Below are 57,004 nucleotides of genomic sequence, written 5' to 3'. Positions count from 1 at the left end.
GCACGACGTCTCCGACGAGTTCGCGACGCTGCCCGCCCATGTCCGGGCGGGCGCGTTGGACCACGTGTCCCGAGTCTTGGGTGAGCGGTCCGAAGAGCTCGCGCAGCTGATCACCGCCGAGTCGGGCAAGCCGCTGAAGTGGGCGCGCGGCGAGGTCGGGCGTGCGGCGTCGACGTTCCGCTGGGCCGCCGAGGAGGCCCGGCGGTTCTCCGGTGACCTGCAGCGGCTCGACACCGACCCAGGCGGCACCGGACGGCTCGCGCTGGTCCGCCGCGTGCCGAAGGGGCCGGTGCTGGGCATCACGCCGTTCAACTTCCCGCTGAACCTGGTGGCGCACAAGGTCGCTCCGGCGATCGCGGTCGGCGCGCCGATCGTGCTCAAGCCCGCGCCCGCGACACCGCTGACCGCGTTGGTGCTCGGCGAGATCCTCGCCGAGACCGATCTGCCCGCCGGGAGCTGGTCGATTCTCCCGGTCAGTAACGAGGAATCGGCTCGCCTCGTGGCCGATCCGCGACTGCCGGTCGTGTCGTTCACCGGTTCCGTGCCGGTGGGCTGGGGCATCCGCGACAGCGTGCCGCGCAAGCACGTCGCGCTCGAACTCGGCGGCAACGCGGCGGTGCTCGTCTGTCCTGATTGGACGGATCTGGACTTCGCGGCGCAGCGGATCGCGACGTTCGCGATGTACCAGGCGGGCCAGTCGTGCATCTCGGTGCAGCGCGTGTACGCGCACGCCGACGTCTACGACGAGCTCCGGGCGAAGGTGCTGGAGCAGGTGCGCGCGCTCGGGACCGGCAACCCGCGGACGGACGGTGTGGACGTCGGGCCGCTGATCAACACCGCGGCCGCTTCCCGGGTGGAGTCGTGGATCGCCGCGGCCGTCGACGCCGGCGGGGAACTGCTGACCGGCGGGAAGCGCGACGGCGCGACCGTCGAGCCGACGGTGCTCGCGAACGTGCCGGAGGACGCGTCGGTGATGGCCGACGAGGTCTTCGGGCCGGTCGTGTCGATCACGCGCGTGGAGTCGGTGGAGGACGGGGTGCGCCGGATCAACGACTCGCGCTTCGGCCTTCAGGCGGGCGTGTTCACCCGCGACCTGCCGACGGCGTTCGACGTGTCCGCGAAGCTGCGTGTCGGCGGTGTGCTCGTCGGCGACGTGCCGAGCTTCCGTGCCGACCAGATGCCCTACGGCGGCGTGAAGGACTCCGGCGTCGGCCGTGAAGGCCCCGCGTCGGCGATGGCGGACTTCACCGAAGAACGCGTCACCGTCCTCACCGGCCTCACTCTCTAACCACCCGCGCAATTCGGCACCTGGTTGCGATGGTTCGGTGCGCGAACTATCGCAACTAGGTGACGAGTTGCGTGAGGTGGGAGTGGGCTTCGACGAGCGAAGGGCCGTACCAGGTCAGATAGCGCCCAGAGACCAAGACGTGCTTCGCGCCGGGGAACGCTTCGGGGCCGTCGTCCGCAGTGAACTCGTAGGGCTCGTCGGGCAGTACGAGCAGGTTCGCGTCTCCGGCCGCGAAGCGCGCTTGGAGCTCGTCGAGCTTGGGGCGCGGGTAGCGCTCTTCGTCGTCCGAGTAGACGTTGCCGATTCCGACGCGATGCAGGACGTCGCCGCCGAAGGTGTCCCTGCCGAGCACGATCCACGGCTTCCGCCAGACCGGCACGACCGCCCGGAACCGCTCCGGCAAGGTCTCCCGCCAGATCTCTTCGGCCTCGACCAGCCAATCCGGCTCGGCGAGGTCGTAGGCCTGCGTGAGGATCCGCCGGATCGAGGCGAGCGCACTGGGCACGGTCGCCGACGCCTCCATCACCCAGACCGGAATCCCGTTGGCACGTAAGCGTTCCACGTCCTCCGGCCGGTTCTCCTCGGAGTTGGCCAGCACCAGATCCGGCTCGAGTTCGAGCACCTTGTCCACGTTCGGGTACTTCGAACCGCCCACCCTCGGGACGTCCAGATCGACCGGATGGGTGCAGTAGTCCGTGGCTCCCGCGAGCCTTCCCGGCGCGCTCACCTCGACGGCCTCGGTCAGCGACGGCACGAGCGACACCACTCGCGACGCCGGTTCACGCAGCGGGACCACTTCGCCGAGATCGTCGATCATGCGCGCTCGAAGGACAGTTTCCGCTTGTCGACGTCCACCGCCGTGAGCCGGACCCGGATCCGCTCGCCTTCTGGCGGCTTCGCGCCCGCGCATTTGCCCATCACCGGCGGATTCTCGATCAGGATCTCCGACTTGGTCTCGTCGGCGCGCAGCACGATCGCGTCGAACTCCTCGCCGATGTGCTCGACCATGACCCACGCCTCGACCTGATCGATGCAGGCACGTTCGACCTTCGCCGCCAGCGTGTCGGACGCGGTCATCTGCTCGGGCACTTCCGAAAGCGCCGCGCGGACCCATGCGGGCACTTCGCGGCCGGCGCTCACGGCGAGGCAGATCTCGGTGGCGAACCGGTCGACCAGCCGCCGGATCGGCGCGGTGACATGGGCGTACGCGCCGCCGATCCCGGCGTGCGTGGTCAAAGCGGGCAGTTCGCCGTCGAAAGCGGTGTACCCGGCGCCGCGCAAAAGCCTTGTGGTGTCGGCGAAAAGTGCCATGGAGGCGGGCTGGCCGGGGTCGAGCGCGGCCAGGAACTCCGAGACGCTCTTGCCCTCGGGCCAGTCGATGTTCAGCGCCTGCGCGGACCGGCGCAGCCATTCGATCGCTTCGGCGTCGGGCTGGGGCAGCGTGCGCAGGACCCCGATCCCGGCGCCGATCATGATCTTGGCCGCGGCCATGCCGGTGAGCAGCGAGATCTCGGCGTTCCACGCGTCGACGTCGTTGCGCGGCCGCTGGATCAGCGCCCAGCCCCCGTCGGGATCACCGCTGATCTCCTGCTCCGGCAACTGCAGTTCGACCGCGCCGCGCCGGATCGCGAGCTCGCGGCGAAGGCGCCCCAGCTCCGGCAGCGCGGCGACCGACGGATGCGGACTCCCCGCGTCGATCGAGGCCTGGACGGTCTCGTAGTCGAACTGTTCAGTGGACCGGACGAGCGCCCGGCGGACGTTGGTCGCCGTCGGCTCGCCGCCCGCGTCGACGTCGATGGTCCACAGCACCGCCGGCCGGGTCTCCCCCGGCAGCAGGCTCGCCGCGCCCTCGGACAGCACCGGCGGATGGAGCGGGACGTTCCCGTCGGGCAGGTAGAGCGTCTGCCCGCGGCGGCGCGCCTCCTTGTCGAGCGCGCCACCCGGCGGGATGAACGCGGCCAGATCGGCGATCGCGTAGTGAACGCGGAACCCGCCGCCCTCGGCGCGCTCGATCAGCACCGCCTGGTCGAGGTCCTTGGAACCAGGCGGATCGATGGTGACGAAGGGCAGACCGGTGGCGTCCTCGCGTTCCCCCGCTGACTCGAGCGGGTCGACGACCGCCGCCTCCGCCTCGGCGAGCACGTCGGGCCCGAACGACTCCGGCAGCGCGAACTCGGCTCGAAGGTGACCGAAGTCCCCTCCTGCCGCGTGTGTCCTGATCACGAGTGGAGGCACCACACAACCCTATCCCGATCCGGCGCCGTTGATCGCCCGTTCGGGTGCGGGCCGGTCGGGTGTACGTTACGGACCGAAATGAAAACCGATACCCTTTTCAAAACGACAGGAAGGTCCGTGGCGTGAAGATCGCGTTCGTCGGGAAGGGCGGCAGCGGGAAGACCACGCTGGCGTCGCTGTTCACCGCGTACCTGGCCGGCGGCGGGAAACCGGTACTGGCGATCGACGCGGACATCAACCAGCACCTCGCCGTCGCGCTCGGCGCGAGCGAAGAAGAGGCCATCGCGTGGCCGACGCTGGGCGACAACATGGGCCTGATCAAGGACTACCTGCGCGGCGACAACCCGCGGATCGCCGACGCGGCCTCGATGATCAAGACGACCCCGCCGGGGCGCGGGTCGCGGCTGGTCCGGCCGTTCGAGGACAACCCGATCTTCCGGGCGTGCTTCCGCGAGTTCGGTGGGGTGCGGCTCGGCGTCACCGGACAGTTCGACGAGGACGACCTCGGCGTCGCGTGCTACCACTCGAAGGTCGGCGCGGCGGAACTGCTGCTGAACCACATGATCGACGACGCGGGTGAATACGTCGTCATGGACATGACCGCCGGCGCCGACGCGTTCGCGTCCGGCCTGTTCACGCGATTCGACGTTACGTTCCTGGTGTGCGAACCGACCGTGCGCAGCGTCGGCGTGTACCGGCAATACGCCGACTACGCGCGCGACTTCGGCGTGCGGCTGGTCGTCGTGGGCAACAAGGTCACCGAAGACGAGGACATCGAGTTCCTGCGCGAAGAGGTCGGCGACGCCCTGCTGGGCTGGATGGAGAACTCGCGGCACGTCCGCGCCGCCGAACGCGGCCGCGCGCGCCCCATCGGCGAACTCGAGCCGCACAACCTCCGGACGCTGGACTCGATGCTCGCGACCGTCGACGGCGAACAGCGCGACTGGGCGCGCTACCAGCGGCAGGGCGTCGAGTTCCACCTCCGCAACGCGCGGGCGTGGGGCAGCGGGCGGGCCGGGGAAGACCTCACGGCGCAGGTGGACCCGGAGTTCACGCTGGGGCCGGTTTTGGCGCGGCAAGACGCCTGACCTGCAGGTTTAGCTAGGAAGGGAGCAAGGGACCTTTGCTATCACTTGGTTGCATACGCTAAGCAACGCTAGCAAAGGTCCCTTGCTCTCCCGCCTGATCACGGGCACTGGCGAGGCTTGCGTGATGCCTGGTTTGAAGTACATGAAGGACCCCTTCCTGTACCCAGGCGCAAGGAAGGGGTCCTTCATGTACCGGGGAAGAGGCCCTCACGGACCCGCGCCCGCCATAGATACCTAAAACACGGCTGGCCGTGACCGTCCTAACCACTCACGAGGGTGACCGCAGGCGCTCAGTCACCATTCCATTTGGCGTCCTCGGCGTCGGCCTGCCGGGTGCGTTCCTTGGCGATGTCCAGGGCGCGCCGGGCCGTCGCCTCGTCCGGGTACGGGCCCAGGAGGTCGACGCTCCGGCCTCGTTCCAGGTGCTCGACCTGGTTCGTCTTGGTGTTGAAGTACCAGCCCTGATCCGGGTTCGGGTCGCTCGACATACGACAAGCCTGACATCACCCGGACGTCCTGTCATCACTTGCGATAGCGGTACGGGATCTCCGTCGGATCACCGGTCGGGCCGAACTCGGCGCCCTCGGACTGGGCCACCTTCGAGCTTTCCGGCGCGTTCTCGGCGAGCTCGTCGAACCAGCCGCGGTTCATCGGGACGCCACGCGGCGGGGTCGCGGGTTCCGGCGGAGGCGAAGCGGGCTGCGGCAGAGGAGGAGCGATCGCGGACGACGGCGGAGTCGTGGCAGGCGGCTCCGGTTCGGCTTGGGACGGCGCGGCGGACTGCGCTTCCGGCGTGGCTGGAGGCGCGGTCATCGGCGGAGGCGGAGGCTGCATTCGAGTGGGCTGAGGTAGAGCAGGCGGGGGCGCCTGAGGCCCAGCGGGGGCAGAGGGCTGGACCGGAGGTACCGCTTGGCCGCCCTGCAACGCCGACCCACCAGCCGAAGCAGCCGAAGCAGGCGGAGCGGACGAAGCAGGCGGAGCAGGAGGGGCCGGAGGCACCGACGGGGTGACCGTGCGCCACACCGGCGCGGGTCCGATGTTCATCGGCGCCGGGGCGCGCGGCGGTTGCCCGGTCGCGGGCGGCGCGGCCTGCGAAGGCGGCGGAGGGGCCTGACGCTGCGCGGGCTTCGGGATGGGGTCGAGGCACGAGACGAGCACCGTGGTGTTCTCCGGGTCTTCGATCTTCCGGCCGCTGCGCTCGCGGTAGATCATCTCGCCTTCGGTGTCCATCTCGACCAGGTAGCCGGCCTCCGCCAGCTGTTCCTCGTCGAGGTCGACGAGCTTTTCGTAGCGCGACGGGACGACACGGTAGATCGGCCAGGCGAGGCGGGCGTTCTCGTGATGGAACTGGGCCAGCAGGGCGGCCATCTGCTGCTGCCAGGGCAGCGACATCCCCTCGGCCAGCGAACGCGGCAACACGACGTAACCGGGGTCGACGCCCGGCCAGCCTTGGTTCAGGTGATCGGCCAACGGCGTGCTCGACGCCGGCCGGGCGGCGTGCCGCGCGGGTTGGGCGGTACCGAAAAGATCGCGGGGATCGACCTCCGGGCCGTTGGCCGCCGCGGGCTTGCCTCGCCTTCCGAATTTCCGTGCCACGTTCTTCATCCTCTGCCAGTGTGCGGCCGCTTGCCGGTGGACAGGCCGCCACTTCGGGTGAATCCGATGGTCCCGCGATCGCGATACCACGCTTTCACCATGCTAAACGCCAGGACGGACCGCCTGCGCGACCACTTCGGCCTCGTCGAAGGAGAAGTCCCGGATGTGCACCGGCACCCCGGTCTGCTGCGCCTCGACGATCTTGCCGTCGCCCAGGTACATCATCACGTGGTGGATGGTCGCCGGGTTCGACGGGACGGTGGCGAGGAACAGCAGGTCGCCCGGCTGCGCCTGGCGGACCGGCAGCATCGCGCCGCCCTTGTACTGGTCCCGCGAAACACGCGGGATGATGATCCCGGCCGACTCGTACGCCCGCAGCATCAACCCTGAACAGTCGTAGCTGTTCGGCCCGGTGGCGCCCCAGATGTACGGCTTGCCCTGCTCGCCGAGCGCGAACTTGATGGCCTGCGCGGCGGCCTGGCTCGGCGGCACCACGCTGCCGACGCTCGAACCGCAGCCGACGACGTCGACGATCTGGCCCTCGTTCTGCACGAGGAGGGCAGCCATCGGCTCCCAGTTGTGGTACCGGTCGGGGAAACCGGACCGCTCCACCCGCTGCGCGGCGTCGCCGGGACGCATGTTCTCCCAGTCCGGCACCGCGAGCAGCACGTCGTAGAACTTGTTGACCTGGTACGGCGGGTCGGTGACCTGCGCGACGGTGCCCCAGCCCATCGACGGCCGCATCTGGAAGATGCCGAGCGAGTCGCGGTCGCCGTAGGTCAGGTTGCGCAGCTTGGACTCGGTCATCCCGGCCTGGATCGCCACCTGCCACGCCCGCGGGGACAGCGTCCGCTGCTTGCCGATCGAGATGATCAGCGCGACGATCCCCTTCTGTTCTTCGTCGAGTTTGTTCACGTCCGAAGAACCGCGATCGGCCTGCCCTGGCAGGGTCGGCCCGATCGACGCGTCGCAGGAGGTCTTGACGACGCCGCCCGCCTGGGCCTCCATGTGGTCGGTCACCACCTCGGTGACCTTGCTCGTGGTGATCACCGCGGCGAAGACCGCGGCGATCAGCACGCCGACGATGATCCCGATCTTCATCGGGTCAGCCCGCTTGCGTGAACTTGGTGACCCGCCACCCCGGGTTCGTCTTGACGACGGTGACCCGGACCTTGGGCCCGTCCGTCGGGACGTCGACCTCCATCGATCCGGCGAGCGAGGACGCGACGTGCGGCTCCCCGGAGACCCTGGTCGCGGTGATGTTGGCGGGCTCCACCGTCGTCAGTTCCCCGGCAAGGTATTCCTCGGTGGTGTACGGCTTCAGTCCGTTCAGCCACTGCTCGGTCGTCGTGCCGTCGGGATGGTTCGCCCATGCCGTCACCCACTCCTTGGCGACCCGGACCCCGTCCTGGTCGACCGGCGCGGAAGACGGCGGCGCCTGGGTGGTGATCCTCGGCGGCAGCGTCGACGTCACGGTCACCGGCGCCGCGACGCCGGGACGCGAAGTGGCGGTCGCCGAAGCACCCGGCCCGGTGGCCGTCTGTCCCGGTTTTCCGATGGCCTTCGGCAGCAGGATGCCCAGCGCGGTGAACAGCACCGCGAGGATCACCAGCGTGCCGATGAGGTGGCGGGGCGAGCGCAGCGGCCAGCCCCACAGTCTGCGGTAGACCGCGGTGCGCCCGCGGTTGGTCCGGATCGGCATGGGTCACCGACCCACTGCGTGGTCTGTGTCGCGGACTTCCTCGCGGACCTCGAGCCCGCGCGAAGGCCGGTACAGCACGTAGACCGGCTTACCGGCGACGACCTCCGGGTCGACGCGGCGCGGACGCGGCGTCGACGGTCCCGGTTGCACCGGCACGGTGCCCGAGTGGTCGGGAGTGGTGTAGCCGCCGCCCGCGGAGTTCATCCGCGACGGCACCACGACCGGCTCCGGTTCGTCGCTCCAGCGCCGGTCGGCGACCGGCGAGGTGTCGACCCGGCGGCTCGGTACCTGGACAGGGCTCCGCCCGCCCGAGGTGAACATGGAGTCGCCCGGATTGCCAGCGGACGGGTTGTACTGGCCGAACACCGGAACGCTTCCGCCGCCACCGGCGGGAAGCGCGTGCGTGCCGCCACCGCCGCCGACAGCGCCGGGCCACGGCGCTCCCGACCAGGCCGCGGCGGGCCGGATCGCGCCGGAGCCGTTGTCGAGCCGTTGGGAGCTGGCGAAGATCGTCGCTTCGGGCCGGAACCGGCCGCCGCCGACCGTCGCGCCCACGGGACCGCGGAGGTCGCCGTCGACCACATCGTCGGCGTCGCGGACGTTCTGCCAGAACGCGTCCTGCGGGGTCGGTTCGTTGTTCTTCTTGCGGAAGCGGGAAAAGAGGCCGCCGCGTGGCGAGGGCACCGCGCCGCCGACCATGCCGACGGACATCTCGACCATCTGCCACAGCCGCCGCACGGGGCGGCCGATCATGAACAGCAACACGGTGATGATGCCCGCGAGCGCCATCTTCGTCAGCAGGGAAAGCGAGTTCCCCGCGGTGAAGATCGCCTCCAGCAGGAGTGTGTGCACGCCTGCCAGCACGGAAAGCACCATGAGGTTGAAGGCGACCGCGCCGACGACCTTGAGGATGCGCTGCATGATCTGCGGCTGGAGCAGCGCGATCAGCCCGATCAGCGGAGCCGTCAGGACGAAGATCCTGATCAGCACCTGCGCGAGCAGCACCGTGGCCTTGGCCAGCAACTGGAACAGCGAGTAGAAGATGCCCTGGCCGAGGGAAAGGAAACCGGCGCCGACGCGGCTGCCGTCCTCACCCGTGAAATAGCCCGTCGCCGGGCCGAGTTTGGTGGAGATGTCCTTGAACGCCGCCTTCTTGGAGTCGACCAGCGCGGTGTCGGCGTCGCCGCCCTGCTGGATCTGGCCCCAGGTGAAGGCACGCGCGTCCAGGAGGGCCGGGCCGTACTGGATGGCCTGCGGCGAATCCGGGCTGCCGAACTCCCCGCGGAGCCAGTTGTCGTAGACGACCCGGCAGTGCAGTTCGGTCGGAACCCGGTCCCATGGCTGGCGAGCCGCGACGGCCTCCGGGGTCGCCTGACACGGTTGCGCCGAGGGCGGCGGTGCCTGGGTCGGCGGCGGCGTCTTGGGCTCGTCGATGAAGCCGGCCTGGATGTTGGTGGTGGTCTGCACGATCGCGTTGTCGATCGGATCGAGGAAACGCAGCAGTGCCAAGGAGGACGCGGCCAGCCAGACCGCGGCGAGCCCGTACAGCGCCCGTTTGCTGACCGCCGCGAGATCGCCGCGCCAGATGTTGCGGAACAACATGATGGACATGATCAGCGCGGCAAGGCCGAACAACTGGGCGTAGATGTTGTTGTAGACCTTCTCGGCCCCGGCCTTGACGGCGTTGTACAGCGGGCTGAGCAGGCTGCCCTGCAAGACGGTGTAGTGCAGCGAGTTCGTGGCACCGACGATGTTCTTGCCGATGTTGAACAGCTGGTTACCAGCCCAGGTGTCGATCGTCGAGTTCGGCGAGGTGATCCCGGCCAGCGGGCCGCAGTCGGTTTCGAACGTGTCCCAAACGTGCCCCGCGTACCCGTAGACGTTGTACGGGCTGCCGCCTTCACCGCGCGCTGTCGCGGGCGGGTCGAGCGCGCCGACCATTCCGGCGCCGGGCCGCTCCGGGTTCGGTGCCTCACCACAGGCGGCGGCCGAAGCCGCCGGAGCGGTCGCCACGGCCTGGAGGCCCAGGATCAGCATGACGACGAACATCGTCGCGCGGCGGCTGGGTCTGGTCTTGCCGGGCCGAGGCCCCTCTTTGAGGCGGCGGCGCAGCGCGTGCCAGCCGGCGGCGAACGCGAGCACGCACGCCAGCGTGATCACCGTGTTCATGCGGCATCCCTGCCGGTGCCGCCCTTGCCGGCGCGCGCGTGCTGCTCGCCCTTTTCCCCGTTCGTGATGTGTCCGTTTTGGACGGCGCCCTGCACTTCCCCGGTCTCGGCCGCCAGCGGGTCCGGAGCACCGAGCAGTTGCTCCTCGGTCAGCCCGACCTCGAGTTCGGCCGCGAGTTCGAGATCCTCTTCGAGTTCGAAATCGTCTTCTTCCGGCGGAGCGGCCACGAACTGCTTCTCCTCCGGGGCGGCGAGTTCGTTGCCCGGCCTCGACGGTTTGGCGTCGGGCGAACCCGGCGTCGTGTCCATGACCCGGCGCAGGTGCTCCAGGTGCGGGCCGGAGAAGTCGACGCGGATCCGCTCCACGCCACCGGCGCCGTCACCGAAGATGAACTGACGGGGCTCGACGTCCCGCTGGAGATCGCGCGACGAGCCGGGACGGCGGCCCAGCGCCGCGACGACCTGCTCGTAGCCGACGCCGACCGGGACCTTCAGCAGGCGCAGCGCGTCGGCCTGGGCGTCGTCGTCGTCGAGACGCCCGACGAACACCGAGTCCAGCAGCGCCACGAAACCCTGGATCTTCAGGAAGTCCGCGGGGATCTGCGAGGACAGCAGCACGCGGACGTTCCACTTACGCGAGTCACGGGCGAAGCGGTTCATCAGCACGCGACCGGTCGGGACCTCGGAGAGGAAGAACGCCTCGTCGATCCAGACGCCCTTGCGCAGTTCCTTCGGCTTCTCGTACACCGACCGCTGCGTCAGCCACGCGGCGAGGTTCAGCATCTCGACGCCGAGCGATTCCGCGTCCGTCCAGTACTCGCGCGGGACGCCGTCCTTGGGCAGGGTCAGCCCCGCCATGGTCAGCACGGTCATCCGGTCGTCGCGGGTCTCGGCGTACGGGTCCGCGTCGGTCTCCGGGATGAGCAGCGCCATCCGCTCGCGCATCTCGTCGAGGAAGTCCGCGACGACGACGGCGTGCTCGTGGTGCTCGCTGGAGTCCCGGCGCAACGCGTCGATGACCTGGCCGGGGTCGGCTTCGAACCGGCCGCCGACCGCGCGGACGGCGCGCAGCAGCACGATCCGGGTCTGCGCCATCCGCGAGACCTCGTACGGCAGGACACCACTGAGGACGTCGAGCACGAGACGGCGGCGCGTCGCACCCGCGAGGGCCTTCTCCCGCCGCCACGAACGCTCGGGGTCTTCCTCGTCCATGAAGTGCTCGATCTGCGGCTCGGCGACCACCCGGTACGGGTTGAGGATGCCGGGCTGCGCGTTGAGCAGGTTGATGTTCCGCGCGTACGGCCGCAGCTCGGGCAGGTCGCACAGGCGCGACAGCGGGCCCGACGGGTCGAGGATCGTCCAGTGCGCGCCCGCGCGGAGCGTCTTGTAGACGATGCCACCGCCGAGGAACGACTTACCGCCACCGAGACCGGCGACCATCGCGGTCAGGCCTGAGCCGTCGCGGATCTCCTGCGCCATCCAGGGGTCCCAGGCCACCGGGCGCCGCGTCGCGGTCACTGTCTCGCCGAGCAGGATGCCGCGGCGGTCGCCCACCTCGGCCGTCGCCGTCGGCACCGACGACGCCGCCCACACGACCGAACCGCGCCGCATGTACGCCGCCGAGGCGAGCGGCTCGCCGGGGATGAACTCCCTGGCCAGCGCGTACTGGGCTTCGGGATGCTCGACGGCGATCTTCGGCTTGTAGAGGTCGAGGAGCTGCTGGGCCAGGCGCAGCGCGTCCCGCTCCGTCGGCCCGGACACCGCCAGCCGCCACCACGAACGCACCCGGGTGGCCAGCGCGGTGAAGCCCGACGTCATCTCGTCGTCGATCTCCAGCACCCGGCCCGCCTGGCGCGCCAGCGACTGCGGCGGCTCCAGCTCGTGCTCGTCGGTGTAGTGCTTGACCTGCGAACGCACCTTGTTCATCTGGCGCTGCAGCTCACCGGCGACCTCTTCCGGCCGCCGGACGTAGATCCGCGCGGACACCTCGACCGCGGCGGGCAGCCGGTCCGCGTGCTGGATCCACGGGTCGTCGACCTCGGGGATCTGAAGACCGTGCATCTGGCCGACGGTGAGGACGGCGAGATGCCGCGAGACCCCGGCGTTCGACCCGGTGCGGCCGCGGACGGTGACCGTCGGCGCGTAGGGCTCGGCGTGGAAATCCGCCGCGTCGGTGAAACTGGCGAGATCCTCGGGCTCCCAGGCGGCGCCGGGGACCGCGGGCATGTTGCGCGGCGCGGGCAGGCCCAGCGAGCACGAGCGGTGCATCAGCCAGGACATCTCCTCGGCGTGCACCGGACGGCCTTCGAGCCCGGCCGAGCCGATCACCTGGTCGAGATGCTCGACCTCGGAGTCGAGCGCGGCCAGCTCGGCGTCGACGGCCTCGGGCAGGATCTTGCGCAGCACCGGGGCGGCGCTTTCGACCGCGCGGTCGATCATCCGCCTGGTCTGTACCTGGACGCCGAGGTAGACCTCTTTTTCCGCCATCGAGCGGCCCATCAGCTGCTGCTGCTCGCCGATGAGGTAGTCGTCGAAGGACAACGAGCCCTGCACGTCCTGGGGACGGCCGACCGCGTTGTGCACGTGGGCCTCGGCCCACATGCGGATCGGATACGGCCGGTTGGTCACGCGCAGGTGCAGCCAGCGGCCCTGAAGCTCCGCGTACTGCCCGGCAATGGCCGCGATCAGGTCGCGGCGCTGCGAATCCGACCGGAACGACCAGCGCTGCGGCGCGAGCCGATACCAGGCGTAGACCTCATAACCGGTGCGTAACAGGTGCCCGTCGATGCTTCGCGCGGCGATGGACGGGGTATAGGTGGGTATGGCCGCCTCGCCGGGCAGCCGCCTTCCCTTGCCGGCCTTCTTGGGCTGCGCGGAGCGGACCTGCTGGGGCGGGTTCCAGGCCCCTTGCTGCAGATCTCGATCACGTTTTCCTCGGCTTCCGCCGCGACCGAACAACGACTACCTCCCGGCCCGAGCCGCAGGGCGGCTCCGACGCGCTCGTGGTGTTCCCTGAGCTCCGGCGCCGCCGCCGTAGCCGTGCTGCTGGTACTGCCGTCTCCTGCGCTGCTTCGGTAGCGGGCGCGTCGCCCGTACCCGGACGCGGGACGCGCTGGCGGCGCCCCCCGTGCCCGTGGTCCGTTCTCTAGGGGTGTTGAGCTCTTTCGCCGCCATCCCGGCCACGGCGCCGAGTGGGCGCTCGTGACTGATCTTGGACGTGATCAATCTGGTGATCACGATTGTGGCGACGAAGGCCCAGGCGGTCGAGAAGAACCCGAAGCTCCAGCCCGCCCACCGTTCGACGGTGAGCACGAGCAGGAAGACCGGGATACCGACGAGCCACGCGACGTAGCGGGCTCTCCAGGGAAAAGTCGCTTTCGGCGGGCCGAGCCACACGGCATCGACCCGGTAAACCTCGTCATCGGTGCGGATACGCAACGCGAGCCCTGCCTCAGCCCGTGAAGAGGCCGGCGATCCACTGGCCCACGTTGACTCCGGCGCCACTCACCGCGAGGCCGATGATCGCCAGCGCGATCACGACACCGGCGAGTCGGCGCATGACACCGGCGTTGTCTCCCTTGCCACCGCCCAGCCACAGCAGAAGAAGCGCGACGGCCAGCAGCACCAGAGGGATGATGTTGTCGATCAGCCAGGTGCGGACGTTGCCGGTGCCGAGCTCGCCGGCGGCCAGCGTGTCGAGGGTGGTCATGGTCATCATCGCATTACTCCCGGTGCGCGGAGAGGGGGTTCGCGCGGTTCTGGCTCGGTGGTGCTTCGAACATCATGGCGTCACGAGGCGTAGTGGTCAAAGCGCGCTCTGTAGATATCGATTTATCCACTGATCACAGAGCGAGGCACAGCACCACGACCATCCTCGGTCTCCATCATCGTTGCAAGGGTCGTCTGGTTTAACCCCGGCCACCCGTATTTCGCAGTGTGCTGACGGCCTCACTCGGTTGCGAGGCATCTTGCTCACTGTGAGTACGGGTCGGTCGCGGAGAATCGGGCCTCGACCAGTGTGACATGACTCGTTCGGTGGCTTCTCCCGAGTCCGCAGGGTGAACACGCATTCGACAAAAATCATGAGTGCCGATCAAGCGAAAGTCACACTTCCGTTACCCAAAGCGAAAACGGGGAGGGCATTTTCGCTACATAGCGTGATTATCGGCCGGTAGAGAACACATTCGCGGGAAAAGCGCCTGCTTCGACGGCCTTGCGGCTCAAAGGCCCGCACAGCTCGTGAAGGCGCTTGGTCTTCTCCTCGCCGAGATGCTCCCAAGGCCCTGCCGACGCCTCATTCGTCGCGACTTCGAGCCGCTCGCGAAGATCGTTCCCGGCTTCGGTCAGACCGCCGTCTGCGTCCAGGATTCCCTGTTCGCGGAGCTTGGCGGCCGCGCCGTCCCACTGCTCGTCGCTCCAGCCGCGGGACGCCTTGGCGGCGGCGGGCAGGAAACCCTTGCCGGTGGCGGTGTGCGTGACGAGGGCGGCGAGCCCGTCGAGACCGTTGACGAGCAGCGCGGCGATGTGGGCGTCACCGCGATGCTCACGCAACAGGGTGATGGCGTGCCAGAGCACGAGATGCGGCTCGCTCGGCCAGTCGAGTCCCGCGTGCCCGGCGTAGAGCGGCCGGCCGTCGAGCTGGCAGCCCCCGGTCGCCTCGCGAGCGAGCTCGGCCGCCTCGGCGACCTCTTCGGAACCGAGAGTCTCCTTGCCGAGCAGCCTGGTCAACGCCGCGTCGACGGCCTCGAAGCGGGCCTCGATGATCCTGTCCGGGCCGGCCAGCGTCCACGCGCGCGGGATGTGGCGGGCGACCAGCTCGGGATTGAAGTTGTAGAAGGTGGCCGCGACCACGGCTGCGCTTACCGCGCCCATGGGCGCCGCGCGACCCGCGAAATAGGTCATGCGCCCCGGCCGGAGGCCCGCGCCGGTGAGCGCGGCTTCCGTCTCGGGGGCGAAGTAGGTAAGGGAATGCAGTACATCGAACGTCCCGCGGAACCGTCCCGTGACCCGACTCGCTTCACCCATGGGGGCACCCTACCGACAAGTAAGTACCAGGCGCAGGTTCCGGCGCCGAATGGAGCAAGGGACCTTTGCTATCGCCGCGAGACGACGCGGAACCGAACCCGCTCGGCTACGTCATACTCCTGAAGACGGATCACCACAGCGTACGGGGAGCGACGATGTCCGCCCAGATGGAACAACTGATCGCCCAGTTCGAGAACTTCCAGGCCAAGGTGCGCCAGGCCGAGACGCGCTTCGCCGAGGTCGGCGACATGCAGGAGCGGATCGCGCGGGTCGAGACCTCCGTGACCTCCCCGTCCGGTGAGGTCACGGTGGTCGCCGGGGCGGGCGGAACCGTCACCGACCTCCGGCTCAGCGCGGGCGCCATGCGCCTCGAAGCCGGTCACCTGTCCTCGGTGATCATGAGCACCCTGCAGAAGGCCGTCGCCGGCGCCGCCCAGCAGCAGGCCGGGATCGTGGACGACACGTTCGGTGAGGCGTTCGGCCTCAAGACGTCGGAACAGGTTCGCGAGGCACAGGCCGAGGCGTTCGGAACCGCCGAGGAAGAACCGGCGTCACAGCAGCAGCAGCAACCGCAGCAGCCAGCCCGGCCGGCGCGCCGCCCCGCCCCGCGGGACGACGACGACTATTTCGACGACGGCTCCTTCCTCCGCCGCAGCTGACCGAACCGACCGAGGGACTCCCACGATGTCAAAGGGAATCGAGACGAATATCGCGGCGATCGCCGCGTACGCCCAGCAGCTCCCCTATTACGAGCAGGAAGCGGAGAAGTTCGGCGGCAAGATCGACGCCGCCGACGTGACCGACGAGGCGTGGGGAGTCGTCGGGATCTGGGCCAAACAGGGCTACACCGACCGCCTCGGCGAACTCCGTTCCCTGATGAACGACATGAAGGACGGCGTCGACGGGTTCATCTCCAAGCTGAACAAGGCCTCCGAGATGTACCGGGGCATCGAGGAAGCCGGAAAGGTCGAGTTCGGCAAGCACGAGGCGACCATCGACGAGACACTCGGAAAGTAGGGGCCATGACCGAGGAGAAGTCGAGCATCGCCGACGGGCTCAACGTCCAGGCGTACGACGAGAGCATGAGCGCGAACCTCGATCGCGCGATGGGGCACGTGCCCGTGGCGGGCACGATCTACAAGTCGGGCAAGTCGATCGCCGAGCACTCCCAGCAGGCGGCCCAGGCGGACAACCCGGGCGAACTGGCCTCCGCGGGCGGCGCGCTGGTCGGAGACGGGGCGGCGTTCGTCGGCGCGGCCGCCGCGGACATGGTCACCTTCGCCATGGACCCGATCGGCTGGCTGGTCAGCCACGGGCTGAACATGCTGCTCGAACTGGTCCAGCCGCTACAGGACGCGTTGCACCAGGTCACCGGCGACGGCCCGGCCATCGGACACGCGTCGGAGAACTTCGTGACCCTCGCGAACGGCTTCGTCGCCCTCGCCGAGGACTTCGAGAAGACCGGTGACGCGGCGCTCGCCGAGTGGGTGGACGACGCCGGCAAAGCGGCGAAGGAAGCGCTGGGCGACTTCTCCGCCGGCATCCGCGGCGTCGGCTCGGCCGCCGGATCGGTGGCCGAAGTGCTGCAGATGTGGTCGATGGTCATGGTGGTCATCGAGGAGCTGATCAAGGGCATCATCACCGAGCTGATCTCCTGGCTGATCACCATCTGGCTGCCCGCGCTGGCCGCGTCGGTGATCAGCTTCGGCAGCTCGGTCGCCGCCGCGATGACCGCGTCCATCGCCAAGGCCGCCAGCGTGCTGCAGAAGGTGACCAAGTATCTCGGCAAGTTCGGCAAGCTGCTCGACACCTTCATCGAGTACCTCGCGAAATACTCGACCAAGGTCGTGGAAGCGACGAGGAAGTTCCGGATCGGGACCTACGCCGGTGAGTCGAAGTTCTCGCTGAACGTCCTGGAGAACACCGCCGGGGTGGCGCTGACCCCGAGCAACCGGGCGCTCACCACGATGTTCGGCACCGCGGTCGGCGCGCGTCCGCTGGTCTCCGGCGCGGCCGTCAAGGGCGGCATCGGAGCCGCGAAGGGCGCGTACACCGAGGGCAAGGAAGCCGTCACGCCGGAGGGGGAGAACGAGCCGTGGTTCAACAAGAGCGAGATCGGCGGGGACAAGAGCCCGGAGGAGACCCGGGGGAACCTCGACATCTGAGCGAGTCCCGGCAGCGGGCGGCGCAGAAGATCTTCGCGCACCAGGAGCGCATGGAGGACAAGGCGGAGAAGGCCCAGGTCCGTCCCGGCTTCCGCGAACGGGTCGAGGAACTGATGGCGGGCCAGTGGCACGAGCCGGTCCTCGTGCTGCGGCTGGGCGACACCGATCCGGGCTTCGACGTACCCGGCAGGCGCCTGGACGGCACGGTCAAGGGAAAGCGGCTCGTCCGGCGCTGCTTCTGGAACGTGTTCCGCGGCATCGGCGGCGCGGTGGTCTACGTCTTCGCGCTGCTGAACGGCGCGGGCAGCGGCGGCGGCAAGGGCGGCCACCCGTTCCAGCGGGAGATCCGCGTGAAGGGCCCGGCGAACGCGCTGGTGCTCGACCTGACCGACCGGCTTCGCAAGGCGAGCGGGCCATGGCTGGTGTGCTCGCCGTCCGCGATCGCGGTGGTGGACACCGGTTCGACCTACCGTGACCCTGCCGACGCGCCGCCGCCGGAGATCCTTTGGCAGGCCCGGAAACCGCAGGCGCCCGAGATCGACTTCCGCAAACGGGTCATCACCTGGCCGGACGGTTCGAGTTTCGCCTTCACCCTGCACGGCCGCGCCGAGGACCGGCATCTGCGTGACCGTTTCGAGTTCCCGGACACCATCCACTGGACCGGACGACCCGAGCGCCGGGAAGACGGCGGCGCGCCGAAGTAGCTCGCGTGTCGTGGTGCGGGACCAGTGTCGCTCCCGTCTGGTAGTGAGGGCCTCTTTGCCTACTCTGACGGTAGTGAAGGAGGCTTTCGCTACCGTCGGCATACGGAGGCGAAGTACCCCCAGGCCACGTTCGCCTGGGGCGATCACGAAAGTAGTACGGACGAGCCGGCGTGTAAGCCGGATCCTGTCCTCGCCTCGCCTTGCGGCTGAGCGAGTGGCGGCCATCCATCTAGGCCCGCCGTCGCCGACGGGCTCGAGCGGCCTACCCGCAGGCTCGGGCGGGCAGCCCTCGATCGCCTGCGCAGGAGCCTCGCGGCTCCCTCTTGACCTTGCTCCGGGTGGGGTTTACCTAGCCGTCCTGGTCACCCAGGACGCTGGTGGTCTCTTACACCACCGTTTCACCCTTACCTCCGCCCGCGAAGCGAACGGAGGCGGTCTGTTTTCTGTGGCACTGTCCCGCGGGTCGCCCCGGGTTGCCGTTAACAACCACCCTGCCCTGTGGAGTCCGGACTTTCCTCGAACCGGTCTCCCGGCTCGCGGCCGCCCCGCCGACTCGTCCGTCGGCGAATCTTACTGCACGGGTGCGGGGAGGCAGTTCAGGTTGCGTTGCCCGTCGGGTTTGACGACGAACCAGAGGTGGTCGGTGCCCTGTCCGGTCCATTCGCCGGGGCGCGCGTTGGCGAACTTGTAGAGGGGCCTGCCCGCCAAGGTCACCTGTTCGGCGCCTTCGGGACGTTTGATGGTGTCGACGAGGGCCGGGTCGATGCCGGTCACCAGCGGCGTGCCGGTGGTGGTGACGGGGGTCCACACGACGGCGCAGTCCCCGAGGCAGGCCGAGCGAGCCTTGTGCGGGTTGTCGCGTTCGTAGCGGAAGAGGACGGCGCCGGTCTCGTCGAGGATGGCCTGACCCATCCGTGTCATGTAGACGGCGGTGAGCCGGGTGCCGGACGGAGTGTCCGCGGGGGAACTGGGCCGCGCGGTGCCGGGCGACGGGACACGCGGGCTGGGGAGGGCTTCGGTCACCGGGGCGCTCGCCGTCCGCGACACGGGATCAGCCGCCTGCCACCACATCGCGGCGCCCACGACGAGCGCCGCGATGACGACGAGCATGGTCAACCGTGATCGGCGCATCGGGCGTCTCCGTTTCTTCCTGCGGGTCGACGGGGTTCTGCTCCGCGATCTCGTTGGTCCAGTGGAGGACGCCGGACGGGCTGTCGAGGCCGACGACGCCGACGAGGCGTCCCTTGCGGACGAAGCCGGTGACGGGCCTTTCGCCACTGACGGGCGAGGCGAGCGCGACGGTGTCGGTGCCGAGCTTCGGGATGCCGCCCGCTTGGATCCGCATGCCGTGCTGTTCGGACCAGAACCGCGGCACCGGCGCGAAGGGCCGCGAAGCCTGCGGTCCGGCGAGGAGATTCTCGGCGGCCGCCCGGCCCATCTCGACGGCGTTGAGCCAGTGTTCGACCCGTCGCGGCGTCTCGTCGAACCGCAGGTTCGGCCATTGCGCGACATCGCCGGCGGCGACGATGTTGTTCATCCCCAGCACATGACACGTGGGCGAGCAGACGACGCCGTCGTCGAGTGGCAGCTTCGAGCCGCGCAGCCACGAGATCGAGGGCACGGTCCCGACGGCCACGACGACGCACGAGACGTCCAGGATCCAGCCGTCGGACGAGTGCAGCCGCAGGCCGTTCGCCGTCGTCTGCCAGTTGTCGATGGACGCGCCCAGCGCCAGCCGCACGCCCCGCGACCGGTGCAGCGCCGAAAGCTTCTGCCCGATGTGCTTGCCGACGACCTCGCCGAGCAGGGCCGCCGACCGGCCGATGATGGTGACCTCGCGGCCGATCTCGCGCAGGCTCGCGGCGACCTCGCAGCCGATGAACCCGCTGCCCAGCACCGCGACGGGCCCGTTGTCGGCGGCGAGGTTGTCGCGCAGTTCCGCGGCGTCGGCCAGTGTCCGGACGACGACCACCCGCGGATGTCCGTGCGGCACACCGGAAAGCCGCCGCGGTTCGACGCCGCTGGCGATGACGAGCCCGTCGTACGGGAGTTCCTCCGCCCCGGGCAGATGGACGATCTGGCGGCCGGGCTGCAAATGCGTCGCCGGGGTGTTGAACCGCCATTCGGCGTCGATCTCGTCGGGCCGCGCGAGCATCATCTCCGCCGGTCCGGTGGCGCCGGTCAGCAGCTGCTTGGACAACGCGGGCCGGTGATACGGCAGCTCGGGCTCGTTGCCGACGATGACCAGTTCGCCGTCGAACCGCAGTTCCCGCAACCGTTCCGCGCACCGCAGCCCGGCGAGCCCGCCGCCGATCACGACTATCCGTTCGCTCATTGTCCCGCCCCTTGCAGTCGGATCGCGCGCATCGGACAGGCTCGGGCCGCGGCCTGGACCAGCGGCACCTGTTTGGCGCCGGGTTTCCGGAGGTAGCGCAGCTGACCGTCGCCCTGTAACTGGAAGACCTGCGGAGCTTCGGCCTGACAGATGGCGTAGCGGTGGCATTTCTTGTCGTCGACGGAGATCCGGACCCGTTCGGCCCGGCCGGTCTCACCTTCGAGCAGTCCCAGCCGGACCAGCGTCCGCGGCGGGAGCACGCGGAGCACGGTGAGCACGACGGCGGGGGTGAGCATGGTGATCCCGCCGAGCCAGACGGCCGCGAGATGCCCGTTCGCGGACGCGCCGAGCCAGGAGTGGATCGCCAGCAGCCCGACCGCGAAGTAGCCGGCCTGGTGGAACCGCTGCCCGCCGCGACCGTTCGCCCGGCGCCCCAGCGCGGCGGTGACCGAGACGGCGATGAACAGTTCCAGCCCGACGACGCCCGCCGCGTGCCGCGCGAGCCCGCCGCCGGCGAACGGGATCAGCAGCGCGAGCACGCCGAACGAGTCGTCGTCGAGGAAGAGATAGGACAGACCGTGGACGACACCGGTGGCGAGGCTGAACGTCGCGAGGACGACGTGACCGCCGCGCAGTGCCTCGTGGCCGGTGACGCGCCTGATCCAGCCGGTGGCGCTCAGCACGCCCCAAGCCAGCGTCAGGCACATCGTCACGTAGGCGAACCGGCCCGAAAGCGCGGCGATGTCCCGCACCCCGCTGTCGTGTGGCGACGGGGCCGGGATGACCGCCAGGAGCGAGGCCGTCATGCGCGCCTGCCCGACGAGCCGAGAACCCGGACGAGCCCGAAGGTCGCTCCGCCGGCGATTCCCACCATGAGCACGCCGAGCGCGATGTCACCGCCGTCGAGTTCGTTGCCGCCGGTGGGCACGACCATCAGCGAGGTGGTCTCGGCGATACCGGTGCTTTCGAGCAGGGTCATATGCCGCATGACGGTGTCGACGGCGGTCTGCGCGAACGAACGCATCGCGTCGTCGCGGGTGGCGGCGCGGACCTGGGAGGCGAGCCCGAAAATGCTCCCGTGCGCGGCGCGGGCACGATTGACGTAGAGGCGGTCGAAGTCGGCGCCGCCCGCCGCGGTGATCTCGCCGATCCAGGAGCGCTGTTCTTCGGTGGGCTCGGCGGGAAGTTCGACGCGGACCTTCGAAGCGAGTGTGCGGACCTGCGCGTCGAGACGGTCGTGATCCTCGGCGAGTTTGCGGCCGACCTCCCGCACCCGCTGCCCGTTCCCGCGCTGTTCCGCCTGACGGCTGACCGGGCCTTCCCACAAACCGGCTTGACGTACTCGTACGAGCAGTTCCCGGTCATGGGCGTCGATTTCCGCGAAGGCACGGGCGGGCGTTCCCACCCATATCACCAAGCAGGCGATCACCACTCCGAACAGTCGATAGATCATTTCACCCGTCCCCGTCATGGAAGTGCCTCACTGGAAGTACGGCGAACCGGAGCGGCCGGTTCGATCTCGGTACTCGCGTCCAGTGTGATGTGCATCACACGACACATTTAGAACCGTTTCCCACTGACATACGTACCGGCCGACTAATAGTGAACAGACCACTACTGCACATGGCTCACGGCGATAGTCTGCGCTACGGTGTACGAACCTGTGAAATCCTCCACCGTTGGGGAGGTAGCGAACTTTATGGAAGCAGTGGGCAGAGGATGCCGGGTCGGTGGCGACCACCGGCCGAACGAGCTTTCCGATGAGCTGATTTCGTTGCTGTACAAGGATTTCCGGGAGACTTTGTTCAATCAGGTGCTGTACCTGACGGGCCATGATCAACAATGGACGGAGGACGTCGTCCAGGAAACACTGATCCGCGCCTGGCAGCATTCCGACACGTTGAACCGCGAGCCGGGAATGCTGCGCGGCTGGCTGCTCACGGTCGCCAAGCGGATCGTGATCGATGGCTGGCGAAACCGGCGGGCACGACCTCAGGAGGTGGAGCTGGACAGTTCCGAAAACGCCGAAACAGCGGACCGGACCGAGCAGTCACTGTCCGCACTCGTCATTTCCGAAGCGCTACGATATCTGGACGGCAAATACCAGGCCGTCATCTACGAGACGTATCTGACCGGACATACCGTCCGGGAGGCGGCGGTGATATTGGGAATCCCGGAGGGAACGGTCAAATCACGGCTGTACGCGGCCATGAGGACATTGCGACGGTCGTTAGGAGAACTGGGTTCGCGATGAGGAAGCGAAAGGTGAAACACACCGATGTGGCGGCGTACGTACTCGGTGTGCTCGATCAGGCCGAGGCGTACGCCTTCGAAGAGCATTTGAAGGGTTGCGGGCGCTGCGGGCGCCAGGTCGCGGAATTCACGTCGGTGGAAGTCGCGCTGGCGAGGGCAGATCTGAGCTACCTGTCCCCTGTCGCCCCACGGTGCCGCGGGCGGCTGTCGATGATCGCGGCCAACCTCGTCGTGGTCTTCCTGGCGTGCGTCGTCGCGGCCTTGATGTCGTCGCAACGGTCGGCCCGGCGGGTCTCGTCGGATACGGACATCTCGACCCCTGCTCCCCTCGACGACCAGCGATTACTCCCGATTCCGCTTACGTTGAAGTAGTCTGCCGCAAGCCGACACGAAGGTCTCTACGGTGCATACCGAAGTAAATCCCGAGAGCCCCTTCGGCGGGCCTTCGGTACCGAAGCGCCGAGCCGCCGGGTTACTGGGTCGAGACAGCGAACTCGACACGATCACCGGGCTGTTCCGGGCCGCCCTGCACGGCCGCGCGGTCAGCGCGGTGGTGGTCGGAGAGTTCGGCATGGGCAAGTCGTCGGTGCTGACAGCCGCCGGTGAGCTCGCGAAAGCGGCGGGCTTCACCGTCGCGATCGCGACCGCGTCCCGGCTGGAGACGCATCTGAGCGGCGGTGTCGGCCGCCAGCTCCTCGAAGCGCTCACCCACGCACCCGCCGAACCCGGATCGCCGCGGCCGCGCACGCCGCACGCGGCCGAGATCCTGCCGGACCGCCGTCCCCGGAACGAACAGGAACAGACGGAGGCGCTCGACGCCTTCTTCCGCACCGTCCGCCACGCCGCCGAACAGGGACCGGTCTTCCTCGGCATCGACAACATCCACCTCGCCGATCCGTGGTCGATGCGCTGTCTCGCCTACATCCGGCATCGCGTCGAGCAGCTGCCGGTGATGGTCGTGCTGACCTCGCTGATCGGGCATCTGCAAACCGGCGAGGTCGCCCTGCTGGAGATGTCCGGGTGCACGCCGGCGACGATCCGGCTGCACGGGCTGGGCGCGGGACACGTCGCCGAGTTCCTCCGCGTCTCCCCCGGACGGTTCGCCGAGGAATGCCGCGAGCTCACCGGCGGCAACCCGTTCCTGCTCAGCGCACTGCGCCGCCGCCTGGTCCCCGGGATGGAGCTGGACACCGCGGGCTCGGCGATGATCGGCGAGGTGCTGCGGGTGCGCATGCACGAGTACACCGCCGCGCCGAAGATGCTCGAAGCCGTCGCGATCCTCGGCGAGGACGCGAGCTTCGACCTGCTGGCGCGGCTCGCCGGGGTCGACGAGATCACCGCGCTGGAGGCCATCGACACGATGGTGCGAGTGCACCTGCTGACCAACAGCCACCAGCCCGCGCTGTCCTACCGGTTCGTCCGCAACTCGGTGCTCGCCGACATGCCGCTCACCACCAGGGCGGTCAGTCAGTCGCGAGCGGCCAGGCTCCTGCACGACTCGGGTGCCGCACCGGAGCGGGTCGGCGCGCACCTCCTGGAGGCGACCGCGATCAGAATCCCTTGGGCGGTCGACGTCCTGCGGCTGGCGGCGCGGCATTCGGTGGAGAGCGACCCGGAGTTGGCGGTCCGGTTCCTGTCGCGGGCACTGGAAGAACGGCTCAGCGAACGCAAGCGGATGGCGATCCTGCTCCAGCTCGCGCACGCGGAGTTCCACTGCGACCCGGACCTCGCGCCCGCCCGCGTGCGCGAAGCCATCGACCACATCGACGACCGCGAAACCGCCGCGTTCGTCGCGACGGCCATGATCCTTTCGCTGTGCTGCGGCCCGGACGCGCGGCTGGCGATCAACTCCGCCGGGCAGTTCGCCGCCCGGCTCGACGCGGGCGGCCCCGACGCCGTCTGGCCGTTGCTGTGCATGACCTATCTCGCCGAAGCGGGCAGCAGACTCGGGCCGCCGCCGGACTTCCGCGACTTCGAGCGGCAATGGGCGCCGTTGAACGATCCCGCCGCGCGACAGAGCCGATCGGGGTTGCTCGCGCTCGATACCGTGCGGAGCGGGAAGTCCTCGGCGGACGCCGTCCGGCATTTCGGGGAGGCGCTGTCCGGCGAACAACCCGAACTGTTCGAACATCCCTACTTCTTCACGCTTGCGACGGCGGCGCTCGCCGACGAGCCCGCGCTCACCGACCGGCTCTGCCAGGTGCTCGACACCAAACGCCTGCCTTGGGACTTCCATGTGCCGAAGGGTGCGCTCGCCACGCTGGCCCGCGGGATCGCCCTGCAGGCGGGCGGCGATCTGGAGCGGGCGAGTGTGCACTACGAATCCCTGGTGCGGCAGTTCGACGAACGCGGTGTCACCGGTCGTTGCCCGATCGCGGTGCTGTGCGCGGCGAGACTGATCGAGGTCTCGGTCGACCTCGGCCGCCACGACGTCGCGAACGCGGTGCTGGACAAGCTGGATTTCGGGGCCACCCAAGCACTTTTCACGCACAACTACCTGCTCTACGCCCGCGGCAGGCTCCGGGCGGCCACCGGCGAGCCCGAACTCGGCTACGAAGACCTGCGCGGCTGCGGCCGCCGTCTCGAACATCACGGCATGCGCTTCCCCGGATTCGCCCCCTGGCGGGCGCACGCCGCCCGCACCGCGCTGGCGCTCGGGCGCACCGACGCGGCGGCCCGGCTCGCCGAGGAGGACCTCGACGCCGCGGAACGCTGGGGAGCGCCGAGGATCCTCGGCGGCGCGCTGACCACGGCAGGCCTCGTCCGCGACGACGGTCTCGGCGAGGAGGCGGAACGCCTGCTCACCAAGGCCGTCGACGTCCTCGGCGGGTCGACGGCGAAACTGGCGCTGGCCGAGGCGCTGACCGAACTCGGCGTGCTGCAGGCCCGGCACGGGCAGGCCGAGAAGGCGGTCGGCATACTGCGGCTGGCTGTGCGGTCGAGCAAGCATTGCGGAGCCCGGCCGCTTGAGACGCGGGCCACCGAGGCGCTGCGGAGCGCGCGAACGAGCCTCGCGACGGCGAAGGACAACGAACACGGCCTCACCAAACAGGAATACCGCGTCGCGCTGATGGCCGCACAGGGTCTCACCAACCGGGAGATCGCCGAGGCACTGCACCTGACCCGCCGCACCGTCGAACTCCATTTGTCCGGGGCGTACCGCAAACTGGAGATCACCGGACGACCGGAATTGTGTTCCGCGCTCGGCCGGTCCCAGCGCGTGGACGGTGATTGACGGTTTCCGGGGGCGGCGGGTTCACTCCGCGACATGCCGGGAATCGAATCCGAACCACTCAAATTCGCCTATTGGGTCCCCAATGTGAGCGGCGGTCTGGTCACGAGCGACATCGAGCAGCGGACCGACTGGGGATACGAGTACAACCGGGATCTCGCCGTCCTCGCGGAGAACAGCGGGTTCGAATACGCATTGAGCCAGGTCCGCTACACGGCCAGCTACGGTGCCGCCTACCAGCACGAATCGACCGGATTCAGCCTCGCGCTGCTGCTCGCGACGCAGCGGCTGAAGGTGATCGCGGCGATCCATCCCGGACTGTGGCATCCCGGGGTGCTCGCGAAGTTCATCGCCAGCGCGGACGTGATCTCCGGCGGTCGCGCGGCGGTCAACGTGGTCAGCGGCTGGTTCAAGGACGAATTCACGAACCTCGGTGAACCGTGGCTGGAACACGACGAACGATACCGTCGTTCCGAAGAGTTCATTCGCGTACTGAAGGAACTCTGGACGAACGACCACGCCGAATTCGCCGGCGATTTCTACCGGATCCACGATTTCGACATCAAACCCAAACCGGTCGGCCGTCCGCATCCGGAGATCTTCCAGGGCGGCAACTCCACCGCGGCGCGGAAGCTCGCGGGCCGGGTGTCGGACTGGTACTTCAGCAACGGCAAGGACTTCGACGGTTTCAGCGAACAGGTCGAGGAGGTCCGCGGTTACGCGGCCCAGAACGACCACGCCGTCCGCTTCGGGCTCAACGGCTTCCTGATCGCGCGGGAGACCGAGAGCGAGGCGAAGGCCGTGCTGCGGGAGATCGTCGAGAAGGCGAACTCGGACGCCGTCGAGGGCTTCCGCAACGCCGTCAAGCAGGCGGGAGGCTCCACTTCGGACAAGAAGGGGATGTGGGCCGACTCGGAGTTCAAGGATCTGGTGCAGTACAACGACGGCTTCCGCACCGGGCTGATCGGCACGCCGGAGCAGATCGCGGACCGGGCGATCGAGTACAAGAAGCGCGGGGCGAACCTGCTGCTGCTCGGCTTCCTGCACTACCTGGAGGACGTCGAGCACTTCGGAAAGCACGTGCTTCCGGTGATCCGGGCGAAGGAAGCGGACCTGGAACGAGGCGCCGCCACCCCGGAACCCCTCGTCACTTCCGCCCCCTGACCCCTACGCAATTCGGCACCTGGTTGCGATCGTTGCGCGCGGCAAGGATCGCAACCAGGTGCCGAATTGCGGGGTTTTAGGGCAGGTAGACGGTCTGGCCGGGGTGCATGGTCGGGCCGCAGTCCTTGAGCGGGCCGCCGAAGCGCGCCGCCTCGACGTCCGGAAGGGTCTTCGCGGCGTACTCCTGGACGGCCTTCAGCTTCTCGGGGCTGGAGACGGCGTCCTTGCGCACGAAGTCACCGTTGCGCGGCCCGCTGCCCGGGTACACGAAGATCGGCTCGTAGTCGCGGTCGATCCGCGGGTCGACGGTGATGCCGTTGCCGGCGGCCCACGGGCCCCACGAGTGGATGAAGGTCGGCTTGACCTTCTCGAACACGTAGTCGCGCAGCCCCGGCAGGTCGCCGTTCTTGAGGAAGTCCGCGACGTCGGCCTCGACCAGCCCGGCCATGTCGACCAGGTGCAGGCGGCTGGTCATCGACGAACCGCCGAGGTCGGGCAGCAGCAGCGACGCCTGCTGGAGGCCGAGGATGTCGGCCATGGTGTTGAAGCCGCGGCCGAAGCGGTCGGCGATGAGGCACGCGGGCACCGTCGGGACCTCTTGGAACTTCTTCGACGCCGACGCGAAGCCCATCCCGGACGGGATCGCGGCGGCGACCAGCACGAGGACCACGACGGTCCGCAACACGGCACGCGACCGGCGCAGGAGTTCGCCGGCGGCCAGCGTTCCCGCCAGCACGGCGAGGATCCAGATCGGGGTCGCGAACCGGTGCTGGCCCATCCAGTCCGGGACCATCACGCCGTACGCGATGATGCCCAGCGCCAGCGGCACCAGCAGCGCGATCAGACTGCGCCGCCACTCCGCGCGGACGAGCGCGTATCCGATGGTCAGCGCCAGCAGGATCGTCCCGGCGACACCCGCGTAGCCGACCAGTTCGAAGGGCTGCTTCAGCGCCGAAAGCCCGGGCAGGCCCTGCCCCTTCGCGATGGACGGGTTCGCCAGCAGCCTGCCGAACTCCGTGATCCGCCAGGCCAGGTACGCCCCGAACGGGATCGCGAACGCGACCACCGACACCACGACCAGCTTGACGCTCTGCCCGAGGAGCGGCTTCCGCAGCTGGAACAGGACGACGAGCGGGTACGCGCCGCCGTAGATCAGCCCTTCGGGGCGGGTCAGCGCGGCGAACGCGACCAGCACCCCGGACCAGATGGCGACCTTCGCGGTGAGCACGGTGTCCTTGCGCACGGCCACGAACAGCAGGGCGGCGAGCCAGGCGACGGCCATCCCGAACAGGGAGTTCTCCAGCCCGGAGATCGTCCAGATGACGAACGACGGGATCGCGGCCAGCGTCAGCCCGACGACCAGCGTCGCCAGCCAGGCGAAGCGCGCGAAGATCTGCTTCGCCACGATGTGGCACGCGGCCAGCGTCCCGGCGGTGAACAGGAGCCCCAGCAGCTTCGGGAACAGCACGTAGTCGGGAACGCCGAACAGCATGCCGCTGTCGAAGACGCCGACGAGCTTGCCGAGCACCAGCGCCACCAGCCACGTCGAGTTCGACCAGCCCTCGACCGACGGCTGCCCTTGCTGCAACACCGGGCCGAGCCCGTCGGCGAAGCTGCGCGCGTAGGAGAAGGTGATGGCCGCGTCGTCGACGATCCAGTGGCCGTAGAGAGTGGCGTGCCAGGCCAGGGCCGCGACACCGGCGAGCACCGCCAGGTACGGCGCGACACGGGCGGCCAGGCCACGACGGGCCGGCGTCTCCGCCGGGTCGGGCACGTCTTGTTCGGAAGCTTCGCTGAGTGCGCTCGCCGTCATGTCCCCGTCTTTGCCTTTTCGCTCACGTGCCGTCGCCGAAACTGTAGCCAATACCCCATTGGCCGCCTACGACACGTCATATCCAGGCGTGATCCGCGCCACACTCTCCTGATCAGGAGCGTGTGGCTCGAACTGAGGTCGACCGGGTGAGCGAGGAAACGTGCGCGCGCTTCTTGTCGGCCGAAGGCCTCGGATTTGCGGAGGCGGGCCGCCGCCCCGGCTCGGTGAGTGCCTGGCAGATGCCGCGGCCCGGCCGCGGAAATCCGAAAACGCGCTTCAAGAGACACTGATCAGGAGAGATGCGAGATGTCGTTCACCAACCGCACCGACGCGTTGCCGTCCGGGTAGAACTCGACGATCGAGAGCGACGCCAGGTCCAGATGCAGGCGGAACAGCAGCGACGGCCCGGCGTCCAGGCCCATCCGCAGCAGGGCCTTGATCGGCGTGACATGGCTGACCAGCACGAGCGTCCGCCCGCCGTACTTCGCGATCAGTTCGTCGCGGGCCTTGCGGACCCGCCGGTGCACGCCGTCGAAGCTTTCGCCGCCCGGCGCCGCGATCGAGGTGTCGGACAGCCAGCTGGTCTGGAACTCGGGGTCGCGCTCCATCGCCTCTGTGAAGGTGAGGCCTTCCCAGTCGCCGAAGTCGGTCTCGATCAGCCCCGGATGGGTCTCGACCCGGCCGCCGAGCGCGTCCGCGATCGCCTGCGCGGTCTGCTGGGTGCGGATCAGCGGCGAGGCGATGATCGGCGCGGCTTCGCCGTCGACGACCAGGCCCTCCATCGCGCCGAGACGTTTCGCGGCGGCGGCGGCCTGCTGTTTGCCGTGCTCGGTGAGGGGCACGTCGCCGCGGCCGGAGTAGCGCTTCTCGACCGACATCGCCGTCTGGCCGTGCCGCACGAGGAGCAGCTTGGTCGGCGTCCCGGTCGCGCCGGTCCAGCCGACCGGGCTGACCCTGTCCTGCTTCACGGTCTTCGGTGCTTCCGGCCGCTTCTCGGCCTCACGGCCGGCGTCCATGGCCTCGTTCGCGAGCCCGTCCGCGTGGGAGTTCTCCGCGCGGGGAATCCACTCGTAGCGCACGCGGGAAAACCCGGCGGCCAGCTCCTTGGCCTCGGCGTTCAGCGGCTGCATCGACGGGTGCTTGACCTTCCAGCGCCCGGACATCTGTTCCACCACGAGCTTCGAGTCCATCCGGACGTCCACTGTGGACGCTCCGAGCTCGGCGGCCGCGGCGAGCCCGGCGATCAGGCCGGAGTACTCGGCGACGTTGTTGGTCGCGATGCCGACGTACGCCTTGCGCTCGGTGAGCACCTCGCCGGTGGCCGCGTCCTTGACGACCGCGCCGTATCCGGCGGGGCCGGGGTTGCCCCGCGAGCCACCGTCGGCCTCGACGAGTACGTGGTCGGTCACAGGCCGGACTCCAGGGTGCGCACCAGGATGGCGCCGCAGTTCTCGCACTGGATGACGTTGTCCTCAGGGGCGGCCTTGATCTCGCCGATCTCGCGGCGGTCGATGTCGAGCTGGCAGGCACCGCAGCGGCGGGACCGCAACAGCGACGCGCCGATACCCTTCTGGGCCCGGATCCGCTCGTAGAGCTTCAGCAGGTCTTCCGGGAACCGCGGCAGGAGCTTGGCGCGGTCCTCGTCACGGCGCGCCGTCGTGGTGTCGAAGTCGGCGAACTGCTCGTCACGACGGCGGATGGCTTCGGCGACCTCGTTCTCGGCCTTCGCGACCTCCGCGCTGGTGCGCTGGGCGTCGAGCTCGAGCGCCTCGCGACGCTCCATCAGTTCGAGCAGGTCGTCCTCGAGCGCGGACTGGCGCCGGTTGAGACTGTTCAGCTCGTGCTCGATGTCGGTCATCTGCTTCGCCGCGACGGAACCGGATTCGAGGAGCTTGCGGTCGCGGTCGCCGCGAGCGCGCACCGACTCGATCTCCTTCTCCTGCCGGGCGATCTCGCGGTCGAGGTCGGACGCCGCGGTCTGGACCGAGACCAGCGCGTCACGTCGTTCGCGCACCGTCTTCTCACCCGCGTCGATCTCGGCGATCTCCGGCAGGGTGCGGCGGCGGTGGGCGGTACGCGAGAGTTCGGCGTCCACCTTCGCGAGTTCGAGCAGCTTGCGCTGGACGGCGGGGTCGGCCTTCACGGTGCTCCTTGGATTCTTAGTGCGCGGTTCGGGTGGCCCGTAGCGTCCACGGGTCGGTGCACCTCGTGGAGACGTGAACATCGACGTTACCCGCTAAGGCGGCCCGGACGACGGCCGAGGCTTGCTCGCACCACGGCCACTCGCTCGCCCAGTGCGTGACGCCGACCAGGGCGGGGACTTCGGCGATCTCGGCGAGGTGCTCGCCGGCGGGATGATGCCGGAGATCCGCGGTGACGTACGCGTCGACACCGGCGGCGGTGGCACGCTTGAGATAGCTGTCGCCGGAACCGCCGGACACGGCGACGCGGCGGATCGGGCGAGCCGGGTCGCCCGCGCCGTAGACGCCGGGTTCCGTGCGGGGCAAGGCGTTCGCGACGCGTTCGACGAAGATGGAAAACGGTTCGGGCGCGGGCAGTTCACCGATGCGGCCGATACCGGTGACACCGTCCTCGCGGGGGTCGAGCGGGCCGAGGACCGTCAGGCCGATGGCGTCGGCGAGCGCGTCGGAGACGCCGGGTGACGCGGAATCGGCGTTGGTGTGCGCGCAGTAGAGCGCGACACCCGCACGGATGAGACGGTGCACGAGGCGCCCTTTGGTGCTGTCGGCCGGGACGCCGTGGACGCCGCGCAACAGCAGCGGGTGATGCGCGACGATCAGCTGCGCGCCGCCTTCGATGGCCTCTTCGACGGTCTCGTCGACCGGGTCGACGCAGAACAGCACCTTGTCCACGTTCTCGGCCGGGTCGCCGCAGACGAGACCGACGGCGTCCCACGATTCGGCGAGTTCGGGCGGGTACGCCTGCTCGAGGGCGGCGATGACTTCGGCTAACGCGGGCACCCGGCGATTTTCGCATGTAGCGTTTCCGGGCATGCGACTTCGGGTGCTCTGTGCCGCTTTGTTGCTTCTCGTGGTGATACCCGCGCCGGCGTCGGCGTCTCCGGGACTCTGGAAGCTGACCGACCTGGCTGCTCAGCGCGTGCAGATCGCCGACAAGGTCGCCGCCGCGAAGTTCGGCACGCCTTCGCCGATCGACGATCCGGTGCGCGAACAGCAGATCCTCGACTCGATGGCGGCGAAGGCGCCCGGCCTCGGTCTCGACGCGGACGGCGTGGTGCGGTTCTTCCGCGACCAGATCGAGGCGAACAAGGTCGTGCAGCGCGGCCTGTACGCGCGGTGGACCGAGCACCCGGACACGCGGCCGCCCGGGCGACCCGACCTGGCGACCGAGGTGCGGCCGGTGATCGACCGGCTCAACGCGGGCCTGCTCGCCGAACTCGGCACGACCCGGGACGCGCGGACGCGACGGTCGTGCGATGTGCGGCTCGCGGTCACGGTGCGGCTGGTCGACGCGCGGCGCGGGCTGGACCGGTTGCACTCGGTCGCGCTCGGGGAGTCGGTGCGGTCGGCCTGCTCGCGCGCTTGATCGCGTCCTTGGTCGCGTCCTTGGTCGCGGCGGGAGCAGGGGACCTTTGCTATCGCGCTGCCGCTGACCTGCGGAAAGGGAGCGGGGGACCTTTGGTGTCGTGTTCCCGGCGGTGGGTGTGTGGAAATAGGGACGTTGAGTGTCCCTATTTCCACACACCCCGCACTCCGCGTAATGGTGCTGACTGACCGTGTGGATTTTGGTGCGTTGGATGACCAGAAATCCACACGGTCACCGGGAGCTGTCCTCGCCGCGTTGCTCCGCGAGAGCAAGGGACCTTTGCTATCGCCTCCGGGTCAGTCCAGCGCCTTCGCGTCCTTGTTGATCGCCCAGCGTCCGGCCGCGCGCATCACTCGGCCCGTCCACAGCATCGCCCGGTAGGCCTTCGTCGGGTGATCGGGGACTTCGGCGTGGCCGACCTGGTACGGCGCGACGGATGCGCTCGACCGGAGGTGCAACGGCATCCTGGTCATCGCCTCTTTCGGCGATCTCGCCTGGACGAAGTGGTGCTCCGACAGGATCCGCCCGACCTCGTAGGGGTGCGGATGCGTGACGGTGATGCGATACCAGCGGAGCCCGGTTGCCGCGGACTCGACGATGGGTGTTGGTGCGCTCATACGCGACCTTCCTGCGTGTTTCTCTCCAGGAGGTCTACTCCCGCTTCGTCCCGGCTTTCCAGCTTCGCGCGCCCGGTAGCCGTTCGGAGCCGGTGAGCGGTCGATCTCCGGCGGCCTTCACACTGATCGGGTGCTGCACATCGTCTTCGTCTGTTCCGGCAACATCTGCCGTTCCCCGATGGCCGAGCTCGTCTTCCGCGCGAAGGCCGAAGAAGCCGGTCTCGATCACCTCGTGCAGGTGTCCAGCGCGGGCACCGGTGGCTGGCACGTGGGCGAGGCCGCGGACAAGCGGGCGCGCGCGAAGCTGGCCGAACACGGTTATCCGACCGGTCACGTCGCGGCCGAGGTCGACCGCGGGCATCTGGCCGCCGATCTGCTGCTCGCGGCGGACGAAGGTCACCTGTCGTTCCTCCGGCGCAAGGTCGCGGACCAGGAGAAGGTCCGCCTGCTGCGTGAATTCGATCCGTCCGCGCCCGAAGGCGCCGAGGTCCCGGACCCGTACTACGGCGAGGACGACGGTTTCGAGGACGTCCTCGGCATGATCGAGCGGTCCGTTCCCGGCCTGCTCGACTGGGTGCGCGCACACGCCTGAGGCGGACCGCTTACCGTGGTGGGGTGCGGTTGAAGTTCCTGCTGAAGCCCGGGTGGCTGGCGTTGACGTTGGTGGTGTTCACCTTCGCCATCACCTGCTTCACCCTGCTCGCGCCGTGGCAGTTCTCCCGCAACACCGAACGCGAGCACCAGAACGCGGCGCTGCGGGAGTCGTTCTCCGGGCAGCCGCGGTCGCTGGACCAGCTGCTTCCCAACGGTGCGGCCCCTGATCAGCGCACCGAATGGCATCTGGTCGCGATGAAGGGCACGTACCTTCCGGAGGGCGAGGTCGTAGCCCGTCTGCGCTCTGTACAGGGCGAAGCGGCCTACGAGGTCCTGACGCCGTTCCGCACCGGCGAGGGCACGATCGTGCTGGTGGACCGCGGGTACGTCCGGCTCGACGACAAATCGCGCGCGCTCCCCTTCGCCCCGCCTCCCACCGGCACGGTCGACATCGTCACGCGGGCACGTCACGACGAGAGGGACGGCAAGAACCGCGACGCGTTCGCCGACGAGTCGACGGGCGGGAAGCTGCAGAGCTACGTCGTCGATTCCCAGGTCGTCGCGCGGGCCGCGAAGCTGGACATCCGGCCGGGCTACTTCCAGCTCGATGTGAACCAGCCCGGTGTGCTGGGCGCGCTACCGCTGCCGCAGACCGACGCCGGACCGTTCTTCTCCTACGCGCTCCAGTGGATCGCTTTCGGGGCCATGGCGTTGATGGGCTGGCTGTACTTCACCGTCCGCGAGCTGAAGCCGGGTGGCGTGCTGACCACGGACCGGCCGCAGCGGCGCAAGAGTGTCGCGGAGATGCTGGCCGAGGACGAACGCTCCGAAGTGGCCACCTGATCTGGCGCGAAAATGGCCCTTTTACCGGTCCATTTGGCGTGTTCGGATGCGATCATGCTGATTCACCCGTGGGACGCCGCCCACGACGACGCCGAATGGCAGGCCTGGCTCTCCACCCACGACTTCGGCCAGCTGATCGCCGGAGGCGCGGGCCGTGACCTGCCGATCGTCAACCCGGTTCACTTCGTCTTCGACGGCGACCGGACGGTCCTGCTGCATCTCGCGCGGCCGAACCCGGTCTGGCCGCTGCTGGAGGAACACCCGCGCGCGCTGCTGTCGGTGATCGACGACCACACCTACATCCGCTCCGGCTGGAACACCCCCACCGACCCGCCGCACGGTGTCCCGACGTCGTATTACGCGTCCGTCCAGCTCGAATGCGACGTCCGGCTGATCGACGACGCGGTGGAGAAGGCCACGCTGCTGGACCGCCAGCTGGCGCACTTCGAGCCATCCGGGGAGCGGGTCGCGGTGAGCGCCACCGAGGCGCCGGACAAGCGGCTGCTCCCCGGCATCCGCGGGGTCGAGCTGACCGTGACGGGGGTGCGGGCGAAGTTCAAGTTCGGCGGCAACAAGCAGCCTGCCGACCGGTCCCGGATCGACGCGGAGCTGGCGCGGCGCGACGGCCCGATGGACGCGCGGGCGCGGGCGCAGCTGGCGCGGCGGGAGCGATAGCAAAGGTCCCCTGCTCCCTTTCCGCAGGTCAGCACCCGCGCGATAGCAAAGGTCCCTTGCTCCCTTGCGCGGTGACCGTGTGGATTTCTGGTCATCCAACGCACCAAAATCCACACAGTCAGTCAGCACCGCTACGCGGAGTGCAGGGTGTGTGGAAATAGGGACACTCAACGTCCCTATTTCCACACACCCGCCCGCCGGGAACGCGATAGCAAAGGTCCCCCGCTCCCCCGGCCGGCGAAACCGCAGGTCAGCGCCGCCGTCGCCGAAGCCCGACGAGACCCGCCAGCACCACCGAGCTGATCGCGCCCAGCCAGCCGACCACTCGCGACAGCTCCACGGCCCGCGTCACGTGTCCGGCGTCCGGGTTGCGGCCGATACCGAGCACCGGCAGTTCCTCGACGCCGTGCGGGTACACGGTCCGCCCGCCGACGCGGATCTCGAGCGCCCCGGCGAAGGCGGCCTCGACGCGGCCCGCGTTCGGGCTCGGGTGAGCGGTCGTGTCCCGGCGCCAAGCGCGCCACGCGCCGCCCGCCGAGCCGCCGACGACCGGGGCGGCGAGGACGGTCAGCCCGGCCGCGACCCGAGTGGGGACGAGATGGACGATTTCGTCCAGCCGCGCGACGAACCAGCGGTAGCGCTCGGGTCGTCCCCGGCCGAGGCCGCGCAGCAGGCTGATCGCGCGCGAGCCGAGGAGGCCGGGGACGCCGGCGAGCGCTCCCCACACCAGCGGCGCGATGACGACGTCCGCGGTGTTCTCGGCGAGCGTTTCCACCGAGGCGCGTGAGAGGCCGATGACGCCGAGGTCGTCGGCGACGCGGGGGTCCAGTGTGGACAGTGTGCCGCGTGCGGTTTCGAGTTCGCCTTCTTCGAGGTCCCGCGCCAGCGACGTGCCGTGCGCGGCCAGGCCGGCGGCGCCGAGGACGGCCCAGGTGGTCACCGCGGTCGTGGTCGCCTGCAGGACGGGGCTGCGCCGTCCGGCGCGTTCGGCGAGCACGCCCGCCAGCACGGCGGAACCCGCGAGGCCGCCGGTCCAAAGTACTCCGACCGCCGGATGCTTCGACCGGACTTTCGCGTCCACCGCCGAAGCCGCCCTGGCGAACGCCGTCACCGGACGCCGTGACCGGGGATCCCCGATCGCCCCGTCGGCGGCCACCCCCAACACCAAGCCGATCGCGCGCGCCGCGCTCACCGTCGCCCCCCGCATGCAGTATCCCTCGAAGACCTGCAGAGATTACTCGAAGATCATCCGTCCAGAAGGACGGCCATCTCGTCACGCGCCTGGATGACGATGTCCCGCATCGCGCGTTCGGCCCGGTCAGGGTCGCCGGCGTCGATGGCGGCCGCGACCTCGACGTGCAGTGCGACGGCCTCGGGCTGCGGCTCCTCCGGCATCAGCCCGTGCCCGGTGCGCCCGGCGAGCACTTCGGCGACGACCGCCGAAAGCTGCGCGAACATCGGGTTCCGCGACGAGGAAAGCAGCAGATCGTGGAAGGCGACGTCGTGCCCCAGGAAGGTCTCGAGGTCCCGCTGGTGCGCCGTTTCCTCCAGTCGCTTCGCCAAGGCCCGGAGACGGCCGCCCTCTTCCGGTGTCGCCCGCAGCGCGGCGTACCGGGCGGCGCACGGTTCGACGCCGGAGCGCAGTTCGGTCAGGGTTCGCAGCGCGGTCTTCCGCTCGGCTCCGTCGAGTTGCCAGCGGAGCAGTCTCGGGTCGTAATGGTTCCAGTCTCGCGGCTCGCGCACGATCAGCCCGACCCGGCGCTTGCTGCTGGTCAGGCACATCGTTTCGAGGACGCGTACCACCTCGCGCGCCACCGTGCGGGACGCGCCGAACCGTTCTTGGAGCTCCTCCGAACGCAGCACGGAGCCTGGCGGAAGCCGCCCGTTCGCGATCGCTGAGCCGAGCGCGTCGAGCACTTCGGCATGCCTGTCGTTGCCCACCAGGTGACCCTAGCGTTCTGACTCGATTAAGTAGTACTTCATCTTGCTTAAGTAGTACTTTTGAGCTGTACTCGTCCCGGCTACAACGACGTGGGAGGTACGGATGACCGTCATCGTGGTGATGGGCGTTTCCGGCTCGGGCAAGACGACCGTGGGCACGGCACTCGCCGAACGCCTCGGCGTCGACTACGCCGAAGCGGACACGTTCCATCCGAAGGCGAACATCGACAAGATGAGCTCCGGCCACCCGCTGAACGACGAAGACCGGCAACCCTGGCTCGAAGCCATCGCCGCCTGGATCTCCGACCACGAGTCCTCCGGCGGCGTCGTGACGTCTTCCGCGCTCAAGTTCCGCTACCGCGACATCCTGCGCGGCGGCGGCGACGTCTGGTTCCTGCACCTGCACGGCGACCGCGACCTGCTCGCCGACCGGATGAAGACCCGCTCCGGCCATTTCATGCCGGTGTCCCTTTTGGACTCCCAGCTCGCCGACCTCGAGCCGCTGCGCCCGGAGGAGCGCGGCCTCGTCGCCGACATCGCGAAAAAGCCGGAAGAAATCGTCGAAACCGCCCTCTCCGCTTTCGAGGACCGCTCATGACCACCACCCTCGCCGCCGCCTGGACCGGCCACGACACCCGTCTCATCGGCGCGACGGTGCTCGCCATCGCCGTGATCGTCGTCCTGATCACCAAGGCGAAGCAGCATCCGTTCCTGGCCCTCATCCTCGGCTCCGGCGTGCTCGGGCTCGTCGGGGGCATGCCGGTGGACAAGCTGATCAAGAGCTTCAGCTCCGGTGTCGGTTCCACCGTCGCCTCGGTCGGCGTACTGATCGCGCTCGGCGCGATGCTCGGCAAGCTGCTCGCCGATTCCGGCGGCGCCGACCAGATCGTCGACACCATCCTGCGCCGCGCGGGCGATCGCACCCTGCCGTGGGCGATGGCACTGGTCGCCGCGCTGATCGGCCTGCCGATGTTCTTCGAGATCGGCCTGGTCATGCTGATCCCAGTGATCCTGCTGGTCGCCAAGCGCACCGGGAAACCGTTGCTGCTGCTGGGAATCCCCGCACTCGCCGGCCTTTCGGTGCTGCACGGCCTCGTCCCGCCGCACCCCGGCCCGCTCGCCGCCGCGGGCGCGCTGAACGCGAACGTCGGCCTCACCCTGGCCTTCGGCCTGCTCGTCGCGATCCCGACGGTGATCATCGCCGGACCGCTGTTCGGCAGGCTGGCCGCGAAGATGGTCCCGGACGCCGTCGCGCCGGAGCGACTCGTCCCGGAATCGTCCTCTTCGGACGGGCGGCGGCCCGGTTTCCTCGCGACGCTGTCCACCGTGCTGCTGCCGGTCGTGCTGATGATGGGCAAAGCACTCGCGGACATCCTGCTGGAGAAGGAAAACCACCTCCGCCGTGTGCTGGACTTCATCGGCGACCCGCTGGTGGCGCTGCTCGCCGCGGTCCTGCTCGGCATGCTCACCCTCGGCAAGTCCGCGGGCTTCACCCGGGACAAGCTGTCGTCCACGGTGGCCGATTCGCTCCCGCCGATCGCCGGCATCCTGCTCATCGTCGGCGCGGGCGGCGGGTTCAAGCAGACCCTCGTGGACGCCGGGGTCGGCAACGTCATCACCAGCCTGGCCACCGGTGCGAACCTGTCGCCACTGCTGCTCGGCTGGCTGGTCGCGGTCGCGATCAGGCTCGCCACGGGCTCCGCGACGGTCGCGACGGTGTCCGCCGCCGGCATCGTGGCCCCGCTCGCGGCGACGATGGACCCGTCGCACAGCGCGCTGCTGGTGCTGGCGATCGGCGCCGGCTCGCTGTTCTTCTCCCACGTCAACGACGCCGGATTCTGGCTGGTCAAGGAGTACTTCGGGCTTTCGGTCGGGCAGACGCTGAAGAGCTGGTCGATCATGGAGACGGTCATCTCCGTGGTCGCGATCGCGCTGATCCTGCCGCTGGGCGCGCTCCTGTAGCGACCACCGGTTGACACGTGACCTTTTGGTCACCTATTCTTTCGACGTGCCCGACGACGACCTGGTTTTCAAGGCCCTGGCGGATCCGACTCGCCGGTTCCTGCTCGACCAGCTGTTCGCGCGTGACGGCCGCACGCTGACCGAACTCGAGTCCGAAGTGGACATGAGCCGGTTCGGCGTGATGAAGCACTTGAAACTGCTGGAAGAAGCCGGACTTGTCGTCACGCGCAAGGAGGGCCGGGAGAAGAAGCATTTCCTCAACCCGGTACCGATCCGGCAGATCCACGACAGGTGGATCGACAAGTTCACCGAGCGCAACGTGACCGCGTTGCTCGACCTCAAGGCCGAACTCGAGACCGAGGAGCCATCATGACCGACACGCAGGTTTACCGCGTCTACATCAAGGCCACCCCGGAGAAGATCTGGGACGCCATCACGAAGCCCGAGTGGTCGCAGAAGTACGGCTACACCGGCCTCGTCGACTTCGACCTGCGGCCGGGTGGCAAGCACGCCACCCACCCGACGAAGGGCTTCATCGACGCCGGGTTCACGAACGACCTGGTCGACGGCGAGGTCCTCGAGGTCGACCCACCGCGCAAGCTGGTCATCACCTGGAAGCTGTTGATGGACCCGTCCTTCGAAAAGGAGCCGTACACCAAGCTCACCTATGAGATCGAAGAGACGAAGACCGCGGGCACCCGGCTGACCGTCACCCACGACGTCACCGACGCGCCGACGACGGCCGCGCTGGTCGACGGCTCGCAGGAGGACGTCAACGCCGGGCCGGGCGAGAACGCCGGTGGCGGCTGGGCGTGGATCCTGTCGGACCTCAAGACGCTGCTGGAGACGGACGAGCCGCTCGTCCCCGCCGCTTCCTGAGCCAATAGTCCGTGAGGGCCTCCTTCCCTACGCTCAAGGTAGGGAAGGAGGCCCTCACGGACATTCAGACCCGTTTGGTGGCGGCCTTGAGAGAGGCCTTCGCGGCGGCAGAAGCACCGATGGTGTCCAGTGCGAACAACGCCGCGCCGACCACGGGAGCCACGTCGACGACCTGAATCGAAGCCTGCGGCGCCACCTTCAGGCACCGCCGCTCGATCTCCGCGATCACCTGCGAGCCGACCCCGGTCAGCACTCCCCCGCCGAGGATGACCTCGGGCGCTTCCCCGGTCAGTTCGAGCCGCCGGAGGATGACCCCGACCAGCAGGGCGACCTCTTCGACGAACCGGTCGACCACGTCCTGCGCCACTTCGTCGCCGTCCGCCGCGACGGCGAACAGCAGCGGGCACAGGCCATGGATCGCGTCGGAGTGCAGCTCCTCGAAGTGCAGTCGCTGCACCACTTCCAGCACCGAAGACGTCTCGAAATGCGCGGTGACGGCGGCCTGCAAAGCCGTACCCGGACCACGGCCGTCCTCGGCGCGGACGGCCCACCACAGTGCTTCCTCGCCCAGCCGGTAGCCGCCGCCCCAGTCGCCGGAGATCTTGCCCAGCGCGGGAAACCGGTGCTCGCGGCCGTCGGCGCTGACACCGGCGCCGTTGATCCCGGCGCCGCACACCACCGCCACCCCCGTCCCGTCGGAACTGCCCGCGCGCAGCAGCGCGAGCGTGTCGTTGCCGACGATCAGCGTGTCGCTCCAGCCGCGTGCGGCCAGTGCGGCGTGCAGGATCTTCTCCTCTCGCGGGAAATCCAGCCCCGCGAGGTAGGCCGACGTATGTGTCGCGAAAGGACGTTCGTCGGGAAGTCCCGCCCCGCGAAGGGCTTCCAGTACCAGCTTCTCCAGCGCCTGAACACTGCCGTCGACCCCGATGTTCTGCGGGGAAGCGCCCGGCCCTCGCGACTGTCCGAGCACCCGTCCGTCCCGGGAGACGATCAGGACGTCGGTCTTGCTGTTGCCGCCGTCGATCGCGACGACGACGTCTCGTGAGCCGGCCGTCATGCCCCCGCCCACGGCAGGAACTCACGGTTGACCTGCACCAGCGTGTCGGCGAGCTGATCGGCCTTGGCGTACTGGCCGACGAGCGGATGCGCGAGCAACGCGTCGGCCACCCGGTCCCGGCCGCCCTTGATCGCCGCGTCCAGCGCGAGGTGCTCGTACGCGGTGACCCCGGCGATGAGCCCGGCGAACCGCTGTTCCACCCGCGGCTGCACGATCGGACGAGGACCGTTCCCGTCCACAAGGGACGGAACCTCGATGACGGCGTCGTCCGGCAGGAAGTCGAAAGTGCCTTCGTTGCGGACGTTGACGACGTGCTCCTCCGCGGGCCCGCCCGAGGTGAGCGCGTGCACGAGCTGCACCGCGGCCTCGGAATAGTAGGCGCCGCCCCGCTTTTCCAGCTGCTCCGGTTTGGTCACCACCTCCGGGTCGAGGTACACCTTGAGCAGTTCTTCTTCGACGTCGCTGACGACGTCCGCGCGCGGCCTCTCGGTGCGCTGCTTCATGACCTGCTCGTCGTGCCCGTAGTAGTACTTCAGGTAGTACGACGGCACGACGTTCATCCGCCGCATCCACTCGACCGGCGCGGTGACGTGCTCGCCGAGGAATTCCGCGTGCTCCGCCAGCAGTTCCGGCAGCCGGTCCTCGCCGTTGACGAGCACCTTCCGTTCCCAGCTCAGATGGTTCAGTCCGGTGTGGACGAGTTTGACCTCGTCGACGCCGGCACCGAGCAGATGCGCGAACGTGCGCTGGAGGTGGATCGCGACGTTGCACAGCCCGACGGCGCGGTGGCCCTCGTTCAGCAGCGCGCGCGTGACGATGCCGACCGGGTTCGTGAAGTTCACGATCCAGGTGTCGTCACCGGCGATCTTCCTCACCCTGTCGGCGATGTCGAGCACGACCGGCACGGTGCGCAGCGCCTTCGCGAGGCCGCCCGCGCCCGTGGTCTCCTGCCCGACACAGCCGCAGGCGTGCGGGAACGTCTCGTCCCCGCGCCGCGCGCGCTGCCCGCCGACCCGCAGCTGGATCAGCACCGCCGACGCACCGTCGACACCCTCTTCGAGACTCGCGGTGGTGCGGACCCGCGCCGGATGCCCGGCGTGGTCCAGCAACCGGTTGCTGAAGTCAGCGACCGCCTCCACCCGGTACGCGTCCGGATCGATCAGCACGATCTCGTCGACGTCCAAAGTGGACCGCCGTCCGGCGATCCCGTCGATCAGCTCGGGTGTGTAAGTGGATCCCCCACCGACGACTGCCAGTTTCATCCCTTGACCCCTGTGAATGTGACGCCCTTGACGAAGGACTTCTGCGCGAATACGAACAGCACGATCACCGGCAGCATGATCAGCGCGGTGGCCGCCATGGTGAGGTTCCATTCCACGTGGTGCATCCCGCGGAACGACGCGATCGCCAGCGAAAGCGGCCAGCTGTCGCGTGTCTCACCGGTGTAGAGCAGCGGACCGAAATAGTCGTTCCAGGTGAACAGGAAGCAGAACATCGCGGTGGCCGCGATCCCCGGCTTCGCCATCGGGATCAGCACCTTGATCATCGTCTGGAACTCGTTGCAGCCGTCGATCTTCGCCGCTTCCAGGTAGTCCTTCGGAATGGTGAGGAAGAACTGCCGCAGCAGGAAGATCGAGAACGCGTCGAAGAAGAAGTACGGCACGATCAGCGGAACCAGCGTCCCAGTGAACCCGAGCCGCACCCACAGGTCGTACAGCGGCACGACGGTGACCTGCGGGGGAAGCATCATCGCGGCCACGGTGAGCATGAAGAACAGGTTCTGCCCGCGGAACTTCAGCTTCGAAAGCGCGTACGCCGCCGGAATGGCCGAAACAAGTGCCCCGAAGGTGGCCAGGGTCGAATAGAGCATGCTGTTGCCGAAGTACTGCAACAGCGGCGCCTTTTCGAAGACCTCGATGAAGTTCTCGAAGTGCCATTCCTTCGGCCAGAAGTTCGACGAAAGCGCCTGTTCGCTCGACATCACCGCGGTGAGGAACACGAACAGGATGGGCAGCATGAAGATCACGCCCATCGCGATCCCCAGGCTGTGCGTGGCGATCCAGTACAGCTTCTTGTCCCATTGACGCCGCATCCGTACCTTCGGCGGTTCGGACGCCGGGGCGGCGTGCCGGGGTTCGGCCAGTGTGGTCATCCGCCCGCTCCGCTTCTGCGGGACACCCGCACCCGGTCGGGGCCATGAACAGGCTGGCGCGAGAATATGATCATGCCCCCTCCTCCTGGTGCTGGGACTTACGAAGCTGCCGCACGAGAATCCAGGTGAACCCGGCCGAGACGATGAACAACAGCACCGCCATCGCGGCCGCGTAGCCCATGTTGAAGTACCGGAAACCCTGGACGTACAGCCAAACCGGATAGGTCAGCGTCGAGTTCTGTGGTGCGCCGATGAACTTCGTGTTGCCCGCGACGTCGGCAGCGCCCGCGGCCGCCGATCCCGCGACGATCGCCTGCGTGAAGAACTGCAGCGCGAAGATCATCGAGTTGACGACACCGAACAACAGCACCGGCGAGATCGACGGCAGTGTGACGTGCCAGAACCGACGGACCGGCCCCGCGCCGTCGAGCTGAGCGGCTTCGTACTGTTCCTGCGGCACGTCGAGCAACGCGGCCAGGATGATGATCATCAGCTCGCCCGAACCCCACATCACCAGCAGGGTCAGCGCGGGTTTCGACATCGCCGGATCGTTGAACCACAGGCCGCCGTCGATGCCGACCGCTCCCAGGAACGCGTTGACCGGCCCGTATTCCGGGTTGAACAGGAACACGAACGCCAAGGTCGCCGCGGCGGGCGGGGCCAGCGAAGGCAGGTAGCAGAGCGTCCGCACCAGGCCGACGCCCGACTTCAGCCGGGAGATGATCGACGCCGTGCCGAGAGCGAACACCACGCGGCAGAACGTCAGGACGATCACCAGCCACAGCGTGTTGTACGCGGCGGTGCCGACCAGCGGCTCGCTGGTGAACATGCGGATGTAGTTGTCGAAGCCGACGAACTCGGGCGTGTTGATCAGGTCGTAACGGGTGAACGAGTAGTACACCGTGGCGATCAACGGGTAGCCGAAGAAGATCAGGAACCCGAGCATCGCCGGTGCGATGAAATAGAAGACTGTGCGACGGCGGCGCGCGGCGTTCCCCTTCCGCGTCCGGCTGGACGCGGAAGGGGAAGCGACCACGTGCGAGTCCATGGTCGAGGTCATGCGATCAGCCGCCGGCGCGTTTCTGGGCCAGCTCGTCGTTGATCTGAGCGTCGACCTGTTTGAGACCCGCGACCATGTCCGGGATGTTGCCCGCCTGCCACTTCTCGGCGAAGTCGTTGACCGCCTTGAGGTGCGCGTCGCCGATCGGCGTCGACGGGTTCGGGGTCAGCTTGCCGCCGTTGTACAGATCGAGGAACGTCTTGAACTCCGGCGTGACCTCGAGCTTCGGGTCGGTCAGCGCGGCCTTGGTGCTCGGCACGTTCTTGAGGCCGTTGGACAGCTCGACCAGCGTCGCCGTGTCGAGGGTGACCTGCTTGATCAGTTCCCAGGCCGCGCCGGGGTTCTTGGCGCCCTTGGGGATCGCGATGATCGTGCCCGTGGTGAACGCGCCGCCGTAGCGGTCGGGCTTGCTGTCGAGCACCGGCGGGGCCGCCGTGCCGAACTTGAGCTCCGGCGCCTGGTCCTTGATGAAGGCCGTGCGGTACTCGCCGTCGATCATCATCGCGAGCTTGCCGCGCTGGAAACCGTGGTCCGCCGAGTATTCCTCGCCGAGACCGGCCTTGAACTGCTCGACCTTGGCGTGGCCGCCGTAGAAGTCGACGAGTTGCTTCTGGAAGTCGAACATCGCCTTCCACTCGGGACTGTCGGCGATATGGGACTGCCCGTCCGGGCCGAGGTAGTTGGCGCCGAAGTTCGGAGCCCAGTACTGCGCCATGTTGGCGTAGAAGGGCATCGACGGCATGAAGCCGGCGACCTTGATCGAGCCGTCCGGGTTGAACTCGGTCAGCTTCTTGGTGGCCTCGAACAGTTCCGAAGTCGTCTTCGGCGGCGACGTGATGCCCTTCGCCGCGAACATGTCCTTGTTGTAGTAGAAGCCGTAGACGTCGGCGAGCAGCGGCATGGCGCACCGCTTGCCCTGGTACTCGGTGTAACTGCGGACCGCGTCGGGGATCTGCGTCAGGTCGATCTTGTCGCGGTCGATGTAGGGCTTGAGATCCTGGAAGCTGCCCGTGGAGCACCACGCGCCGAGGTTGTCGGTGAAGAACGAGATCGCCACGTCCGGCGGGTTGCCACCGCGGATGGACTGGGTGATCTTGTCGTCGTCCTGCTGGCCTTCGTGCTTGATCTCGATGTTCGGGAACTTCGCCTTGAGCTTGTTGAGCCCGGCGGTCACCACGTTGTACTCGCGGTCGGTGAACTTGCTGTAGACGGTCAGCGTGAGCTTCGCGTCCGCGGCCGGGGCGGCCGCCGCGTCACCCGACCCGCCGCTCGGGCCGCTTGCGGCGCCCGAACACGCGGACACCAGCGCGGCGACGGTGACCGCGCCGAGCACTATCGAGCCGCGCCAACGGCGGCCACTTCTCCGAACCTGGGTCGTGGAACTCATGACCCTCCTCCTAGTTGGTTGGGGCGGGAGACGGTGGTTCTGTTCGTGAATCCGGGATCGCCACGATCGGATTTGGCTCTCCCGCCCCGGACCGTCTCGGCCCGAGGAGCGAAGGGGTGTTGACGCCGAAGACGTCCCTGCGGACGGTGGCGAGCGCCGATTGGAGCGCGCCCGCGCGGACCGCGTTGCCCTGCACCGAAGCGACCCCGACCGGGGTGCGGGGCAGGACCAGTTCGTGCAACCTTTTCGCGACCAGCGCGGCGAATTCGTCGCCACCGGCACGGCTCGTGTCACCGGAAAGGAGGACGAGTTCGGGGTCGACGACCGCGATGAGACCGGCCGCGCCACCCGCGACGCGACGGGCCAGGTCGTCGAGGAAGAGTTCGTTGTGGTTCTCACGGGCCTTGGTGACCGCGTCCGCGCCGTCCTCGGCTTCGATACCGTGCGCGGCGGCCAGCTCGACGACGGCCGGGGACGCGACGAGATCACCGAAGCGATCTCCGGCGCGAGGCTTTTCGTTCGGCGTGGCGACGGAAACCGGATCGGGCACCCGCATCCAGTCGATCTCGCCGCCCCCGCCGGTCGCGCCGCGCAACAGCCTGCGGCCGACCACCACCGCGCCACCGACGCCGTCGCTGAGCCAGATCATCACGAAGTCGTCGAGCCCGACGGCCTGGCCGACGGTCATCTCCACGATCGCGACGAGGTTGACGTCGTTCTCGATGGTGACCTCGACGCCCAGTTCACGGCTGAGCCTGCTCGGCACGTCGAAACCGAGCCAGCCGGGGATGTGCGGCGCCGAGGAGAGCAGGCCGGTGCGCGGGTCGAACGCGCCCTGCGCGCCGATGACGACATGGCGGAGATCGGTGGCGGCGAGACCGGCACTGTTCGCGACGCTGGTGAGCGCCGCGCCGAAGGTGCCGACGACGTCCGCGCCCTCGTGGACCGGCAGCGGGACCTGGTACTCGGCGAGCACCGCGCCCGTGACGTCGGCGACCACGAAATCGGCCTGCTGCGGCGTGAGGTCCACGGCCGCGACGTAGGCGACACCGCCGTTGACCTGCCAGAGCTGCGCCCTCGGCCCGCGGCCCCCACCGCGCACACCCGCCTTGGCGACGACGTCGTCCTGCTCGAGGCGCGTGAGCAGCTGCGCCGTCGCGGGTTTCGACAGGCCGATCGCGACTTCGAGCTCCGAGCGCGTCAGCGGGCCGTCCCTCAGGAGGACCTCGATGGCCGCGCGATCGTTGATCTCGCGCAGCATTCGCGGACTACCGGCTCGCACTTGGGCTCGCTCCCGACTTCGTTAGGAAACTTTACAGACGGTTTCCGGGGACTGTAGTGAGCCGAACCACAGCCGTCAACGGCGCGATGAAACGGGGAGGTAACGCTTGGGGTGTTCCGCACAGCGGGTATACGCACCGGTGCGGAGGGTGTCCGATTCACGACAGGCGGGTGGACCTGCTTCGTGAGTGGTAATGCCGCACGGATGGCCGCTCGCGGCGGGCTGACGATGGAGGATTTGGGACGTTCAGTGTCCCAAATCCTCCATCGTCGCGAAGGCGCACCGATCCTGGACCTTGATCGAGCTCCGGCCGACCCGCGGCTGCGCGCACGGGTCCGTGCCGTCATTCAGGACTCCGGAACGCCCCCGGACGAGCCGGGACGCCGGTTGAGCCGCGTGCGCCAGGGTCAGACGCCGGCCCAGGCCGCCAGCATCACGCGCGCGATCGACGAGTTCCCCGGCAGCACGAGCTGCCGCGTACCACCGGCGATCGGGGTCGGCACGGCGCCCGCGTTCCGCAGTTGGCTGTTCGCGAAAGCGGCCCGCACCTCCGCGCGCGAAACCCAGAACGCCTCCTCGATCTCCCCCTCCGCGGGCACCAGCGGAGCGGAGATGTCGGCCCGCGCGGTGAAGCCGAGCATGATCGACCGCGGGAAAGGCCACGGCTGGCTGCCGAGATAGCGGATGTCGCGCACGTCGACGCCGACCTCTTCGCGGATCTCCCGCTCGACACAGCCTTCGAGCGACTCCCCCGCCTCGACGAAACCGGCGAGGATCGAATAGCGGTCCGGCGGCCAGATCGGCTGCCGTGCCAGGAGGACGTGCTCGCCGTTGACGCCGGCGTCGTCGTGCACGAGGCAGATGACCGCCGGGTCGGTGCGCGGGTACTCCTCGCGGCCGCAGCCGGTGCACTTGCTCGCCCAGCCCAGCTGGACGACCTCGGTCGGGCTTCCGCAGCGCGTGCAGAACTTCGCCTGCCGACGCCAGGCCTGCAACGCCTGCGCGGTGGTGAACAGCCCTGCCGACGCGTCGTCGAGCAGGTCGCCGTAACCGCGCAGGTCGACCCAGATCTCGCCTTCGTACCGCGGGACCTCTTCGACGACACCCCAGCTGCCCGCCATTTCGACGGTCTCGGTCTCCCCGGCGGGGCGGCCGGGCAGCGACCAGTAGTCGATGCCCTGCCACTCCCCGAGGAACACCGCGTCGACGGGCGGCTCGGTGCCGACCTCCTGCGTCTTGCGGGTCGCGAGCGTGCCGGACGCCTCGATCACCGGAGTGCGCGCGTGCTCGTCGAGCAGTACGACCCGGGCGTTCGGCCAGCGCTCGGCGAGCCTGTCCGGGTTGGTGCGCAAGGATTCCTGACGGTCCGCCGTGGAGCGCGAAAGCGTCGGGAGCGCACCCAACTCGAACGGTGTCTCCATCAGGAGGGCTCCCCGACCGTCACGTCGCCCAACGCCTCCAGCTTCGGCGCGAGGACGTCGGCGTCACCGACGACGACCCCGGTGAACCGCTTGGGCGCGAAGAACTCCAGCGCGGCGTTCGCGACGTCTTCGGCGGTGACCGCGGCGAGCCGTGCCGGGTGCTCGCCGAGCCACTCGACGCCCAGCCCGGTCGCGGCGAGCGCGGCCAGCTGTGCGGCGAGCCCGCCCTGCGACGACGCGGACGTGACCAGCGAGCCGATCGCGTACTGCCGCACCGACTCGACCTCGTCGGCGGTCGGCGGCACGAGACCGAGCCTGGCCAGCTCGTACCGGGTCTCCATGAGCGCGGCCGCGGTGGCGTCGGTCGCGGTGTCCGCGTCGATGTTCACCACGGCGGTCTGGTCCGTGAACTCGAATCCGGAGTGCGCGCTGTAGGTGTAACCCTTGTCCTCACGGATGTTCTCGACCAGCCGCGACGAGAAGTACCCGCCGTACACGAGGTTCGCCAGCTGCAGTGCCGGATACCGCGGGTCCGTGCGCGAGACGGTCTGCGCCGACAGCCGGATCTGCGACTGCACGGCACCGGCCCGCGGCACCAGCAGGACGTTGCCCCCGGTGAGCTCGGGCAGCGGCGGCAGGCGGACGGCGGAGCGGTCCGAAGCCCAGCCGCCGAACGCCTTCTCCAGGTCGCCGATGACGGTCTCCGGGTCGATGTCGCCGACGATCACCAGCACGGATCCCCGCGGCAGCACCGAAGCCCGGTGCAGCGCGCGAACCTGTTCCGGCGTCACGACAGCGACATCTTCGGCCTGGGGAACCTCGCGAACCGCGGGGTGGTCGCCGTAGCGGTGCTTCTGCAGTGCCTCGCGGGCGATCGTCCTCGGCTGCGTGCGGGAGACGGCGATCCGCTCGATGAGCCGCTCGCGTTCCCGCTCGACCTCGGCGTCCGCGTATGAAGCGCCGGTGAGCGCGTCGGCGAGGACGTCGAGCATCGTCGGCAGGCCGTCGGCCAGCGAGGTACCCATGAGGACCAACCGCTCCGGGTCGACACCGGCGGACAGGTCACCGCCGATCAGCGCCAGCTCGGCGTCGATCTCGATGCGGTCGCGACGGGCGGTGCCGGTCAGCAGGGTCTCGGCCAGCACTTCGGCGGTGGCCGGGTGCAGTTTGTCCTCACCGGCGAACGGGATCCACACCCGCAGTTCGACCAGCGGCACGGTGGGCTTGCGGACGGCGAGCACCCGCAGCCCGTTGCTCAGTGTGGTGTCCACATGGGACAGATCGGCGGCGGCGCGCTGCTTCCCCAGCGGCGGGACCGGACGCGGCCCGGCGGCCGTGCGGCCGATCTCCTCGGCGGTGCGGTGCGGTGCGCTCACTGCTCGGTACCTTCCTGGTCTGAAGATCCACTACCCGGGCGGACGACGAGCACGGCGCGCGAATCCGGCCGCAGCGCCTTCGCCGCCGCCGAAACGGCCTCACCGGTGACCGCCGAGATCTTCTCGGCGAGCCGGTACACCAGCGACGCGTCGCCGTACAGCAGTTCGAAAGAGCCGAGCGCGAGCGTCCGGGACACCAGCTTGTCGTGCTCGGAGTGCAGGCTCGCGGCCCAGCGCGCGGTGACCTTCTTGATCTCCTGGTCTCCCGGCGGCGTGGCCGCCAGCTTCTCCAGTTCCTCGTCCAGCGCGGTGAGGACCTGGTCGGTGCTCACGTCCGGCGGGTGGATCGCGGTGATGGTGAAGGTGTCCGGGTCACGGGCTTCGAACGGCCCGAACAGCCCGGCGCCCGCGCCGATGTCGACGACCAGCGGCTCGCGGTGCACCAGGCGCTGCTGGAGCCGGGAGCCGTCGCCGTCGGTCAGCACGCCGGCGAGCACGAGGTTCGCCAGGTAGCCGTCGAGGTCGTTGATCGGATCCGGCATGCGGTAGCCGACGCCGACCGCGGGCAGCGGGGCGTGCGGGTCCACCTGCTCGCCGCGCAGCTCGCCCTCGGGGGCGGGCTCGGCGAACGAGGGGCGCTCGGGCGCGGGCCGGTGCGGCACGTCGCCGAAGTGCTTCTCGATCAGCTCGCGGGCCTGCTCGACGGTGAAGTCACCGGCGACGGTCAGCACCGCGTTCGCGGGCGAGTAGTAGGTGTCGAAGAAGGCCGCGCAGTCGTCCAGGGTGGCCTGTTCGAGATCCTCGAAACCGCCGTAACCGTTGTGCGCGTTGGGGAACGTGGAATACAGCACCGGCGGGAGGGTGATCCACGGGAACCCGCCGTACGGCCGGTTCAGCACGTTGAGGCGGATCTCCTCCTTGACCACGTCGATCTGGTTGGCCAGGTTCTCCTGCGTCAGCTTCGGCGCCCGCATCCTGTCCGCTTCGAGGAACAGGGCGCGCTCGAGAGCCGCGGCGGGGAGAACCTCGAAGTAGTCCGTGTAGTCCGGATGGGTGGAGCCGTTGAAGCTGCCACCACTCGACTGGACGTGCCGGAAATGCGCGAGCTTCTCCAGGCTCTCGCTCCCCTGGAACATCAAATGCTCGAAGAGGTGCGCGAAACCGGTGCGCCCTTCGGGCTCGGAACGGAAGCCCACGTCGTAGTGGACGCTGACACCCACCACCGGAGCGGTCTCGTCGGGCGCGAGCACCACGCGCAGACCGTTGTCGAGGGTGAATCGGACAAGCTCGGGATCGGCCATGCGCACCACCCTACGGGCTACTCAGGCCTCCAGGCGACGACCCTGGCGGGTCGCGGCGAAGGTTCCCACGAGTGCGGCGGTGAAGTCGCTCACCCGCGCGAGGTCCGCCTCGCCGGCGCCTTCCCTGCCACACCAGTAGATCTTGGGCGGACCCTTCAGTCCGGCGAATCCGGCGACCCAGTTTTCTTGTTCGCCGAGAGCGAGCGCGTACGGCAGCGCCCGCGAGAGGAGCACCTCGCGTTCGAGCTTCGGGACGGCCGCCGCCTTGGTCTCCAGCAGCACGTCACGGACGCCCAGCAGCCGCCGGTGCAGTGTGACGCCGGCCCCGGTGCGAGCCGGGAGCCACCGCGCGGCGACGGCGAGTACCGCGCCGGCGGCGATGACGATCAGTCCGAGCTGGGCGTAGCCGACGGTCAAGGCCAGCAGGACGGTGAGGAACAGCCCGTAGAAGCAGACGCGCAGGCCGACGCCGGTGAGCCTGCCGGGCAGCCGGGAGTACCAGCGGCGTTCGACGACGCTGTCGTCCAACGCGTCCCGCACCGTTTCGATCCCGACCCGCGCGGACTGGAGCTCCGACAGCAGCACCGACTCCCGTCCGTCCGGCAGCAGGACGTCGAACGCCGCGCGTTCGTAAGCGGTCAGCTGTTCGTCCGGCGGATTGCGGCGGACGAGCCGCCAGCCGGTCAGCTCGCCGGGCTCCTCGGTCACCCAGAGGTAGTTCCGGACCGCGAGGTCGACGACCGTCGCGGCCAGGTCGACGGCGTCGGCACGCCCCGTGAGCACGGTCCCGACCTGTCCGGGCAGCACGCCATCGGGTGATGAGAACGCGGCCTGGTCGTCCTTCCCGGTGAGCAGCCGGACCGGGAGCGCGTCGCCCGGGTGCTTGTCGCGCCTTCGCAGCAGGCCCAGCGCCACGGCGGCCACGACCAGCGCGAGCGCGAAGCCACCCCAAGCCCAGCCGACCGGAGAGGTGAGCACGAACGCTCCGGCGAAGGTCTTCGACGGCTCCAGCCGCGCGTTCGCCGGGACGGTGCCGCCGGGCAACTCGACCGAGATCTCCATCCGCTGTCCGGCCGCGAGGTTCTGCTGGTTGAACCGGGTCAGCCCGGAATGCGCGATCTGGGCGGTCCCGCAGTGCGCGCGTGAGCCTTCGGGCCCGGCGTAGCAGGTGACCGCGTTCGGGATGGACGGCGCGGCGAAGCTCGCGCGCACGAGTTCGAGCCGGGCGTCCCAACCGCCCGCGACCTGCCAGCCGACGCGCACCAGACCGTCCGCTTCGGTGACCGCACCGTCCACTGTGTACCGGACGATCGAGGTGCCACCTCTGAGCTTGACGGTGAACTCGTCCTCGGTCAGCTCGGAGTTGCCCGCGCCCTCGATGACGACGTCGCGGATGCCGATGATCCGGTCGCGGTCATGCGGGGCCGCCGTGCGGAGCGGGATCCGGCGGGTCATCGTCGCCTCGCTCGGCACGGACACCGCCTCGACGACCGAGAGGGCACCGTCGCGTTCCACCTTGAGCGAGATCTCCGCGCTGTTGGGCAGCGAAGGCAGCTGCGGTTCGCCTTGCGCTCCCGCCGGTGCCGCGCTCAGCACCAGGAGAGACAGAAGCACCAGCAGGACGAGCGTCAAGCCCACGCAATTCGGCACCAGCTTGCGATAGTTGCGCGTGCAAGGATCGCAAACCGGTGCCGAATTGCGAGTCTTCATGATCAGGCGGGGACCGGTTCCGGGCGGAGCGAGCGCAGGTGCCCGGATTCGGCGAGCAGACCGTCCAAAGCGGACAGGAACGACGGAAGATGCGCGGCGAACCGGCGCAGATCCCGATCGCCCTCGAGGCCGCCGAACCAGTACAGCCCGGCCGAACCGTCCGCCGACGGGTCGAGCCCCTCGAAGGTGCGTAGCCAGTGTTCGGTGTCGCCGAGCACGATGGCGTACGGCAGCGACCGGGAGAACACCAATTCCCTATCCGCCACGGGGATATCGGCGACCTTGACGGTGTGCAGGTACTCGAGCAGGCCGCGCACCTGGCCGACCAGCCGCCTGCCGCGCGAGGTCCGCGGCGGGACCCACGAGGCACCCAGCAACGCGGCGACCCCGGCGAGCAAGACCGCCACGCCGAGCAGCGCGTGCCCTGCCGTGAAGGTCAGGACGACGGTGCCCACGAGACCGAGCACGACCAGGCCGATACCCGCCCAAGTGAGCTTGCTCCTGCCCTTGTCCGGACGGCGGGAGAACCAGCCCTTGCGCACGACGTCGGCGTACATCGCCTCTCCGGCGACGCGGAGGTCGACGGTGCCGCGGCCGCGGAGTTCCGACAGCAGCACGGAATCGGTGCCCTCGGGAAGGAGCGCGGTGTAGATCTCACGTTCGAAGGCGACGAGGTGCTCGTCGGGCGCGTTGCGGCGGGTGATCTGCCAGTCGACCGTGCCCGCGCCGCGCACCTCGGCGATCCACAGATAGTTGCGGACCGCGAGGTCGACCACCGTTCCGCTGACGTCCACGACGTCGACCGTCTCGTCGACGACCGTGCCGACCTGGCCGGGCAGGACACCGTCGGGCGAGGCGAAGGAGACCCGATCACCGTCTCGCATGAGGACGTCGACCGGACCGGTGCCCGCGGTGAGCGCGCCCTTGTCGCGACGGCGCAGCAACCAGACGGCGAGCGCGCCGAGGATCAGGAACAACGCCAGCGCCCCGAAACCGAGACCGGCGACGGTGGTGAGGGCGAACGCTCCGCCGACCGAGGCGATCTGTTCGAACCGCGCGTTCGCGGGCACCGTGCCCGCCGGAAGCCCGACGGCGAGGTCGACCCGTTCGCCCGCCGCGAGTTTGTCCTGTTCGACGCGGACGACGCCGCTGTGGTCGATCTCCGCGAGCGAACACTGCCTGTCCGAACCGAGCGGCCCGGCGAAACAGTCCACTGTGGGCGTTTCGCGCGTCGGCGCGCTGAACGACGCGGACACGCGGGACAGTTCGCCGTCCCAGCCGCTCGCCACCTGCCAGCGCACCTGCTGCGCGCCGTTGACGTCCGCGACCGCTCCGTCCACTTTGTACTTGAGGGTGGCCGCGCCGCCGTCGAAGGTGGCGACCAGCTGCTCACCGTTCGACTCGGCCTTCCCCGCGCCCTCGACCGAGACGTCACGGACGCCGTAGACGCGGTCCTGCTCTTCACCGGCGGGAACCTTCAACGGAATCCGGCGTACCAGATGCTGTCCACCCGGGACGGTCACCTGCTCGGTGATCGACACCGAACCGTCGCGTTCCACCTTCACCGAGACGTTCGCCGCCGCGCCGCTCGGCGGCTGGAGCAGCCCGAGCTGGCCGCGTACGCCGATCGGCGGCGGCTTCGGCAACTGCGGCGCGTTCGTCAGCGAAGGGCCCGCTTCGGGCGCCTCCGGAACGTTCGTATCCGACGGCGGGGCCATCAAGGCCGAGCTCGCCGCGACGGCCACGACCGCCGTCCCCCATTTCGTCAACACAGCCACACACCTTAGGGCAGCCGATCTATGCTGACCGCCGAAACGCCGAATCGCCCCACCTGGGCGAACGGCGTTGCCGAACCGCATGGGGGATCCACTCGATGAACCAGCAGCCGCCCGGCGCGCCTGATCCGCGGCGCCGGCCGACTCCGCCACCGACGCCACCGACGCACGGTGGCCGCCCGCTTCCGCCACCCGGAGCGCGTCCGCTGCCGCCGCAAGGTGGCCGCCCGCTTCCACCGCCGGGCGCGCGCCCGCTGCCGCAAGGCGGCCGCCCGCTCCCGCCACCCGGAGCGCGGCCACTGCCGCCGCGCGGTGGTCCGGGCCCCGTCCCGCCCGGCCGCCCCGGGCAACCGCCGGTCTCCCGGCCGACGCCGGTCCCGCCGCCGTTCCGGCCGGGTCCGCCGAGCGGCGGGATGCCGCTGCCCCCGCCGGGCGCGGCCCCGCTGCCGCCGCCGCGGATCGGCGCACCGGTCCCGTTCCGGCCCGGCGCGGTCGGCCCGCCGCAGCTTCCGTACGGCCCGCGTTTCGCTCAGCCCGCGTTCACTCCGTACGGCGGATATCGCGCCAAGAAGTCCAACGGCGGGGTGATCGCGGCGGTCGCGATCGTCGCCGTGATGGCGGTCATGGGCGGGTTGCTGATGGTCGTCACCATCGCGAACGGCGACTCGCGTCACACCGCGGATGTCGGATACTCCAGTTATTCGACGACGTCCTCTTCGGACTACACGACGACCACGTCCAGCGACACGTCGACGACGAGCACTCGTTCACGCGATTCGACCGCCTCGCGCGAAACGTCGGCGGGCTCGACCCGGGAGACCTCGGCCAGCCGTGCCCCGTCCGGCCCGCAACCGCACTACAAGCTGGCGGACAACCCGCTGTGGCTCGATTCCCAGGTCGGTCTCCCGAACCAGCCGTGCAACCTCTCGCGCTGGGCGAACAACCCGGACGCGGCCGCGGCGTTCTTCGAAAGCGCGCGGCCCTGCCTGGACAGCGTCTGGCAGCAGGTCATGAACTACACGAAACTGCCGTTCCGGGTCCCGACCGTGAAGTACCCGTCCGGCAAGAACTGGTCGAGCCCCTGCGGCGACGCCAGCAACGGTTCGGTGGCGGCGTTCTACTGCTCGCAGAACGAGACGCTTTACATGCCTTACGAAGGCCTTCAGGTCCCCCAGTACGGCAACCGGCCCGGGGTCTATCTGGCCCTCTACGCCCACGAGTACGCGCACCACATCCAGGCGCTCTCCGGTATCTCGAAGGCCTATTGGGACGCGCGGTACGAAGCGGGCACCGACTCGGCGGCGGGCCTGGAGATGTCGCGGCGCAACGAGCTTTCGGCGCAGTGTCTGTCCGGGACGTTCCTGGGCTCGACCGTCGGCCGCGGCGGCTCGGTCGATCAGGCGATGTACCGCGACGCCTGGCAGACCCAGGACCGCGGCGACCACAACGGCGGCCCGCGCGACCACGGCTCCGACGCGCACGCCGTCTCGTGGTGGCAGCACGGCGCGCAGAAGAACCGGCTGTTCCAGTGCAACACGTGGTCTGCCAAGCCGGCCGACGTCTCCTGACCCGCTCGGGTTCCGCCCGGCTCGGTCCGTCAAGCCTTCATGTACTTGGGCCCGGCAGGCGCGTCGGCGCAAGTCCGTGAGGGCCTCCTTCCCTACTCTCAGGGTAGGGAAGGAGGCCCTCACGGACTTCGGCGTAGGTCAGCTGGGCGGGGTGAAGGGGTTCTCCGGTACCGGCTCCGGGGGAGGCTGCGGCTGCGCGACCGGCTGCGCGACTGGCGCGACCGGCTGCGGCTGCGCGACAGGCGCGACAGGCGCGAAGGACTGTCCCGCCGCGAAAGGCTGCGCCATCGGCGGCCCGTACTGAACCGCCGGTTGCAGCTTCGCCTGATCCCGCTGCCGCCGCTCCGCCAGCACCGCCGACAGGTACGCCCACGACGGCACCCCCGGCGGCACCGGCGCTCCGATCACCGAAGCGACCTGCTGCGCGAGCCCGTATCCGAGGGCTTCGACCGCTTCGGGGCGAAGCTCGCTCGTGCGGCTCAAGTACTGCCGGACGGCCAGCGCGAGGTCGTTCGGCAGCCGGGTCAGGTCCAGCTGCGAAGCCCAGTGCGCCAGCTGCGGCGGCATCCCGACGTACGGCGTGCGGGAGGCGGGCATGCGTTCCCGGATCACCAGGGTGCCGGCGAGGTAGTCGCCGACGCGGCGGCCGTTGGGCGACAGCAGCGACGTGACCACGGCCACGACGCCGAGCATGCCCAGCGCCCAGAAGTCGACGAAGAAGCCGGCGAGCCCGCGGACCAGCGCGTGCCGGAACCGGACCGGGCCGCCGTCGGTGCGGACCACCCGCAGGCCGAGCGCCATCTTCCCGAGGGTGCGGCCGCGGGTCAGTGTCTCGGAGATCACCGGGTAGCCGACCATGATCAGCACGAGGGTCACCAGGAACAGGGTCAGTGCCAGCGCCTCGTCCCCGAACGCGGCGACCTGGCTCAGGACCAGCATCGCGACGACCAGCGCGATCAGCTGGAGGGCGACGTCGAGCATCATGGCGAGCCCGCGGCTGGCCAGTTTCGCCGCGCGCACGTCCAGGACGACGGCCTCGCCGGTGACGAGTTCGGACTCTTGTTCCACC

General features: G+C 69.1%; 53 protein-coding genes and 1 other RNA gene (1 of these 54 only partly in view). 19 read left to right on the top strand and 35 right to left on the bottom strand.

The window, feature by feature from the left end:
* Positions 1-1,288 carry the 3' portion of an aldehyde dehydrogenase family protein gene (locus ACLJO0_RS11540; protein ID WP_410578137.1) on the top strand. The gene continues 143 nt to the left of window position 1, outside the view, so only the last 1,288 of its 1,431 coding nucleotides appear in the window; its start codon lies beyond the left edge, outside the window; the stop codon is at positions 1,286-1,288.
* A 55-nt stretch (positions 1,289-1,343) separates the two neighbouring features.
* On the opposite strand, the gene ACLJO0_RS11535 is transcribed toward ACLJO0_RS11540, so the two are convergent.
* Positions 1,344-2,105, bottom strand: coding sequence for a helical backbone metal receptor (locus ACLJO0_RS11535; RefSeq protein WP_410578135.1), 762 nt, complete (start codon positions 2,103-2,105; stop codon positions 1,344-1,346).
* Positions 2,102-3,511 (bottom strand): RNB domain-containing ribonuclease, encoded by a 1,410-nt coding sequence (locus ACLJO0_RS11530; RefSeq protein ID WP_410578242.1) that lies wholly within the window; start codon positions 3,509-3,511, stop codon positions 2,102-2,104. Before ACLJO0_RS11530 ends, ACLJO0_RS11535 begins: the two co-directional genes overlap by 4 nt.
* Positions 3,512-3,645: 134 nt before the next feature.
* Here ACLJO0_RS11530 and ACLJO0_RS11525 point away from each other — a divergent pair, with 134 nt between their 5' ends.
* Positions 3,646-4,611 carry an AAA family ATPase gene (locus ACLJO0_RS11525; protein WP_410578133.1) on the top strand — a complete coding sequence of 322 codons (966 nt, stop codon included), beginning with the start codon at positions 3,646-3,648 and terminating at the stop codon, positions 4,609-4,611.
* A gap of 290 nt (positions 4,612-4,901) precedes the next feature.
* Here ACLJO0_RS11525 and ACLJO0_RS11520 read toward each other — a convergent pair whose 3' ends face one another.
* The 9 genes from ACLJO0_RS11520 to ACLJO0_RS11480 all read right to left on the bottom strand — a co-directional run bounded on the left by ACLJO0_RS11520 (position 4,902) and on the right by ACLJO0_RS11480 (position 15,102).
* Positions 4,902-5,099: a hypothetical protein gene (locus ACLJO0_RS11520; protein ID WP_076163388.1), complete on the bottom strand. Its 198-nt coding sequence runs from the start codon at positions 5,097-5,099 to the stop codon at positions 4,902-4,904.
* 34 nt (positions 5,100-5,133) lie between these two features.
* A complete protein-coding gene (locus tag ACLJO0_RS11515; protein ID WP_410578130.1) occupies positions 5,134-6,207 on the bottom strand; it encodes a hypothetical protein in 1,074 nt (357 codons plus the stop codon).
* Positions 6,208-6,309: 102 nt separating this feature from the next.
* Positions 6,310-7,308 (bottom strand): C40 family peptidase, encoded by a 999-nt coding sequence (locus ACLJO0_RS11510; RefSeq protein WP_410578129.1) that lies wholly within the window; start codon positions 7,306-7,308, stop codon positions 6,310-6,312.
* A 4-nt stretch (positions 7,309-7,312) separates the two neighbouring features.
* Complete coding sequence (locus ACLJO0_RS11505; RefSeq protein WP_410578127.1) at positions 7,313-7,909, bottom strand: hypothetical protein; 597 nt, start codon at positions 7,907-7,909, stop codon at positions 7,313-7,315.
* Positions 7,910-7,912: 3 nt separating this feature from the next.
* Complete coding sequence (locus tag ACLJO0_RS11500) at positions 7,913-10,078, bottom strand: magnesium transporter (protein ID WP_410578125.1); 2,166 nt, start codon at positions 10,076-10,078, stop codon at positions 7,913-7,915.
* Positions 10,075-13,035: an ATP-binding protein gene (locus ACLJO0_RS11495; protein WP_410578123.1), complete on the bottom strand. Its 2,961-nt coding sequence runs from the start codon at positions 13,033-13,035 to the stop codon at positions 10,075-10,077. Before ACLJO0_RS11495 ends, ACLJO0_RS11500 begins: the two co-directional genes overlap by 4 nt.
* Before the next feature lie 3 nt (positions 13,036-13,038).
* Positions 13,039-13,515, bottom strand: a complete 477-nt coding sequence (locus tag ACLJO0_RS11490; protein WP_125781103.1) for a hypothetical protein — start codon at positions 13,513-13,515, stop codon at positions 13,039-13,041.
* A gap of 13 nt (positions 13,516-13,528) precedes the next feature.
* Positions 13,529-13,795, bottom strand: a complete 267-nt coding sequence (locus tag ACLJO0_RS11485) for a hypothetical protein (protein WP_007035338.1) — start codon at positions 13,793-13,795, stop codon at positions 13,529-13,531.
* A gap of 443 nt (positions 13,796-14,238) precedes the next feature.
* Positions 14,239-15,102, bottom strand: coding sequence for an SCO6745 family protein (locus tag ACLJO0_RS11480; protein WP_410578121.1), 864 nt, complete (start codon positions 15,100-15,102; stop codon positions 14,239-14,241).
* A gap of 155 nt (positions 15,103-15,257) precedes the next feature.
* On the opposite strand from ACLJO0_RS11480, the gene ACLJO0_RS11475 reads away from it, so the two are divergent.
* The 4 genes from ACLJO0_RS11475 to ACLJO0_RS11460 are packed head-to-tail and all read left to right on the top strand — an operon-like array spanning position 15,258 to position 17,971.
* The gene (locus ACLJO0_RS11475; RefSeq protein ID WP_410578119.1) at positions 15,258-15,761 is read left to right on the top strand and encodes a YbaB/EbfC family nucleoid-associated protein; all 504 of its coding nucleotides are present in this window, start codon (positions 15,258-15,260) and stop codon (positions 15,759-15,761) included.
* Positions 15,762-15,786: 25 nt separating this feature from the next.
* On the top strand, positions 15,787-16,119 hold the full coding sequence (locus ACLJO0_RS11470; protein WP_410578117.1) for a hypothetical protein: 333 nt from the start codon (positions 15,787-15,789) through the stop codon (positions 16,117-16,119).
* Between the two features lie 5 nt (positions 16,120-16,124).
* Positions 16,125-17,267 (top strand): hypothetical protein, encoded by a 1,143-nt coding sequence (locus ACLJO0_RS11465; protein ID WP_410578115.1) that lies wholly within the window; start codon positions 16,125-16,127, stop codon positions 17,265-17,267.
* A gap of 50 nt (positions 17,268-17,317) precedes the next feature.
* On the top strand, positions 17,318-17,971 hold the full coding sequence (locus tag ACLJO0_RS11460) for a hypothetical protein (protein WP_410578113.1): 654 nt from the start codon (positions 17,318-17,320) through the stop codon (positions 17,969-17,971).
* Between the two features lie 157 nt (positions 17,972-18,128).
* Here ACLJO0_RS11460 and rnpB read toward each other — a convergent pair.
* From rnpB to ACLJO0_RS11435, 5 genes are all read right to left on the bottom strand, one after another.
* Positions 18,129-18,527: RNase P RNA component class A (gene rnpB, locus ACLJO0_RS11455), an RNA gene on the bottom strand.
* A gap of 14 nt (positions 18,528-18,541) precedes the next feature.
* Positions 18,542-19,102: a hypothetical protein gene (locus ACLJO0_RS11450; protein ID WP_410578111.1), complete on the bottom strand. Its 561-nt coding sequence runs from the start codon at positions 19,100-19,102 to the stop codon at positions 18,542-18,544.
* A complete protein-coding gene (locus ACLJO0_RS11445; protein WP_410578109.1) occupies positions 19,023-20,306 on the bottom strand; it encodes an NAD(P)/FAD-dependent oxidoreductase in 1,284 nt (427 codons plus the stop codon). Before ACLJO0_RS11445 ends, ACLJO0_RS11450 begins: the two co-directional genes overlap by 80 nt.
* Positions 20,303-21,112 (bottom strand): ferredoxin, encoded by an 810-nt coding sequence (locus tag ACLJO0_RS11440; RefSeq protein ID WP_410578107.1) that lies wholly within the window; start codon positions 21,110-21,112, stop codon positions 20,303-20,305. The genes ACLJO0_RS11445 and ACLJO0_RS11440 overlap by 4 nt, the downstream gene beginning before the upstream one ends.
* Complete coding sequence (locus tag ACLJO0_RS11435) at positions 21,109-21,759, bottom strand: DUF4142 domain-containing protein (RefSeq protein ID WP_410578105.1); 651 nt, start codon at positions 21,757-21,759, stop codon at positions 21,109-21,111. The genes ACLJO0_RS11440 and ACLJO0_RS11435 overlap by 4 nt, the downstream gene beginning before the upstream one ends.
* Positions 21,760-22,005: 246 nt before the next feature.
* Between ACLJO0_RS11435 and ACLJO0_RS11430 the strand changes: the two genes are divergently transcribed.
* From ACLJO0_RS11430 to sfnG, 4 genes are read left to right on the top strand one after another with little or no spacing between them, the layout of a single operon-like run.
* Complete coding sequence (locus ACLJO0_RS11430; protein ID WP_410578241.1) at positions 22,006-22,560, top strand: sigma-70 family RNA polymerase sigma factor; 555 nt, start codon at positions 22,006-22,008, stop codon at positions 22,558-22,560.
* Positions 22,561-22,571: 11 nt separating this feature from the next.
* Positions 22,572-22,931 carry a zf-HC2 domain-containing protein gene (locus ACLJO0_RS11425; protein WP_410578104.1) on the top strand — a complete coding sequence of 120 codons (360 nt, stop codon included), beginning with the start codon at positions 22,572-22,574 and terminating at the stop codon, positions 22,929-22,931.
* A gap of 31 nt (positions 22,932-22,962) precedes the next feature.
* A complete protein-coding gene (locus ACLJO0_RS11420) occupies positions 22,963-25,794 on the top strand; it encodes an AAA family ATPase (RefSeq protein WP_410578102.1) in 2,832 nt (943 codons plus the stop codon).
* Between the two features lie 33 nt (positions 25,795-25,827).
* Positions 25,828-26,955: a dimethylsulfone monooxygenase SfnG gene (gene sfnG / locus ACLJO0_RS11415; RefSeq protein WP_410578100.1), complete on the top strand. Its 1,128-nt coding sequence runs from the start codon at positions 25,828-25,830 to the stop codon at positions 26,953-26,955.
* 76 nt (positions 26,956-27,031) lie between these two features.
* On the opposite strand, the gene ACLJO0_RS11410 is transcribed toward sfnG, so the two are convergent.
* The 4 genes from ACLJO0_RS11410 to ACLJO0_RS11395 form a co-directional block, all read right to left on the bottom strand.
* Positions 27,032-28,768 (bottom strand): hypothetical protein, encoded by a 1,737-nt coding sequence (locus ACLJO0_RS11410; protein ID WP_410578098.1) that lies wholly within the window; start codon positions 28,766-28,768, stop codon positions 27,032-27,034.
* 290 nt (positions 28,769-29,058) lie between these two features.
* A complete protein-coding gene (locus ACLJO0_RS11405) occupies positions 29,059-30,177 on the bottom strand; it encodes a bifunctional RNase H/acid phosphatase (RefSeq protein ID WP_410578097.1) in 1,119 nt (372 codons plus the stop codon).
* Positions 30,174-30,911, bottom strand: coding sequence for a zinc ribbon domain-containing protein (locus tag ACLJO0_RS11400; RefSeq protein ID WP_125796679.1), 738 nt, complete (start codon positions 30,909-30,911; stop codon positions 30,174-30,176). The genes ACLJO0_RS11405 and ACLJO0_RS11400 overlap by 4 nt, the downstream gene beginning before the upstream one ends.
* A 16-nt stretch (positions 30,912-30,927) precedes the next feature.
* Positions 30,928-31,749, bottom strand: coding sequence for a Nif3-like dinuclear metal center hexameric protein (locus ACLJO0_RS11395; protein ID WP_410578095.1), 822 nt, complete (start codon positions 31,747-31,749; stop codon positions 30,928-30,930).
* Between the two features lie 31 nt (positions 31,750-31,780).
* On the opposite strand from ACLJO0_RS11395, the gene ACLJO0_RS11390 reads away from it, so the two are divergent.
* The gene (locus ACLJO0_RS11390) at positions 31,781-32,335 is read left to right on the top strand and encodes a chorismate mutase (protein WP_410578093.1); all 555 of its coding nucleotides are present in this window, start codon (positions 31,781-31,783) and stop codon (positions 32,333-32,335) included.
* Between the two features lie 296 nt (positions 32,336-32,631).
* Here ACLJO0_RS11390 and ACLJO0_RS11385 read toward each other — a convergent pair whose 3' ends face one another.
* Positions 32,632-32,952, bottom strand: a complete 321-nt coding sequence (locus tag ACLJO0_RS11385) for a hypothetical protein (protein WP_410578091.1) — start codon at positions 32,950-32,952, stop codon at positions 32,632-32,634.
* 130 nt (positions 32,953-33,082) lie between these two features.
* Here ACLJO0_RS11385 and ACLJO0_RS11380 point away from each other — a divergent pair, with 130 nt between their 5' ends.
* From ACLJO0_RS11380 to ACLJO0_RS11370, 3 genes are read left to right on the top strand one after another with little or no spacing between them, the layout of a single operon-like run.
* Positions 33,083-33,544, top strand: coding sequence for a low molecular weight protein-tyrosine-phosphatase (locus tag ACLJO0_RS11380; protein ID WP_410578090.1), 462 nt, complete (start codon positions 33,083-33,085; stop codon positions 33,542-33,544).
* Positions 33,545-33,567: 23 nt separating this feature from the next.
* Positions 33,568-34,389, top strand: coding sequence for an SURF1 family protein (locus ACLJO0_RS11375; RefSeq protein ID WP_410578088.1), 822 nt, complete (start codon positions 33,568-33,570; stop codon positions 34,387-34,389).
* Between the two features lie 54 nt (positions 34,390-34,443).
* On the top strand, positions 34,444-35,064 hold the full coding sequence (locus ACLJO0_RS11370; RefSeq protein ID WP_410578086.1) for an FMN-binding negative transcriptional regulator: 621 nt from the start codon (positions 34,444-34,446) through the stop codon (positions 35,062-35,064).
* A 250-nt stretch (positions 35,065-35,314) separates the two neighbouring features.
* Here ACLJO0_RS11370 and ACLJO0_RS11365 read toward each other — a convergent pair whose 3' ends face one another.
* Together ACLJO0_RS11365 and ACLJO0_RS11360 are read right to left on the bottom strand one after the other, a co-directional pair.
* Positions 35,315-36,271 (bottom strand): cobalamin biosynthesis protein, encoded by a 957-nt coding sequence (locus ACLJO0_RS11365; RefSeq protein ID WP_410578084.1) that lies wholly within the window; start codon positions 36,269-36,271, stop codon positions 35,315-35,317.
* A 38-nt stretch (positions 36,272-36,309) separates the two neighbouring features.
* Positions 36,310-37,005: a FadR/GntR family transcriptional regulator gene (locus ACLJO0_RS11360; RefSeq protein WP_410578083.1), complete on the bottom strand. Its 696-nt coding sequence runs from the start codon at positions 37,003-37,005 to the stop codon at positions 36,310-36,312.
* Positions 37,006-37,108: 103 nt separating this feature from the next.
* Here ACLJO0_RS11360 and ACLJO0_RS11355 point away from each other — a divergent pair, with 103 nt between their 5' ends.
* Genes ACLJO0_RS11355 through ACLJO0_RS11340 form a run of 4 tightly spaced genes read left to right on the top strand, consistent with a single transcriptional unit; the run spans position 37,109 to position 39,846 of the window.
* Positions 37,109-37,603, top strand: coding sequence for a gluconokinase (locus ACLJO0_RS11355; protein WP_410578081.1), 495 nt, complete (start codon positions 37,109-37,111; stop codon positions 37,601-37,603).
* Positions 37,600-38,967 (top strand): gluconate:H+ symporter, encoded by a 1,368-nt coding sequence (locus tag ACLJO0_RS11350; RefSeq protein WP_396565845.1) that lies wholly within the window; start codon positions 37,600-37,602, stop codon positions 38,965-38,967. Before ACLJO0_RS11355 ends, ACLJO0_RS11350 begins: the two co-directional genes overlap by 4 nt.
* A 46-nt stretch (positions 38,968-39,013) precedes the next feature.
* Positions 39,014-39,340 (top strand): ArsR/SmtB family transcription factor, encoded by a 327-nt coding sequence (locus ACLJO0_RS11345; RefSeq protein ID WP_016331552.1) that lies wholly within the window; start codon positions 39,014-39,016, stop codon positions 39,338-39,340.
* Positions 39,337-39,846 (top strand): SRPBCC domain-containing protein, encoded by a 510-nt coding sequence (locus ACLJO0_RS11340; RefSeq protein WP_410578079.1) that lies wholly within the window; start codon positions 39,337-39,339, stop codon positions 39,844-39,846. Before ACLJO0_RS11345 ends, ACLJO0_RS11340 begins: the two co-directional genes overlap by 4 nt.
* Positions 39,847-39,910: 64 nt before the next feature.
* On the opposite strand, the gene ACLJO0_RS11335 is transcribed toward ACLJO0_RS11340, so the two are convergent.
* From ACLJO0_RS11335 to ACLJO0_RS11285, 11 genes are all read right to left on the bottom strand, one after another.
* Positions 39,911-40,915: an N-acetylglucosamine kinase gene (locus ACLJO0_RS11335; RefSeq protein ID WP_410578077.1), complete on the bottom strand. Its 1,005-nt coding sequence runs from the start codon at positions 40,913-40,915 to the stop codon at positions 39,911-39,913.
* Entirely contained in the window at positions 40,900-42,165 is a 1,266-nt protein-coding gene (locus ACLJO0_RS11330) for a 6-phospho-beta-glucosidase (protein ID WP_410578075.1), read from the bottom strand. Before ACLJO0_RS11330 ends, ACLJO0_RS11335 begins: the two co-directional genes overlap by 16 nt.
* Positions 42,162-43,055, bottom strand: a complete 894-nt coding sequence (locus ACLJO0_RS11325) for a carbohydrate ABC transporter permease (RefSeq protein ID WP_410578074.1) — start codon at positions 43,053-43,055, stop codon at positions 42,162-42,164. Before ACLJO0_RS11325 ends, ACLJO0_RS11330 begins: the two co-directional genes overlap by 4 nt.
* Positions 43,056-43,125: 70 nt before the next feature.
* Positions 43,126-44,115 (bottom strand): carbohydrate ABC transporter permease, encoded by a 990-nt coding sequence (locus tag ACLJO0_RS11320; RefSeq protein WP_410578072.1) that lies wholly within the window; start codon positions 44,113-44,115, stop codon positions 43,126-43,128.
* 4 nt (positions 44,116-44,119) lie between these two features.
* A complete protein-coding gene (locus ACLJO0_RS11315; protein WP_410578071.1) occupies positions 44,120-45,502 on the bottom strand; it encodes an extracellular solute-binding protein in 1,383 nt (460 codons plus the stop codon).
* A 10-nt stretch (positions 45,503-45,512) separates the two neighbouring features.
* Positions 45,513-46,763: an ROK family transcriptional regulator gene (locus ACLJO0_RS11310; protein WP_410578240.1), complete on the bottom strand. Its 1,251-nt coding sequence runs from the start codon at positions 46,761-46,763 to the stop codon at positions 45,513-45,515.
* Between the two features lie 428 nt (positions 46,764-47,191).
* The gene (nudC, locus tag ACLJO0_RS11305) at positions 47,192-48,205 is read right to left on the bottom strand and encodes an NAD(+) diphosphatase (protein ID WP_410578069.1); all 1,014 of its coding nucleotides are present in this window, start codon (positions 48,203-48,205) and stop codon (positions 47,192-47,194) included.
* Complete coding sequence (locus ACLJO0_RS11300; RefSeq protein WP_410578067.1) at positions 48,205-49,581, bottom strand: M16 family metallopeptidase; 1,377 nt, start codon at positions 49,579-49,581, stop codon at positions 48,205-48,207. The genes nudC and ACLJO0_RS11300 overlap by 1 nt, the downstream gene beginning before the upstream one ends.
* Entirely contained in the window at positions 49,578-50,882 is a 1,305-nt protein-coding gene (locus tag ACLJO0_RS11295) for a M16 family metallopeptidase (RefSeq protein ID WP_410578065.1), read from the bottom strand. Before ACLJO0_RS11295 ends, ACLJO0_RS11300 begins: the two co-directional genes overlap by 4 nt.
* Before the next feature lie 21 nt (positions 50,883-50,903).
* On the bottom strand, positions 50,904-52,532 hold the full coding sequence (locus ACLJO0_RS11290) for a DUF2207 family protein (RefSeq protein WP_410578063.1): 1,629 nt from the start codon (positions 52,530-52,532) through the stop codon (positions 50,904-50,906).
* A gap of 62 nt (positions 52,533-52,594) precedes the next feature.
* Positions 52,595-54,364, bottom strand: a complete 1,770-nt coding sequence (locus ACLJO0_RS11285) for a DUF2207 domain-containing protein (RefSeq protein WP_410578062.1) — start codon at positions 54,362-54,364, stop codon at positions 52,595-52,597.
* Between the two features lie 101 nt (positions 54,365-54,465).
* Between ACLJO0_RS11285 and ACLJO0_RS11280 the strand changes: the two genes are divergently transcribed.
* Positions 54,466-55,935, top strand: coding sequence for a neutral zinc metallopeptidase (locus ACLJO0_RS11280; protein ID WP_410578060.1), 1,470 nt, complete (start codon positions 54,466-54,468; stop codon positions 55,933-55,935).
* Positions 55,936-56,073: 138 nt separating this feature from the next.
* On the opposite strand, the gene ACLJO0_RS11275 is transcribed toward ACLJO0_RS11280, so the two are convergent.
* Positions 56,074-57,003, bottom strand: a complete 930-nt coding sequence (locus ACLJO0_RS11275) for an RDD family protein (RefSeq protein ID WP_410578059.1) — start codon at positions 57,001-57,003, stop codon at positions 56,074-56,076.
* Between the last annotated feature and the right edge of the window lies 1 nt (position 57,004).

This window comes from Amycolatopsis sp. lyj-108 (assembly GCF_046549005.1).
Classification (GTDB): Bacteria; Actinomycetota; Actinomycetes; order Mycobacteriales; family Pseudonocardiaceae; genus Amycolatopsis.
This window is presented reverse-complemented; position numbering and strand designations above follow the sequence as displayed.

Excerpts from the sequence above, each read along its gene's own strand:
- ACLJO0_RS11535 (WP_410578135.1), bottom strand. The coding sequence starts at position 2,105 with ATGATCGACGATCTCGGCGAAGTGGTCCCGCTGCGTGAACCGGCGTCG.
- ACLJO0_RS11520 (WP_076163388.1), bottom strand. The coding sequence starts at position 5,099 with ATGTCGAGCGACCCGAACCCGGATCAGGGCTGGTACTTCAACACCAAG.
- ACLJO0_RS11510 (WP_410578129.1), bottom strand. The coding sequence starts at position 7,308 with ATGAAGATCGGGATCATCGTCGGCGTGCTGATCGCCGCGGTCTTCGCC.
- ACLJO0_RS11505 (WP_410578127.1), bottom strand. The coding sequence starts at position 7,909 with ATGCCGATCCGGACCAACCGCGGGCGCACCGCGGTCTACCGCAGACTG.
- ACLJO0_RS11500 (WP_410578125.1), bottom strand. The coding sequence starts at position 10,078 with ATGAACACGGTGATCACGCTGGCGTGCGTGCTCGCGTTCGCCGCCGGC.
- ACLJO0_RS11485 (WP_007035338.1), bottom strand. The coding sequence starts at position 13,795 with ATGATGACCATGACCACCCTCGACACGCTGGCCGCCGGCGAGCTCGGC.
- ACLJO0_RS11480 (WP_410578121.1), bottom strand. The coding sequence starts at position 15,102 with ATGGGTGAAGCGAGTCGGGTCACGGGACGGTTCCGCGGGACGTTCGAT.
- ACLJO0_RS11475 (WP_410578119.1), top strand. The coding sequence starts at position 15,258 with ATGTCCGCCCAGATGGAACAACTGATCGCCCAGTTCGAGAACTTCCAG.
- ACLJO0_RS11470 (WP_410578117.1), top strand. The coding sequence starts at position 15,787 with ATGTCAAAGGGAATCGAGACGAATATCGCGGCGATCGCCGCGTACGCC.
- ACLJO0_RS11465 (WP_410578115.1), top strand. The coding sequence starts at position 16,125 with ATGACCGAGGAGAAGTCGAGCATCGCCGACGGGCTCAACGTCCAGGCG.
- ACLJO0_RS11460 (WP_410578113.1), top strand. The coding sequence starts at position 17,318 with ATGGAGGACAAGGCGGAGAAGGCCCAGGTCCGTCCCGGCTTCCGCGAA.
- ACLJO0_RS11450 (WP_410578111.1), bottom strand. The coding sequence starts at position 19,102 with ATGCGCCGATCACGGTTGACCATGCTCGTCGTCATCGCGGCGCTCGTC.
- ACLJO0_RS11445 (WP_410578109.1), bottom strand. The coding sequence starts at position 20,306 with ATGAGCGAACGGATAGTCGTGATCGGCGGCGGGCTCGCCGGGCTGCGG.
- ACLJO0_RS11440 (WP_410578107.1), bottom strand. The coding sequence starts at position 21,112 with ATGACGGCCTCGCTCCTGGCGGTCATCCCGGCCCCGTCGCCACACGAC.
- ACLJO0_RS11435 (WP_410578105.1), bottom strand. The coding sequence starts at position 21,759 with ATGATCTATCGACTGTTCGGAGTGGTGATCGCCTGCTTGGTGATATGG.
- ACLJO0_RS11430 (WP_410578241.1), top strand. The coding sequence starts at position 22,006 with ATGGAAGCAGTGGGCAGAGGATGCCGGGTCGGTGGCGACCACCGGCCG.
- sfnG (WP_410578100.1), top strand. The coding sequence starts at position 25,828 with ATGCCGGGAATCGAATCCGAACCACTCAAATTCGCCTATTGGGTCCCC.
- ACLJO0_RS11410 (WP_410578098.1), bottom strand. The coding sequence starts at position 28,768 with ATGACGGCGAGCGCACTCAGCGAAGCTTCCGAACAAGACGTGCCCGAC.
- ACLJO0_RS11390 (WP_410578093.1), top strand. The coding sequence starts at position 31,781 with ATGCGACTTCGGGTGCTCTGTGCCGCTTTGTTGCTTCTCGTGGTGATA.
- ACLJO0_RS11385 (WP_410578091.1), bottom strand. The coding sequence starts at position 32,952 with ATGAGCGCACCAACACCCATCGTCGAGTCCGCGGCAACCGGGCTCCGC.
- ACLJO0_RS11370 (WP_410578086.1), top strand. The coding sequence starts at position 34,444 with ATGCTGATTCACCCGTGGGACGCCGCCCACGACGACGCCGAATGGCAG.
- ACLJO0_RS11365 (WP_410578084.1), bottom strand. The coding sequence starts at position 36,271 with ATGCGGGGGGCGACGGTGAGCGCGGCGCGCGCGATCGGCTTGGTGTTG.
- ACLJO0_RS11355 (WP_410578081.1), top strand. The coding sequence starts at position 37,109 with ATGACCGTCATCGTGGTGATGGGCGTTTCCGGCTCGGGCAAGACGACC.
- ACLJO0_RS11350 (WP_396565845.1), top strand. The coding sequence starts at position 37,600 with ATGACCACCACCCTCGCCGCCGCCTGGACCGGCCACGACACCCGTCTC.
- ACLJO0_RS11340 (WP_410578079.1), top strand. The coding sequence starts at position 39,337 with ATGACCGACACGCAGGTTTACCGCGTCTACATCAAGGCCACCCCGGAG.
- ACLJO0_RS11330 (WP_410578075.1), bottom strand. The coding sequence starts at position 42,165 with ATGAAACTGGCAGTCGTCGGTGGGGGATCCACTTACACACCCGAGCTG.
- ACLJO0_RS11325 (WP_410578074.1), bottom strand. The coding sequence starts at position 43,055 with ATGACCACACTGGCCGAACCCCGGCACGCCGCCCCGGCGTCCGAACCG.
- ACLJO0_RS11320 (WP_410578072.1), bottom strand. The coding sequence starts at position 44,115 with ATGACCTCGACCATGGACTCGCACGTGGTCGCTTCCCCTTCCGCGTCC.
- ACLJO0_RS11315 (WP_410578071.1), bottom strand. The coding sequence starts at position 45,502 with ATGAGTTCCACGACCCAGGTTCGGAGAAGTGGCCGCCGTTGGCGCGGC.
- ACLJO0_RS11310 (WP_410578240.1), bottom strand. The coding sequence starts at position 46,763 with ATGCTGCGCGAGATCAACGATCGCGCGGCCATCGAGGTCCTCCTGAGG.
- nudC (WP_410578069.1), bottom strand. The coding sequence starts at position 48,205 with ATGGAGACACCGTTCGAGTTGGGTGCGCTCCCGACGCTTTCGCGCTCC.
- ACLJO0_RS11295 (WP_410578065.1), bottom strand. The coding sequence starts at position 50,882 with ATGGCCGATCCCGAGCTTGTCCGATTCACCCTCGACAACGGTCTGCGC.
- ACLJO0_RS11280 (WP_410578060.1), top strand. The coding sequence starts at position 54,466 with ATGAACCAGCAGCCGCCCGGCGCGCCTGATCCGCGGCGCCGGCCGACT.